The sequence below is a fragment of the Terribacillus saccharophilus genome (assembly GCF_046592895.1).
Lineage (GTDB): Bacteria > Bacillota > Bacilli > Bacillales > Amphibacillaceae > Terribacillus > Terribacillus saccharophilus_D.
In genome coordinates this window covers 228,400-286,070 of record NZ_JAWVPU010000004.1, presented here as the reverse complement: position 1 = coordinate 286,070, position 57,671 = coordinate 228,400, and the positions used below count along the sequence as shown (strand labels likewise).

The window sequence follows — 57,671 nt, the reverse complement described above, 5'->3', positions numbered from 1 at the left end:
ATCGTGCAGCGCAATCTAGTCATCAAGCTGCCGGACGGTGTGCCGCCTGCCGTTGCCCGATCCTTTACAGCTTTGATTCCAGGATTTTTTGCCATCATCGCCATCTGGGTCATACGTTTGCTTGTGGAGAACGTCGGTTCATTCGGCAGCATTCATAATGTCATTACAGTACTGCTGCAAAAACCGCTCACTTCCATTGGAACAACTCTCACAGGTACAATTATCATTTTCTTATTGATCACTTTGCTGTGGAGTACCGGTTTGCATGGCGCTACGATTGTCGGAGCTGTAACAGGTCCAATCTGGCTTACGCTCACAGCGGAGAACGCCAAATCATTTGAACTTGGGGAGCCTGTGCAGCATATCGTTACGAATGAAATCAATGATATCGTTTTTATTGGAGGATCGGGAACGACATTAGGTTTGGTGCTGGCTATGCTGTTATTCGCGAAAAGTCAGCAGATGAAGCAGCTGGGAAGGCTGAGTATCGGGCCGGGTATTTTCAATATCAATGAACCTGTGCTGTTCGGGATGCCGATTGTCATGAATCCGCTTTTGATTGTACCTTTCATACTGACGCCTCTGATCTCTGTTGTGATTACGTACCTCGCCATGGACTGGGGTATCGTCGCCAAACCGATCGGTATCGTGCCTCCTTGGACCATGCCGCCTATATTACAGGGATATTTGATAACCGGCAGTATCTCGGGAGCCATTTTACAAGTTGTCATCCTTATGTTGTCGTTTCTCATTTATTATCCTTTCTTCAGGCTTTGGGATAAACAGAAAGCAGCCGAAGAAGCAGGAGGAGAAGAGCAATGATTTTGCTCTTCTTTTTACATAGAAAGGCTTCCTTTTAAGAAGGTGTGAAAAGATAGGGATAGTGGAATGTTAATGAAGAGAATCTTTCAATATAGAAAAATTGAAATTCTTGCAGGAGTTATTGCGCATCATCGAGAAAGAAATAGAAAAAGACTGTAGGAGGGGAATCATGTCGACGTCTTATGAGGAATTAGTAGCAGAAATGGAACGAATTTCGACCGTAATACAGAAGTTTCCGGAAAATCTCCAGAGTAAAGTGTTCGATATCATGGTGAAGAGCTATCTTGGTGAACAGGTTTATGAAGTGGCAGCTGCGGAAGATCCGGAGCCTGAAGCTGTGCAGCATATTTCTGTCATAGACACCAATCGGGTTCAATCCATCAAGAAACGTCCGATTCGGCGCAATAAAGACTCCTATAGCATGGTGAAAGATCTGGACTTACTTGGTAAAAGCGGTGTTGAGCCGTTTCGTGATTTCCTGGAAAGATATGAAGTGAACTCCAACATCAAGTTCAATACTGTGGCGGTTTATTATTTAAAGAATGTCTTGCATATATCGGATGTGACAATCGATCATATTTACACATGCTATAAAAATGGGGAACGTAAAGTCCCAGGAAACCTCAGGCAAAGCATCACTGATACCTCAAGTTCTAAATACGGCTATATCAATATGAGCGATAACCATATCACGCTAAGTGTCTTGGGTGAAAATCTTGTAGAGTTTGAGCTGAAGCAGGAAGCGTAAAAAAAGTTTCAAGAAAGCGTAAACAAGGAATATATAATCAGAGCGTTACTGAATCAACACAAATGAGTGGAGGGAAGTAACAATATGAAAAAAACGAATATTGGTTTGATTGCAGGAGGAACAGTAGCACTGGCCGCAGCAGGTACCTTTTCTTATTTGAAACGTAAAAAGAACGATACAGATGTAACAGGATCGAATTTGCAGGAGAAAGAACGGGAAGATAAGCAGCTGAGCCCGGATGCTAACAAAGATGATGTTGAAAAAGGCTTGAGTGCCTTGGATCATGCTTATCGTGAGGAATGGGTGGCAAACACCATCACGCCGACTGAAGAAGAAATCAAACGTGCGGAAAAGAAAGTGAATGAATGATAGTAACCCCGGCTACTAGCCGGGGTTTTTGTTTGCATTTAAAATCATGTCAAGCTGACCATCATACGGCAAGGGTAAGAGAAGATGCTTGCCTAAAGTTGTACTTGGATTGCAGTCCGCTTTCAAACTATAATGAAATTAAACTATTAAAAGGAGTCAAAAGTCCATGACTGCGATATCATTTTATACTGTTGCGATCCTTGCATTGATTCTCCTTCTTTTAACAGGGATTATGACAAGTGTGTATTTTATCTTCAAATCATATAATCGAAAACGGCAGCAGGCTGTCATGTCAGAATGGCAAGCTGCGCGAAAATTGAGGGAATGACCATGTATGAAATTGTTGCTTTATCGCAAAGTGAGGCAGAGTCGATAGCATACACATGGAAATATGAAGGCGAATATCGTTTCTATGATATGGATCAAGATGAAGAAGATCTGGCTTTGTTCCTCGATCCAAGAGAACGTGAAGATAAGATTTTCGCTGTGAAGCAGAAGGAAGAGTTAATCGGCTTTTTATCTGTGGATATTGTGGAAGCAGATGCTCAAATAGGATTCGGTATCCGGCCCGATTTGACAGGTCGAGGGATTGGACAGGGTTTTGTTGCCTTTTTAGTGAAAGCAGTGCAGGACATGTATCAGCCGACGACGATATCACTTGCAGTGGCTGCTTTCAATCAGCGGGCAATCACCGTTTATGAACGAGTCGGTTTCCGTGAGACCGAGCGATTCAATCAGTTCACAAATGGAGCTGCTTATCCGTTTGTACGAATGATAATGAAAGTAAAGAACCCCTCCGCATGAAGCGGAGGGGGTTCTCATTATATGATCTGTTTGCCCATTTGCCCTAAAGCATAGTAAATGCCATGCTGCAGCGTCTGGAAACAATCGAATGCAGCTAGTGAGATGCCCGAGCTGGTGATTTGCAGACCAAGCTCTGGTGAAATTCCGACAAGCAATGTTTTCGTGCCGATCATGGATGCAGCAGAACCCACTTTGCTGATCAGGGTTGCCGTGTATTGGCTGATTTCTTTATCCAGTCCTGTCAAATCAAGCAGTAAGTATCTTGCTTGGTGTGCCGGCAAATTCTCCAGTGTTTTGAAAAGGAGTTCCTCAGAGCGTTCTTCATCGTATTTCCCAATTAACGGGACAACTACGACATGATCAAGCACAGGAATGATGGGTGAAGATAAATCACGCACAAGCGTCTTCAATTCCCTGGTTTTATCCTCGACAAGTGCTTCTAATTCCATGATCTGCTGCGATTCCTTTTTCCGGGCCAGCTGATGGATATTATTTGCCACGGTAATCTCGGATGGAAAGTAATGGATGATGGTGCTTTCATAGCCTTCCAATTGATAATGTTCTACTTTATACCATATATTCGTCCCGAACATACCGCTGAAGATACCTGCATAGTGGGCAGGCAGAAAGCATCCGCCTTCTGTTTTACCTTGTTCCACATTGATCTTATGCTCCCAGCTGTCAATCAATTCTGCAGTCAGTGTATGTTTCTCGGCATCGAGATTCGTGATTTTCGTTCTGCCCCAACCTGCTGAAGCATATGTATTCGTGATCAATTCAGCTGCCTGCTGAAGACCGACATTCGGTTTGTTCTGGAAGTACTGACCTACCACGACCCCTTGCCGATATCCAGTCGTTTCGAATACAAGATTGGAAACTTCTTCTCCTGATATTTCTTCTATCGTATCAAAGAATTCTTTCATGGCACTGGAAATCCAAAACAATACTGCATCTTCACTCTCATATATGAACCTGCCTTTATCCAGTTCCCAGCCGAACTGAAGGCCGCCGATCTCTATCTTGTCCAATGATTCCGTACTCCTTCTTCGTCCATTTTATCGTCCAATTTCATTATAGTTTTTCTCAAGGCACAATGCCAGTCGTATGCAAATACATTGTCCCGGTGTTGTATAACGAAAAGCAAGAAGCGTACCCAGCTATCGATGGGTACGCTTTTCTATCATTTAGTAATATCCATGAATCCTTCCCCAAATACATCCCTGACATCGTACAGTGTAATAAATGCCTTGGTATCGATGGAACGGACGATTTTTTTCAAAGGAAGAAGTTCTTGCTTACTGATGACAACATATAATATCTCTTTTTGATTTTGCGTATAATAGCCGCGGCCTTCCAGCAATGTGACGCCTCTGTCGAGCTGGGTGGAGATGGTTTTTGCAATCGTATCCTTTTGATTGGATATGATGAACACAGCTTTCTTCGGATTCAATCCTTCGATCACGAACTCCATCACTTTGGTGGCGATATATAGCATGATCACCGTGATCAGCAGCTTTTCCGTGCCGATGATGAACCATGATGCTGCAACGACGATCAAATCAAAGAACAGCAATGCGAAACTTGTTTTCCAATCCAAATACTTATTCGCCAGACGAGCAAGTATTGCCGTTCCTGCTGTTGTTCCGCCGACTTTCAACACCAGGCCGATGCCGACACCAGCAAAGACCCCGCCGAAAACAGCGTTTACCAAGACTTGATCTGAAGCGATTTCCCAGCTTTCTGTTATATGAAGGAAAATGGAATTGAGTATGACGACAATGATGGTATAAAAAACAGTTTGCTTATCGAGGAAACGATATCCTATGATGAGCAAAACCCCATTCAATATCAGGTTCATGATACTCGGAGCCCAACCGAGAGCATAAAACAAGATGATGGTGACACCGGTCACACCGCCTTCGCCGAGTTCACTCGGGATGGCGAATATATTCACTGCCAAAGCAAATAGGAAAGAACCAGCGATCAGGAATACCAGGTCTTTGAGGAAATGCTGCTTCGTCTGTTTCATCTGATAACCCCCTTTTAGTAGTCATTTTTCTCTGATAGACCACGAGATTATAACATACTGCATAATAGCTTGCCATATTACTTGACAAGATTATAAGGAATAACTTCCGGTTTGGCGAAAGATGCAGGAAGGGTAATTGTAATTGGTAAAGTTATTCTGAAGGAAATGCGCATAAATTGTGTCTGATTATGAAAAAGACTAGTATGGATATATAGTTAGTAGGAGGGTTATGCAAATGAAGGATTCATTCAAAGCATTAGTTGCAGATAAACAAGATGAGGATTTTTCCGTACAGCTGAAAGATCTGACGGTAGACGAGCTGCCAGAAGGAGAAGTGCTGATAAAGGTCCACTATTCAGGAGTCAACTATAAAGACAGTCTGGCAACGATTCCAAACGGGAATGTTGTGAAATCTTACCCGATTGTGCCGGGAATTGATTTAGCTGGGGAAGTGGTTTCATCAGAGGACGAACGTTACAAGCCTGGCGACCTTGTTATCGCCACAAGTTATGAGATCGGGGTGTCACGTCACGGAGGATACAGTGAGTATGCCAAAGTGCCTGCAGATTATATCGTACCGCTTCCGGACAGGATGACTACGAGGGAAGCGATGATCATAGGCACCGCAGGTTTCACTGCTGCCCTTTCCGTGCAGCGCCTATTGGAAAATGGTTTGAACAAAGAAAACGGGCCAGTACTGGTTACTGGTGCAACCGGAGGAGTAGGCAGTTTTGCAGTAGCCATCCTTTATAAACTGGGGTTTGAAGTAGAGGCGAGTACCGGTAAACAAGCAGAGCATGATTATTTGAAAGATCTTGGAGCAGCACGCATCATTTCCCGGGACGAAGTCTACGATGGAAACTTAAAGCAGCTTGCCGGTCAAAGATGGGCGGCTGCAGTCGATCCGGTAGGCGGGGAGCCGCTGGCAAGTGTACTTAGCCAGCTTAAGTATAATGGATCTGCCGCTGTAAGCGGCTTGACTGCTGGAGGCAAAGTGCCGACTAGCGTTTTCCCGTTCATTTTACGGGGCATCAATCTGCTTGGAATCGATTCCGTTTACTGTCCAAAACCTATTCGGGAAAAAGTGTGGATGCAGCTGGCCACTGCTTTCAATCCAGGTGATTTGGAACGATTCGTCATTGAGGAACTGACGCTGGAGCAGCTGCCGGAGGCTTTGCCTAAGCTGCTGAAGGGACATGCCCGCGGAAGGTATCTTGTTCGCATCGGTCAATAAACTGTGACGATTATGTGGCAGTTAAATTTGAAAGGTTTGTGAACTTGCTCACAAATTGATTCCGTTTGCGTGCTGTACATGACATAATCATAGGTAAATATCTATGTGAGGTGCACTATATGATTTATCTATTGATTGTGTTTGCAGCGTTTTGTGTCGTCGGCTGTTTTGCTGCTTGGTTGAAAATGGTCAAACAAGACGGACAGCAATTTACGAATATAGCGGAAACTCAAACGGAAAAATTTAAAAAAGCCAATTGAATATAAAGGCGTGCTGCTTCAGCGGCGCGCTTTTTTTATATGACCAATTTACTATTCTTTCTTTGAAACTATGTTTAACTTGAGATAATGAGGGTAAATACAAGGTATTCGAATCATGCTTAGCAAGAAAGGTACAGGGAAATGAAAACAGTTACAGATATGAAGAAAAGTGTAAGTTTTTTTAACAACTTTGATGATGCAGCTCAAGGTGTGCTCGATATCATCAGTGAGTTCGTGAAAATCAATACACTATTCATCGCCAAAAATGATAAAGTCCAAAATGAAATCATCAAAGTCATCAATCAAGACCAAGTTTTGCTTCAAGAAGGGGAGAAGCTGCCTTTTAATGAGACTTTGTGCAAACTCAGTGTCGACCATGGAAGGGATATATTGATCATCCCGGATTTAGAGAAAAGTGAGTTATCCCAATCACTTGATGTGGCTAAAGATTTAGGAGAAGGCTGTTTTATCGGAATTCCCATTTATTACGAAAACGGAGAGAATTATGGGACGATTTGCGGGCTGGATTCTAAATCCTTTTCGTTCACAGAAGAGCATGTACGCCTGTTTGAAACGATGGCTTCCCTGCTGACCTTCGTGCTGGAACTAGATAATGCCAACAAACAGATTCAAAACTTATCCGCACCATTTGTTCCAATCACATCGGGAGTTGCCGTTCTTCCGGTTATCGGTTTCATCAATGAAGACAGAGCAGAAAAAATCATCCAGCTATCACTTCAAAAAAGCCAGGAGTTAAACTTGGATTACCTCGTCATCGACTTGTCAGGGATTTCACAAATCAATCATGTTGTCAGCAGTTCGCTTTTGAAGATAGCCTCTTTATTGAAACTTATCGGTGTGACGCCCATTTTGACTGGCTTCCACCCTGATCTTGCCTTAAAAGCTTTATCATTACAAATGCAGCTGAAAGATATTGTGATCGAAGCGAACCTTGAGCGAGCGCTTCACAAAATAGGCTTTTCATTGGAAAAACGAGATACAGTATAAAACCGGACAATCACGATTGTCTGGTTTTTTTGTTTAGGATTTGGAAGGAAAGGTTAAGGAATAGCATTTGATTGAAAGGAAGGAAATCATGCTGGTGATCAGTTTTTTATTTGTTTGCTTATTTGCAGTGATTCATTTTTTATCAGCATTTTTTGATCGCATTCCTTCTGGGGTACGCTACCGGATGCGCGCCGTTTCGGGCGGCATAACGATCGCTTATGTATTTTCCATTACACTGCCTAATCTTAGTACGACACAGGAAACAGTGGAGAAATCCACTTCCAGCGATTTCGTGGATATGCTGAACAGTCATGGTTTTATTGTAGCCATGCTAGGTTTGCTGCTCAATTACGGCTTGGAGATGGTGCAAAAAACTTATAAACAGGAAAATCCTCGACTGCATGTGCGCGCGGCTATTCCTGTTGTTTATTACATCCTATTTAATGTGATCACTGGTTATCTTCTGCTGCACGGACAAATAGGAAACGTTCAGGAAACGATTTTTTATTTTGCTGCCTTGGCTATTTACTTTTTTTCATCAGATTTGCAATTATCCCAGGAGAGCCCTCACTTCTTCAGGAGAATAGGAAGATGGCTGCTCATTGGAGGTGTATTCGGAGGATGGCTGCTTGGTACAAGCTTTTCCCTCAGTGCAGCCGCTATTTCGAGTCTGTATGCATTTGTTTCTGGCGGAATCATCTACCATGCCATCAAAGGGCAAATGCAAGAGGAAGGCAAACTGCCGATGTTCCTGTATTTTGGAATTCCTTGTATCCTATATACAATCATCTGGGTGATGGTAAAATAAGGAGGAATCTAAATGAAGAAAATGCTCGTTTATAATCATAAGGATACCCTGCTGGTGCAAAACTGTTAGCGGAAGCTTAAAAACTATGCCATACAAAATGATGTAAGACTAATCAAATTGGACAGCTTCAGTTTTCAGGCTCCTGCATTTTACCAAAAACATGGGTATACTGTCTTCGGCAAGGTGGAAGATCATCCAGCAGGGCACTCCCAGTATTATTTGATGAAAAGATTGTAGGGAACTTTTTTCGGGCGTTTTCGTATTAGTTAGTAAGATTACAAAGGGGGAAACAAATATGATGACATATGCCTTTGAAAAAATTGAGATGAAATTATCAGGTAAGATGAAAAAAGACTACCGGGAAGTAGTACAGGAATATGCACAAAAAGGCTGGCGTTTACATAGCATGAACCCGATACCTGGTTATGACGGGATGGCTCTCAGTATCGAGCTGATTTTCGAAAAAGAAGCATAAGAGGTGCTCACATGATCATCAGGAAAATAGAAGAAAAAGACAATCAGCCCATCGAGCAGCTGATTCGGACTTGCTTGAAGGAATTTGGTGCCGACAAACCTGGTACTGCATGGAGTGATCCGGATTTAGGGCGTTTTTATACTTTATATCAGCAGCCGCGATCCATGTATTGGGTTGTGGAACAAGAAGGGGAAGTTGTTGCTGGCTGCGGAATTGGTCCTGTTGCAGGACATCCAGAAACTTGTGAGCTGCAAAAGATGTATGCAGCGGAAGATACGCGCGGCACAGGAATCGCCAATGAACTACTGGATACGGCCCTGGCTTTTGCCAGCCAACACTACAACCGCTGTTATTTGGAGACGTTGAGTAATATGACAGCTGCAAATCGTTTTTATGCAAAGCACGGTTTTCAACGGATGGACAAGCCACTAAGTGAAACAGAACATTACGCATGCGACGTTTGGTATATAAAAGATCTCTAAAAAGAAGGTGGCATGTTGCATTTCAAAGCTGTTTTGAATGTATTGGAAGCTAACGATATCCCGTATACCATCGGTGGGTCATTATTATTGTCGCTGAAAGGTCTGCCTGTCATTCCGAGTGATGTTGACATTTTAGTTGAATCAAAGATATTTGCCAGCGCCCATGAAGTGATTCGGAGTTATGCGACTGCCTTTGAAGACAAACCTGCACAAGGTCGTTTCCTAACGGAAGCATGTACCACTTTCACGCTGGCTGATCGATTGCAAGTGGATTTGATGACGGGATTTGCTATCGCACATGAAGCTGATCGGTTTGAGATGCGATTTACAATTGAAAAAGCAGAGACTCATGCCGGCTTGCTTCCGCTTAGCAGTATGGAAGCGTGGTATGTGATGTATTGGCTGCTCCCCGGCAAGGAAGCGAAACGAGCTTTGATGGAGGACTATTTCCTCAAGGGTGGCTTGGCGGATCGAGAATGCTTGAAGCAAGCACTCATGCTCGGATTACCAGCTGAGGCATCACATGCAATCAAGGACTTATTGACGAATACATGACGAAGCAATGCAAAAAAGCATAGTAGTAACTACTTAAAAATCCCTGTACCAAGGGATTTTTTTGTTTGTTAACAAAGCTGTGACGATTACGCCACAATTTGTTCAATATTTCACAATCCTAAATGGGAAAGCAGGAGTATACTAAATGTAACAGGAGCATGTGACATATTTCACATACTATCCGGTAAATCATTTAAAGAAAGAAGGCGGCAAAATGGATGTTGTAGAACTTTCACGTATCCAATTTGCATCAACGACATTGTTCCACTTCCTATTCGTTCCTTTGAGCATAGGATTGGCATTCATCATTGCAATCATGGAAACATTGTATGTTGTCAAAAAAGATGATAAGTACAAAAAAATGGCAAAGTTCTGGGGACATATATTCCTGATCAACTTCGCAGTCGGTGTTGTCACCGGTATCCTGCAGGAATTCCAATTTGGGATGAACTGGTCGGAATATTCCCGTTTCGTTGGGGATGTCTTCGGTGCGCCGCTTGCTATAGAAGCTTTACTAGCATTTTTCATGGAATCCACTTTCCTTGGTCTGTGGATCTTCGGCTGGGATCGTCTGCCGAAATGGGTACACGCATTATGTATTTGGTTAGTATCTCTCGGTACGATGTTTTCAGCGTTTTTCATTCTGTCTGCAAACTCATTCATGCAGCACCCGGTAGGGGAAGTATTGCAGCATGGCAGACTTGAAATGAATGATTTTCTAGCTATCCTGTCAAATGGTCAGCTTTGGGTGGAATTCCCGCATACGCTGTTCGGATCATTCGCCACTGGTGCATTGTTCATTACAGGTATCAGTGCGATTGCCTTGCTTCGTAAGAAACATGTAGCGTTTTATAAAGGATCGTTCAAAGTAGCGATCGTCGTCGGTTTGATCAGCGGTATCGGTATTGCGTTGTCCGGTCACGAACAAGCGCTTTATCTAGTGGAAACACAGCCGATGAAAATGGCTGCTAGTGAAGGGCTATGGGATGATAGTGCGGATCCGGCTCCTTGGACTGTTTTAGCGAATATTGACACAGACGCAAAAGAAAATACAGCTGAGCTTAAGATTCCATATGCATTGAGCTTCTTATCTTATGGGGAGTTCAAGGGTTCTGTGGAAGGTATGAATACCCTTCAGGAACGATATGAAGATCTATATGGTCCAGGAAATTATATTCCGCCTGTTAAAACAGCATTCTGGAGTTTCCGTATCATGGCGGGACTAGGCGGAGCAATCGCTGTATTAACAATCTGGGGTGCATATCTGTATGCACGTAAAAAACTTATCAATAGTAAATGGTATCTGCGTTTGATGGTCATTGCGATCAGCTTCCCATTCATCGGAAGCTCTACCGGCTGGATCATGACTGAAATCGGTCGCCAGCCATGGGTCGTATTCGGATATATGAAAACAGAAGATGCAGTCAGTGCTGGTGTGACAGCAGGAGAGGTATTATTCTCCCTTATCACTTTCTCTGCTTTATATGTAATTCTGTTTGTGGTCATGATTACGCTGATTGTACGCGAAATCAAAAAAGGACCGCATCACGATATCGAAGAGACAGATCCGATTGCAGATCCATTCACGAAGGAGGGTCAACATGCTTTCTCTTAATGAATTCTGGTTCATTCTCGTTGCTGTTTTGTTCGTTGGCTTCTTCTTCTTGGAAGGCTTCGACTTCGGTGTTGGGATTGCAAGTAAGTTCGTAGCGAAGGACGATTTGGAAAGACGCGCGTTCATCAATTCGATCGGTCCATACTGGGATGCCAATGAAGTGTGGCTGATCACAGCGATCGGTGCGATGTTCGCCGCTTTTCCTAACTGGTATGCATCCATGCTGAGCGGTTTTTATCTCTGCTTTGCGTTCATCTTGTTCGGATTGATCGGGCGCGGTGTTGCGTTCGAGTTCCGTGGTAAAGCGGATCACCCGACTTGGCGTAAAACATGGGACTGGGTGATTCTGTTTGGCAGTATCATTCCGCCGCTAACATTCGGTATCATGTTCACTGCTTTGATCCAAGGTGTGCCAATTGATGAGAATATGATTCTCCATGCCGGAGTGTCCGATGTCATCAATGTGTATACAGTTCTTGGCGGTGTGACACTCACCATGCTTTGTGTATGGCATGGCCTGATTTTCGGCACACTACGTTTGATGGATACTTTGCGGGAACGCTGCCGTAAAGTAGCGAAAAACTTGCTGCCGATCAATGCGATTTTATTGGTTGCATTCCTTGGCATGACGTTCTTTAAAACAGATATGTTCGCCGTTCATGGGAATATTTTAGAGTATCTGTTCATGGTCGGTATTCTCGTTTATATCGCGTCTGGCTACTTCATCACTCGTAAACGTGATGGCTGGGCATTCTTGATGTCTGGCTTGATCATGATCTTGTTGATATCGTCTGTGTTTATCGGACTGTTCCCACGGGTAATGATCAGTTCAGTCAGTGAAGCGTATAGCTTGACTGTGCAAACAGCGTCTTCAGGACATTATTCATTGAAAGTCATCACCTATCTAAGTTTGGCATTGCTGCCATTCGTGTTAGGTTATCAAATCTGGAGCTACTACGTTTTCCGTAAACGTGTAGATCACAAGGAGCATATGGAATACTAATGGGCAGAAATTTAATGGCTTACAAAGGAATAAAAACGGTGCTGCTAGTGCTCTCCGCATTGACGCTTGCGCAAGCTATAGCCATTATCTTTCAGGCGAAATGGCTGGCGGAGGCCATCACGCACCTATTCCATGGTCAAAGTTTCACATCTCAACTCCCTTTGATAGGCTGCTTTATAGCAGCCTTTCTTGCTAGGCAATTATTACAGCTGATCATCAAAAAGGTGTGCTTCCGCTTTGCTGAAGCAACTGTCGAAGATATGCGCAAGGCATTTTTGGAAAGTGTGTTCAAGCTTGGACCTCGCTATACAAAACAGGAAGGCACCGGGAATCTGGTCACTTTCTTGTTGGAGGGAGCAGGTAAGCTGCGCGATTATTTGGAGCTGTTTTTGCCGAAGCTTGTTTCCAATATGATCACACCATGGCTGGTGCTGGTTTATATTTGGCTATATGACGATATCTCGGCAATCATTTTATTGGTTACCATCCCGATTCTGATCGCGTTCATGATTCTGCTCGGTTTGGCTGCCCAGAAGAAAATGGACAGTCAGTGGAAAGCATACCGTATGCTTTCCAATCACTTTGTTGATTCATTGAGAGGCCTGGAAACGTTGAAATTCCTCGGCCGCAGCAAAGAACATGGCGATACGATCGAGAAGGTGAGCGGTCAGTATCGGAAATCAACGCTTGGTACATTGCGGATCGCGTTTCTTTCCACATTCGCGTTGGATTTATTCACACAGCTTGCGATTGCGTTTGTTGCCGTGACACTTGGTTTGCGGTTGATTGATGGAACGCTTCTGCTTGAACCTGCCTTGATGATCCTGCTATTGGCACCGGAATATTTCCTTCCTATCCGCGAAGTTGGTAATGATTATCACGCAACATTAGATGGGAAAGACGCTGGTGATCAGATGCTTGCTGTCATCAAGTTAGCAAAAGAAAAGCATGAAGGTAAAGAAGCGGTCGTGTGGCAACATGACAGCGAGCTTGTTCTGAAAGATATGGCGGTTGCTTACGAAAATGATCGAACTGCATTGTCTGAGTTGAATTTGCGCATAAAAGGAAATCAAAAAGTCGGTCTGATTGGTGCAAGTGGTGCTGGTAAATCTACTTTCATCGATTTGCTCAGCGGCTTCATCGACCCAGCTGCCGGGCAGGCAGAAGTGAACGGCGAGCCTGTGGATTTCACAGCGGATATGTGGCAGAAACAAACTGCTTATATACCGCAGCATCCGTTCATATTCCAAGGCAGTGTCAAAGATAATGTACGTTTTTATGCACCAAATGCAACAGATGAACAAGTGGAAAATGCAATCGACCATGCTGGTCTGCGGCAAGTTGTCGATAAGCTGCCTGCAGGGTCCGATACGCTGATTGGCGAAGGTGCCAGGTCTCTGAGCGGCGGCCAGGCGCAGCGTGTAGTGCTGGCAAGGGCATTTTTGAGCGATCGTCCGATTGTCCTGTTGGATGAACCGACAGCACAGCTTGATATTGAAACAGAATATGAATTGAAAGAAGTAATCGAAGAGCTCGCTTCCGATAAATTGCTGTTCTTTGCATCACACCGACTGCACTGGATGCAGGAAATGGATGTGATTGTCGTAATGAACAACGGACGGATCACTGAGTACGGCACACATGAACAACTGATGGCAAATGACGGTTTGTACGTCCGTTTGCTGAAAGCTCAAATGGGGGATAATCATGAAGCATCGTGACTGGATCATGCCATATGTAAAACGATATAAATATCGCATGTTGACCATACTGCTGCTTAGTATGCTGACAGTCGGATCAGCTGCGGCATTGATGTTCACATCAGGCTATTTGATTTCAAAATCGTCGCTTCGGCCGGAAAATATCCTGCTCGTCTATGTACCGATTGTCCTCGTCCGGGCGTTCGGGCTTGGGCGTTCAGTGTTCCGGTACTCCGAACGACTCGTCAGCCATGATTTCATCCTCCGTGTGCTGGCAAAAATGCGGACTAGGCTTTATCATCTGGTTGAACCAAAAGCAGCCACAAGCAAATCGATGAAAACAGGTGAAGTGCTCGGTATATTGGCAGAAGACATCGAGAGCTTGCAAGATTTGTATCTGCGCACAGTGCTGCCGACTGCTTCTGCAGTGCTTCTCTATGTCATCAGCATTTGCGCCCTGGGATTTTTCGATTTGGGCTTTGCTGTGCTGATGGCGATCTACTTCTTCGTTCTCGTCGTTGTGATGCCGATTTTCTCCCTATTGCATATGCGTTCGGTGAATCAGGCGTACAAAAAGGATAAAGATGCATTGTATCAATATGTAACAGATGGTTTCCTTGGCATTCATGATTGGGTGCTGAGCGGACAGAAACATAAGTTTTTCAGCCGCTTTTTCAAACGTCAGGAAACGCAGGATAGAGCTGATAAGCGGTCGAAAAACTGGTCTTATTATCGTGAATTCATCGGTCAGGTGATCGTTGCTGCCATGCTGGTCACGATGCTCGCATTCGGCGTGACCCTATTTGCGGATGAAAGGATTGCCGGTGTTTTCATTGCTGCTTTTGTTCTTGTCATCATCCCTCTTTCCGAGGCGATCCTGCCTGTTTCGAATGCTGTGGAGAAGTATCCGCGCTACGAGGAATCGCTGAACCGTGTGACGATGCTCGAAGCGGATCAGGAGAAGGCGACCGAAGAAGTTTCTTATGAAGGTTCCTTGAAGGATGTCCATCTGACAGTGGAAAATGTGAATTTCAGCTATGAGGAACAGGAAAACGTGATCGAGGATTTGTCACTGGATCTATCGCAAGGTAAGAAAATAGCTATCATCGGAAAAAGTGGTGCCGGTAAATCGACACTGCTCAAACTGCTGCAAGGAATGCTTGCGCCAGATGCGGGTGCTGTCCGAGTGAATGGGTACGAAGCGGCATCGATTCGTCCGGATATGACGAAGCTCATATCCGTGCTGAATCAAAATCCTTATCTCTTTTACACAAGTGTCGCTAATAACCTGCTTCTGGCAAATGAATCAGCAACAGAAACAGAAGTGAAAGACGTCATGAGACAAGTCAAGCTGCATGATTTGGTAGCCAGCCAGCCCGAAGGATATCAAACATCGATGCAGGAAACGGGTCAACGCTTCTCTGGCGGTGAGCGTCAGCGAATCGCGCTGGCACGTGTCCTGTTACAGGATACACCGATCGTCATGCTGGATGAACCGACTGTAGGACTTGATCCGATTACGGAACGTGACCTGCTGGAGACGATTTTCGAAAGTCTTATCGATAAAAGTTTACTTTGGGTGACGCACCATCTTGTCGGGATGGAACAAATGGATGAAATCATCTTCCTGGAAGAAGGAAGGGTGAAGATGCGCGGGACGCATGCGCAATTGCTTCAGGAATCCTCGCATTACCGAAAATTATATGAGCTGGATCGCCCTGGGGTCTTTCAGCATTCTTAATCCAAAGCTTCCTTGCTTTGGATTTTTTTTGTATAAAGTTGCAGCGTGCTCTTCATACTACGGATAAGCACAATTTAAATGGAGTGACGTGATGGATATTCTTCTTGCCGTCCTGCCGGCATTGTTTTGGGGCAGTATTGTATTATTCAATGTCAAGCTTGGCGGAACCCCTTATCATCAAATCCTCGGTACTACGATCGGTGCTCTGCTGCTTTCCGTCGTCTTATATTTATTTGTACGGCCAGAATTGAATGGTTTCATCTTCTTGATTGGATTGCTTTCCGGGGTGTTTTGGTCGCTTGGTCAAACATTCCAGCTGAAAAGTGTTCATGCAATCGGTGTCTCAAGGACAATGCCAATCTCGACCGGAGCTCAGCTTGTTTCCACCTCCTTGTTCGGTGTGATTGTATTTGGAGAATGGAGTACAGCCAGTGCCGTCATACTAGGGATACTGGCATTATTACTGATTATTGCAGGAGCAATATTAACATCCAGACGAGCTAAGGGTGAGCTGAAGGATGACGCGGATAAGGGCGCTTTTCGAAAAGGGTTACTATTCATTGCCATTTCGACAGTCGGCTATCTTGTTTATGTTGTCATTGCCAGGCTGTTTGGAGTCGATGGATGGACTGCACTCTTTCCGCAAGCAGTTGGCATGGTAGTAGGCGGTCTCATTCTCACAGTGAAATATAAACCATACGATTTTTACACAATCAAAAATATCATTCCTGGTGTGATATGGGCTGCTGGAAATATGTTTCTCTTCCTCTCACAGCCCCGAGTTGGGGTAGCAACGAGCTTCTCCTTGTCCCAGATGGGCATCGTCATATCCACACTCGGCGGTATATTCATTTTAGGTGAGAAGAAAACGAGGGGACAGCTGATCAGCATCAGTATCGGTATTATCCTGATTGTTATTGCTGGGTTTCTCTTAGGCTATACAAAATCATGAAAAAGGAGATTTACGTATGTATCCAAGTCTGCAAGGAAAAGTAGTTGTGATCACCGGTTCATCTACTGGTTTGGGACGGGCAATGGCATTGCGCTTCGGCCAGGAAGGTGCCAAAGTTGTCGTGAATTATTACAATAATGGTGACAAGGCACAAGAGGTAGTGCAGACAATCAAGGAAAACGGCAGTGATGCAGTAGCGGTACAGGGAAATGTAATGAAGGAAGAAGATGTAGGAAAGCTTGTTCGGACAGCTATCGATAGCTTCGGAAAACTGGATATCATGATCAATAATGCTGGGGTGGAAAATGCTGTTCCTTCTCATGAACTATCGCTGAAAGATTGGGACCGAGTCATCGGAACAAACCTGACCGGAGCGTTCTTAGGCTCGCGGGAAGCATTAAAGTATTTTGTCGAAAACAATGTCAGAGGAAATATCATAAATATGTCTAGCGTGCATGAAGTGATCCCTTGGCCATTGTTCGCTCATTATGCAGCTAGCAAAGGTGGTGTAAAGCTGTTGACGGAAACCTTGGCACTGGAATATGCTCCAAAGCACATTCGTGTTAACAATATTGGTCCGGGAGCAATAAACACACCGATCAATGCGGAGAAATTTGCCGATCCCAAGCAGAAAGCGGATGTGGAAAGCATGATTCCGATGGGGTACATCGGAAAGCCGGAAGAAATTGCTGCGGTAGCTGCCTGGCTCGCTTCTGATGAATCGAGCTACGTGACTGGAATCACCTTATTCGCAGATGGCGGCATGACCAAGTACCCAGCTTTCCAAGCTGGAAGAGGATAGACGGAGACAAAAATACTTTAGTTAGATGAAAACCCGGACTATACTGCATATCAAGATTTGCAGTATAGTCCGGGTTTTTAATTAATAATCTATGCAAGAGTAGGCTGAACACGTAACAAGCTATTCTTTAGTGTTCATATATCATTTTACGCGTCATACCGCCGTCCACAACAAGATTTTCCCCGTTGATGAAATTATTCTCCGCAGATGTAAGGAAGAGGCAAGCTCTTGCGATATCAGATGGTGTCCCGACTCGTTTGGATGGATGCTGATCATGATCGACAGGGCGAAGGCTGTCATATTCTGCTGTTTCGATCCAGCCAGGGCTGATGCTATTCACTGTAATGAAATCTTGCTGAAGTGACATTGCCATTGCATGAGTAAGAGATGTAATCCCGCCTTTTGTCGCAGCATATGCTTCCGTGTCCGGCTCGGACATGGTCGCACGAGTGGAAGCAATATTAACGATCGAGCCGCCTTTTCCGCTATTTTTCATATAACCTGCTGCTTCCCTGCTGGCAAGGAAAGTACCGCGTAAGTTTGTATTGATGATAGAGTCCCATTCCTCGACAGATAACTCAAACATATTTTTGAATGCACTGACACCAGCATTGTTGATCAAAATATCTATCTGACCAAAATGGTCGAAAATTTGTTCCATGAAATTGGTCACTTCTTTATGAAGGCGCATATCGGCTTGGAGGGCAAGTCCTTCACCATCCATTTCCTTCACTGTCCGCTCGACAGCAGCCTGATCCAAATCGACGGCAGCCACTTTTGCTCCTGCAGCTGCATAAGCAAGTGCCACGGCTTTTCCGATTCCATTTCCAGCACCGGTTACTACGGCAACTTTATTTGTGAAATCCATTTTACTCATCCTTTCTTATCTTCGTAATAAATATGCCTCAGGGACCATGTACCATCTTCATTCACGATCAGTTCCCCGTAGGAAAACTTCTCCTGCCGACGCTTATCAGTCGGAGAGCCGGGATTGAAGAAGACAAGGCCATCTTCTTCTTTATGAACAGGGATATGGGAATGCCCAAAGATCAGTAAATCAATCGCTTCCCCTTCGAATCCCGCTCTTGCCCGCTGTTCTGTCGTCTTTCCTTTTCCGTCTCCATGAGTCAATCCGACCTTGAGTCCATGAAAAGTCAGCAGTTGTTTTTTGGGCAGCTCCTCGATCAAATCAGAGCTGTCTATGTTGCCAGAAACAGCTGAGACTGGAGCAAAGGAGGAAAGGGAATCAAGTACACGTCTATCCTGGAAATCTCCTGCATGGATGATATGGTCAGCCTGCTGCAAATCGGGAAGCAGTGCAGACGGCCATACTTTTGCCATGCGCGGCATATGGGTATCAGCTAAGATGATGATCCGCATCAGCTTCTCCTCCTAACAATCTCATAGTACCCAAATGTCTATTGCGGCAATCATAAAAAACCGCCCACCCTGAAGGGGGAGCGGTCATCATCAATGCTGTATTTGATGTTCAGGCTGATGCAGTGTGATATCGGCACCAAGCTGTGTGAACAGCCCTACGATATCTTCATAGCCGCGCTGAATGTGTTTGATATCCGTTATCTTGGTCACACCATCAGCGGCAAGGCCGGCTAGTATCAAGGAAGTACCCGCACGCACGTCATGTGCTTTCACTGTTGCGCCTTCCAGATTGGAACTGCCGTTGATCACAATTTGATGATCGACAACGTCAATATCGGCACCAAGTTTCTTCAGTTCGCCCACATGTCCGTTACGATTCGGATATACTTTGTCCAGGATTGTGCTGGGGCCGCCTGCCAGTATGAGGAGGGTAGTCAGCGGCTGCTGCAAGTCGGTAGCGAGTTCAGGATACATGCCTGTTTGGATTCGCGCTCCTTGCAGTGCCGTACCTGAAGCTGTCATGCTGTCATCATCTTCCGTGATGGTCATGCCAAGCTCGATCAATTTATTCGTACAGCTTGCCAAATGCTCAGGGATGACATTTTTCACCGTGATGCGTCCGTTTGTCACACCGGCAGCCATCAAAAAGGCGCCAGCAATCAAACGATCCGGAATGACCGTATGTTCAATACCGCCGTGAAGGGATTCCACACCATCAATCGTGATTTTCTCGGTTCCGGCACCTTTGATTTTTGCACCCATCAAATTCAGGAGGTTGGCTAAGTCAACCACTTCCGGATCTTTGGCAGCATTATGGAATGTTGTGCGGCCTTCAGCTTTGACAGCTGCAAGCATGGCATTGATTGTAGCACCGGATGTAATCACGTCGAATGTAATCTCTGCTCCTGTCAGTTTGTCACACGATACTTCATAATACTGCTGCTTGAAATCAAAGACAGCACCAAGTGCGGAAAGTGCCTTCACATGCTGATCGATCGGCCGGGAGCCGAAGTCATCTCCGCCTGGATAACCAATTTGGACGGTTTTGACTTTATGCAGTAAAGCTCCGACGAAATAATAGGAAGCACGGAAATCTGACGTTTTCGCCAAATCAAGTTTTCCGGAAGTGATATGTTTTCCAGTCAGCTCATAGGTGTTTTTCTCTACTTCTTTCATATTCAAACCGATATCTTCGGCAATGTCTTTTATCAATAAAATATCCCTGATAGCGGGGATATCGTGTAGTGTAATCGTCTCATCTGTCAAACAGCCTGCTGCGACCAACGCCAGCGCACTGTTCTTTGCTCCCGGTATTGTTACTTCCCCGGTCAGCGGGCCGCTTTTTCTGACTTCAAACCATGCATTGTCCACTCTATAACTCTCCTTGTCTAGTTTCCAGTCTGAAAGCCAGAAATAAAAGAATCGATGCACAGGAATAATCCCTGGCATATTGGAAATCCACTATTTCTGATGAGCCTTCAGCGTTTTTATCTGCTCTCATATGCACATAAAATCCATTTTACCATTAATCAGCGAAGAAGTAGATAGGGAATAAGTATTCCTATATGCAGTTTTTGCCTTTTTCTCTGAACCTGTCAAGTGAAAGTCTCATATACTAGCGGTAACAGACTTTTATGCTACAATGAAAGTGACTGGACTATACCGTGGAAGGCAGGCTTATCATGAAAGGAAAAAAGATCATCAAGGGCACGGCTGTCGGGCTGCTTGTACTTTTTCTATTTTGGTTCGTCCGGGAACATATTGAACTGTCACCTGAGCAAATACAAGGATGGATTCTTTCATTCGGAATCATCTCCCCATTGATCTACATTGGGATTTATACAGTGAAACCTGTCATTTTTTTCCCGTCCTCTGTTCTTTCGATCGCTGGCGGGTTAGCTTTTGGCTTTATCAAAGGGACCATATTCATCTTGATCGGTTCAGCAGGTGCGGCGATTGTCGCATATTTACTTGCTTACTTTTTCTCCGAACGCTTTGCGGATAAGAAGTATGGGGAGCGGACGGATAAAATCAAGCAGAAACTGCATGATGAAGGTTTTCTTTATGTATTGGTGATGCGGGTGCTTCCGGTTTTCAATTATGATTTGGTCAGTTATGTTGCCGGTCTGACAAGAGTTAAATTCAAGCAGTATATGGCCGCAAGTATTTTAGGTGTGCTTCCGGGCACGATGACTTATGCGCTGGTCGGATCAAGTATCGTATCCTTGAATTATATGTATCTCGCTATTATTGTATTGATTATATTGATTTGTGCTTTGATCGGGTTTTGGAAAAGAGACAAGATCAAGGAAATATTGACTTGAAGGCAGCGGAGAGCTGTCTTTTTTTATGGGATTAAAGGGAAGAAGCAGTCGGGCGGAAAGAAAAAGACCAAAAGGCAGAATGCTGTCTTTTGGTCTTGTACTCAAGCAAAAGCTGTTACATGTATGCCGCATGCTTTCTCATAAGCGCGCTGCAAGATCCTGGTGATGCTGCCAGGCTTTCCATTGCCGACTTGTTTTGCGTCAATCTCAATGATCGGCATGATTTCGCTGGTTGTACTGGTGATGAATACTTCATCGGCTTGCAGCAGATTTTCCACGCGAAAGGCAGTTTCCTTCACCTGAAGACCTGCTTGCTGAGCGAGTTCCAGCACTCTGGCCCGGACACAACCATGTAAGATGTTGACTGTAGCAGGATGTGTATAAAGGATATCGTCTTTGATCATGAATACATTGGAAGAAGAGCCCTCGGTGACGGTGTCTTGTTTATGAAGGATAGCTTCATATGCTCCTTTTTCCTTGGCTGTTTGCTTTGCCAGTATATTCGGCAGCAGGTTCAAACTTTTGATATAGCATAAATCCCATCTGATATCATCTGCCAAAATAGCACGTACACCGTGCTGAAGGGAGGAGACAGGCCGATTGCTCGGTTCGATATAAGCATAGAAATTACTTGGCACATCAGGGAAACTATGCTCGCGCGTTGCGGATCCGCGAGTGATTTGCAAATAAAGCTTTGCATCTGTCCGGACATCATTTGTGGCAGTTAATTTCTGGAGTGCTGCAATCAATTCTGTTTTTATAAATGGGACTTTCAATCTGATTGCATCAGCTGAACGATATAGTCGATCGATATGTTCTTCGAGCAAGTCGAAGGAACCTTGGTAAATACGGATAACCTCATAAACACCGTCCCCGAATTGCAATCCCCTTTCCTCGAAAGGATACAAAAGTGATTCTTTCGGGATGATTCCATCCTGTGTCAGCACATGACTGTATACGCTCATATCCATACCTCCTCATTGTTACTGTCCATTATAGCAAAGTAAAAAGCAGCAGCGGAGCAAGAAATTTGTCGAATTAGGTTTAGAATGTTGCACGCATGTAAAAACCTTGTTATACTACTTAACATACTATTTATAAACCGGGGTAATCATTTCGCTTGTCATGCACTTGTCTACTACCCTTGAGCCAACGCAGTGTCTCGTTTTAAACGTAACGAGGCATTGCGTTTTTAACTATGTAAATGATGGAAAAGATAATATAGGAAGGAGGCCGTATAATGGATACAGAACAGCTGAAAGAAGAGCTGATTGCATACAGCAAGAAAATCGGGATAGATAAGATCAGGTTCACAACAGCAGATGTCTTTCAAGAGCTGAAGGAAAGGCTGAAGCAGCAGCAGGAGAACAATTATCAGTCAGGCTTTGAAAAAGGGACGATCGAGGAGCGAACAGAACCGAAAAAACTCATGCCATCAGCTCAATCCATTATCGCAATTGCGCTTGCTTATCCTTCCAGACTGCAGCATGCACCAAAGAGTACGAAGGAAGAACCGCGCGGATTGTTTTGCCGGGCCTCCTGGGGAATGGATTACCATGAAGTGCTGCGCGACCGGATGAATAAATTGACTGACTTCCTAGCTGAAAGGGTCGAAAACTTCACATACCGGTCGATGGTTGATACAGGGGAATTATCCGACCGCGCCGTGGCGGAGCGGGCAGGCATTGGCTTCAGTGCCAAGAATAGCTTCGTCATCACGCCGGAATTCGGTTCATATGTGTATCTTGGGGAAGTGATAACCAACATACCATTTTTGCCGGATGAACCGGTCGAGGATAGCTGCGGTACATGTACCAAATGCATCGACTCCTGTCCAACAGGGGCACTTGTCCAAGGAGGTCAGCTGAATGCACAGCGGTGTATCGCTTATCTGACACAGACAAAAGATTTCTTGCCCGATGAATTCCGTACCAAAATCGGAAACCGGATTTATGGCTGTGATACATGCCAGCTTGTTTGCCCGAAAAATAAAGGGATGGACTTTCATTTACATGAAGAAATGGAGCCGGATCCTGAAATCGTAAAACCACTGCTGAAACCATTGCTGAAGATGTCAAATAAGGAATTCAAAGCTAAATTCGGTTTGATATCCGGCTCATGGCGCGGTAAGAAACCGATTCAGCGAAACGCCATCCTGGCAATCGCCCATTATAAAAGTACATCAGCTGTACCGGATTTGATTGAACTGATGAATCATGACCCGAGGCCTGTCATCCGCGGAACTGCTGCTTGGGCAGTTGGCAAGATCGGCCTGCCTGAAGGTTTTGAGGCGATCCGGAATGCGATGGAAAAAGAGCAGGATGTCCAAGTGCTGGACGAGATGGAAAAAGGGCTTGATTTTGAAAGAAAATATGCAGAAACACACTAAAAAAGGAGCGGAAGGCTCCTTTTTCACTTTCAAAGAGACTGAGCACATACTTTTATATTAACTTGTCCATTCATGAAAGAAAGGCCGCAGCAGCGGCCTTTCTAATGTTTTGCCCAGCCTTTTTGTTCGATGAAATCCTTCATATACACACGCCTTGGTATACGGAGCTTATCCGTAGCTTGTTCGGTCCACGTTGTCTTACGGCTGTTCTTGGATCGATCTACATAATAAGATTGGATGGTGCGATCGTATTCTTCTAGCTGGGCATTGAGCATGCCTTTATCGACATTGTATCTATTCTCATGATAAACACTGGCGAATGGCAGGCGAGGTTTACTTTCGTTCACTTTCTCGGGATAGCCAACAGCAATGCCGAACAGCGGCAATACATGTGCCGGAATGCCAAGACTTGCCGAGACACCGGCCAGATTATTTCGGATACCGCCGATATAGCAGATGCCAAGCCCCATCGATTCCGCAGCGAGTGCTAGGTTCTGGGCCGCAAGCGAGGCATCGATCGTACCGATCAGCAAAGCTTCGGTTCCTTGGATGCTTTCGGAAATATCTGCCCGCAAATTGCTTGCCATTTCCTTATGACGATAAAAATCAGCGCAGAAAACGAAGAAATGACCATTTTTGACGACATAATCCTGGCTGCCCGCATAGGTGCTCAATTCCTTTTTCACTAAAGGATCGCTTACCCCGATGATCGAGTATGCTTGAAGGAAGCTCGACGTGGATGCTGCTTGTGCAGCGGAAACGAGTTCCTTGATTTGTTCCTCTGAGAGTTGCTCGGATGTAAAAGATCTTACTGATTGATGGCGCAATATGGTTTGCAAGACATCAGACATCGTATTCTCCCCCTTTTTTATAAGCATACACAAAATCGTCACATTTGTAACTAAAAATGTTTGCGCTTTCATTACCGAATGAAGACAAGTCCGGGAAGCATATACTGTCATGATTCTACATAGATACAAGTGAGGTGGGGGCATGGAAACATTCATGACTGTATTATCTTTATTCGTCGTGGGAGGTTTGCTCCTCCTGCGTGGGTACGCCATGTCATATCGAAGGAAGAATCGGAGGGATAACGATGGGGAAGAATGAATTGCTGGCGGATTATTGGATGCAGGAAGTTGAAGGGAAAAAAGCAGGTAACTGGCTAGTCGACAGGGTATCCTTCCATGAGAAAGACGGCGCGAAAGTCGCACAGATCAGCGGGGAAGGAACCATCCTTAGTGAAGAACATGATGGAGAGGAAGATATCATCACGTATCGGATGTGTGCCACTTTTCTCGTCCATAAACAACATGCGACCTACCACGAAGAAGAAGAGCATACGCACATAGCACGTCTGCGCGAAGGACAGATCATTCACGATGAGCGGGTGGAGGAAGCTGTCCAGCCGCATGTGCCGGGCCTTGTTGTCCGCGAAAACAACGATGAGGATTTTGACCGACAGTTCAACTATGACAGGCGAGCAGCTGTGCAGTATGCCGAAAGATGGTGGAATGATTATAATCCTGCTTATAAGAAATTTGAAGTCGACTGTACGAATTACGTCTCGCAATGTCTGCGGGCAGGCGGAGCACCGATGCGCGGGGAGCCGGATCGGAACTCAGGATGGTGGTTCAATGGAGAGAATTGGAGCTATAGTTTCACTGTGGCAAACGCCTTACGTTGGTATTTGAGCGGATCGACACAAGGTTTGCGCGGCAAGGAAGTGGCTGATGCTAGGCTGCTTCGCCCAGGAGATGTGATTTGCTATGATTTCGAAGGAGACGGGAATTTCAACCATAACACAATCGTTGTTGCCCGCAACGCCCAAGGTGAGCCGCTGGTGAATGCTCATACAGCCAATAGCCGGATGCGACACTGGGCTTATGTGGATTCCCCTGCATACACAGACAATGTCGTATATAAATTTTTCCAGATTGGGCAATGACCTCTGCTGTGCTATACTGGTAAGGTTGAAAGTTGAAAAGCAGAGGTGAAAGTATATGCCAAGACATATCGTACTATTCCAGCCAGAAATTCCAGCTAACACAGGGAACATCGCCCGTACCTGCTTAGCGACAGATACGGCTTTGCATCTGATTCGTCCGCTCGGTTTCTCGACGGATGACAAAATGCTGAGAAGATCCGGATTGGACTATTGGCATGACGTGGATATCCATTATTACGATAGCATAGAAGAGCTATACGAAAGATTTCCGGAAGGAATCTTTTATTATATTGAAAACTTTGGTACCAAGCATTATTCGGATTTTGATTTCAGCGATACGGACCAAGATTTACTTTTCGTTTTCGGTCGCGAGTCGACGGGCATACCGAAAGATTTGCTTGTAGGAAAAGAGGAGCAGTGTCTGCGCATCCATATGACAGATAAAGTTCGATCTTTGAATCTATCGAATACGGCAGCGATTATCATTTATGAAGCTCTTCGGCAGCAGCGTTTTGATGGTTTATCCTGAACTGCACATCATGTGCAGTTTTTTTAGTTATTTAGACATAGAAAAATAGGGAAAAAATAGTACTTTTACCGCTTCCATTTGGTAGTAATATACTAATGTTACTTATATCCGGTGGATTTACTGTTATGACAAGGTATAATGGATGGCATGAATAATATGAGAGATTGTACGCTATTGCTACAGGCATTTTGGAAAAAGATTCGTTCCTTGAGGAAAAAAAAGATGCTGACACAAGAAGAATTGGCTGGCATGGCGGGTTTTAATCGATCGTACTACTCCGATATTGAAAATGGAAAAAGGAATATTTCTTTTGTTGGAATCAGTAAATTGGCGAATGCGCTTAATCTGGAAATGATGGATTTACTGCCCACAAGGGAGGAATACTACAAGCTCCTTGAATCAGAAGCAAGACACAGCCAGGAAACGATTACTTACATATAGGGCAGCACTGCTGAAAGGCAGTTACGCAAAACTTCAGGGGCTAAGGGATAAAATTCTATGCCAGCCAGCTGCAAAGATGAATTTCAAGCTGTCAGGTGTGACAGCTTTTTTAAAGGAGAATGAAATTGATTTTTAAACGTAAACGCATCCAAGATATACTGCTGGGTGATGTCATTGGAAGTGATATCGTTTTAGCGGATAAAACAAAAGTGGATAAAGGAACTGTCATCACGGCTGCTGTACTTGATCGGCTGAATCAAAATAAAGTGCCATCTGCCATTGTGGAAACAAAAGAGGAGACAGCAGGTGATTTCTTCAGCAAATCAGATCGTCTTCAGCGGATGATAAAACAGCTGATGGAAATGGAAACGGATCATCAAGCTACCTATAAACGCAGCATGGAGAAACATTTTTATACTAACCTGTCTTATATAGCATTTGAGTACCGCTATGGAAAATTATTATATGAAGAAGAAAGTATCCGTTTCCTGAAAGATCTTTATGTGAAAAGCTTAAAGACGATGGGGCGAAGCAGTTTGTGGCATCTTCTGGAACAGCGGGATCCGTACGCATTCATCCACTCCTTGGACGTTTTCGTCATCGGAACGATGGTTGCATATCATATGAATGCCGTCCAGTTGGACCTGTGTGCGACCGGGTATTTATTCCATGATATCGGAAAAGTTGAAATACCGCGGGAAATACTTGATAAGTCAACCTCACTGTCCAAAGAGGAGTACGAAATCGTACAAACGCATACAATCAAAGGAGAAGCACTTCTGAACCAGGCGGGTGAGCCATTGCTTGGGCGCTATGCCAGAAGTCACCATGAACGTTTGAACCGTAAAGGCTATCCTGATGGTGCTTATTTGCCGGAATTGGGAGTGGATTTGCAAATACTGGCAGTGGTTGATACGTTCTCGGCCCTCACATTATCACGTTCCTATCGGGAAGTGCTGCCAGCTGCAGAAGCGATCCAGCTGATGCTGGAGATGTCGGACGCATATCCGAAGAAAATCGTGAAAAAACTCGCACAGCTTATGCATATTTTCCCTAGCGACATGAATGGGGTCGAACTCGATGACGTGATGATGGATACGTACACGGACGAGGCACATATGGAAATCGGATGGAAGCAAAAGCCGTAACAGCTGCGATATGGAATTGCTGGCATGATAGAGAAATCCCAGGCATACATTAAGGTAATCGCCATTTGTTTAACAATGCCTGGGAGGTTAATGGATGATGAATATACTGGATAAGGTACAGCAGTATCGCCAGGAACAAGAGAAGCTTCACTGGGAAGGAACGCTTTCTGATTATCTGCGTTTGTTGAAGGATCGGCCTTATCTTGCTCAATCTGCACATTCCCGTGTATATAATATGATCAAGCATAAAGGCATTGAAGAAGAAGATGGTGTGAAAAACTACAGCTTCTTCAAAGATTCGTTATTCGGTCTCGAGGAGCCGCTTGAGAAGCTCGTGGAAGAATACTTCCACCCGGCAGCTCGGCGACTGGATGTGCGTAAACGAATTCTATTGCTCATGGGTCCTGTCAGCGGGGGGAAATCCACACTTGTCAGTTTGCTCAAACGAGGTCTCGAGGAGTATACCCTGACAGATGAAGGAGCAGTTTACGCCATTAAAGGCTGCCCGATGCATGAGGATCCGCTGCATTTGATCCCTGGACATTTGCGCAAGGATTTTGAAGAGGAATATGGCATACGGATCGAGGGGAATCTTTCTCCACTGAACGTGATGCGTTTGGAAGAAGAGTATGATGGCAAAATAGAGGATGTTGTCGTGGAGCGGATATTCTTTTCCGAGGATAAACGCTCCGGTATCGGTACATTCAGTCCTTCAGACCCCAAATCACAGGATATCGCCGATTTGACGGGCAGCATCGACTTTTCCACCATTGCGGAGTATGGTTCGGAATCAGATCCGAGAGCTTACCGATTTGATGGGGAACTCAATAAAGCCAACCGCGGGCTGATGGAATTCCAGGAGATGCTCAAATGTGACGAGAAGTTCCTTTGGCATCTGCTTTCCCTGACACAAGAAGGCAACTTCAAGGCTGGCCGATTTGCCTTGATCAGCGCGGATGAATTGATCGTTGCGCACACGAACGAATCGGAGTATCGCTCATTCATTGCCAATAAAAAGAACGAAGCATTGCATTCCCGGATGATTGTCATGCCAGTTCCGTATAATCTTAAAGTAGATGAAGAAGAGAAAATCTACCAGAAAATGATCTCTGAAAGTGATATAAAAGATGTCCATATCGCACCGCATACGTTGAAAATTGCTGCAATGTTCACGATTCTTACCCGATTGAAAGAATCGAATCAAGGCGGTATCAGCTTACTGAAGAAAATGCATCTATATAATGGGAAACTTTTGGAGGGTTTTAGCGAAGCGGATATTCAGGAACTCAAAAAAGAGCATAATGATGAAGGCATGAGCGGCATCGATCCACGTTATGTGATCAATCGCATTTCTAGTACGATCATCAAAAAAGAAATGCGTTCCATCAATGCATTGGATGTGCTTCGTTCCTTGAAAGATGGTCTCAGCAGTCATGCATCGATCTCCAAGGATGATCGGGAACGTTATTTGAACTACATTGCCGTAGCACGGAAAGAATACGATGAAATCGCCAAGAAGGAAGTGCAAAAAGCATTCGTCTATTCTTATGAAGAATCAGCTAAGACATTGATGGATAATTATCTCGATAATGTCGAGGCGTATTGCAACAAAACAAAGTTGCATGATCCTTTGACTGGGGACGAAATTTCATCCGATGAAAAGCTGATGCGGTCGATCGAAGAGCAAATCGGCATCTCGGAAAATGCGAAGAAGGCTTTCCGGGAAGAAATCCTCATCCGGATATCTGCTTACGCAAGAAAAGGGAAGAAGTTTGATTATCAATCCCATGAACGGCTGCGGGAAGCAATTCAGAAAAAACTGTTCACAGATTTGAAAGATGTCGTGAAGATCACAACGTCCACCAAAACGCCTGATGAGCAGCAGCTGAAGAAAATGAATGAAGTAGTCGCTACACTGATAGATGAATATGGTTATAATTCCACATCAGCAAACGACTTGCTCCGCTATGTAGGAAGTTTGCTGAACAGATAAAATAAACCGCCGGGATCCCGGCGGTTTATTTGTATTCTCAGGCGGATAAAAGCATGAATCCTGCAAAGATGGGGAGCAGGACCATTGCTGTTTTCAAGTAGACCGGGCGTACACGTTTGGTGAATTTAGCACCGATATACGAGCCTATCATTGTTCCGGCAACTACCTCCAACAAAAGCTTGATATCCAAGAAACCAAGCTGTGCATAACCGACGCCTCCTGCCAGCGCAATCGGAATGATGATCATCATTGTTGTACCGGCAGATTTTTGTGCGGAGAATCCAAGCAGCATCAATAAGCCGATTTGAATGAATGGAGCAGAGCCAATCCCGAATAGTCCGGATAATGCGCCAGTTAAAACACCGAGCAGTGCAGATGAAACGAAGAATACAATATTATTTTGGTAAATGAATGCAGTCAATGTATTTTCTTTTGCTGTCTGTTTACCCATCAGCATCAGGCGGATGCAAAGTACCACACCTGAAAGGACGAGCATCCCGGCTGTCAGATAGTTCAGGATATCCTCCGGTATGATACCGGAAAAATGGGAACTGATGAATGCGCCGATTGCGCCGAAGATCCCGATGATGAGTCCTGCCCGCAATGTCACGTTTCCTTCACGGTAATGACTGACGGCACCTGAAAAAGATGAAAACAGCATGGATGCAAGCGCTGTACCCAATGCGACGTGTATTGGAAAACCGAACAGCACAGTCAAGATGCTGATGATGAATCCTGATCCGCCAGCACCTACAAAACCAATGATAAGACCAGCAGCAATCATGATAAGGATAATTTCGATAGCCATAATATTACTTCCCTCATTTCTTGTTGTATCCTTATTTAATCATAGTAAAATGATATTGTATAATGCATAAAAAACATATAATTAATGCAGAAAGGTTATAGGTGATATGATGGAATGGCAACAGCTGGTTTATTTTAAGGAAGTAGCCGAACGCGAGCATTATCTGCAGGCTGCTAAGGCCTTGGCAATCTCGCAGCCGGCATTGAGCCGTTCGATTCAGAAGCTGGAGGAACAGCTTGGTGTCCAGCTGTTCGAAAAGCGGGGCAGGGGCATTGTACGGAGCAGATATGGCGATGCTTTTTATACACATGCTGTGAGGATTTTGGAGGAGATGGAAAAGGCTGAAAAGCAAATACGCAAAATGAAGGATCCGCATTATGGGGAAATTACACTCGGATTCATGCGTTCGCAAGGACTTCAGCATATCCCGCGTTTGCTGAAGCATTTCAAAGAAATTTACCCGTCGGTGGAATTTTCCCTGAATCAGGGTTCCACAGAAGAACTGATCAATCTGCTGAATGAAGGTAAACTGGATTTATGTATCTGCAATGTCGATTCCCGGGCGGAAGGGCTGACGTGGCGGAAACTGTGGACAGATCAGTTATATGTATATGTATCCACTACGCATCCGCTGGCAAATGAAAAGGTACTGGCACTGAAACAGATCGAAAAGGAACCATTCCTACTGATACGGCCAGGATACAGTGCCCGGGTGATGTTCGAACAGATTGTCGAAAAATATGGTCTGGAGCCCAAAATAGCATTCGAAAGTGAGGATATGATGACCATATTGGGTTTCGTTGCTGCTGGACAAGGTATAGCGCTGCTGCCATCCTTGGAGACTCTCCATATGCATCATGTCAGAAGCATCCCTCTCATTGAACCGACGGAGAGGCAAATCGGGGTAGCATGGCGGGAAAACAGTGTGCGTTCACCAGCCAGCGAACATTTTATCGAACAGCTGGTCACGTATGCAACAGCATTTTCCAAATAAAGCGATTCATATCGCTTTATTTTTTTTGTTAAACATTTCGCATAATTTGTCGAAGCTTCATAACAATAATTTACGACCTCTTCATGAATCCTTAATACATAACTTTTAGAATGAATGCGGGAGGACAATCCCGATAAAAGATTGGAGGAATTTGATGAAACGTCCATATCGAGTGGCAGCCGGATTCAGCGTGTGCCTACTGCTGATGCAAGCAGTGGTGCCGGCATCCATTCCAGTTGCAAAGGCCGAAGACAAACTGCGGGAAGAGAAGGTTTCCATAACAGAAGTGTATGGCAGTGAAAAGCAAAGTGCCGAAGGGTTATCTTTTATTGAAGTACATAATGGAACGAAGGAAGCAAAATCATGGAAAGATCTTGAGCTTACATACACAACCGATAAAGAACAGAAGATCCTCACCCAAGAGCAAGATGAGCAAATACCGGCAGGTGGTTATGCGGTCCTTGCCTTGGACAACGAAGCGACAGTTGAAACATTCAACGGTCATTTCGGAACCGAGCTGACGGATTCAGCATTCACCAATGCTGCAGAACCCTACATATTCCAAGACGGCGAGCAGCAGATATCCATCTCAGACACTGCAACCGATCAAACCTCAGTATCTGTATTCCACTTTCAAGATGTGGAGCAGACAGAAAGCATCCACTTTGCAAATGACCAGAAAACACCTACCATCCTGGCCGCACCATCACCAGGTTCAGAAATGATTGAACAAAACGAACAAGTAAAAGAGCAAGAATCACAGCCTGATGCTCCGGGACAGGAAGCTGACGAAGAGCCTGCTGATCAAGGGAAACAAAAGCCGAGTGGAGAAGCACCTGAGAAAGAAGAAGCTGATTCCGAAGCTGTAGATCAAGAGGATGAAAAGCAAGCTGAAGGGGAAGAGGAGCCAGCTGAAGAAAAACAAGAAAAACCTGAAACGGAGAAAGAAGAAGCTGAAGCAGATACAGAACAGGCTGAGGCAGAGGATGAATCCGAACAAGCAGAAGAGCAGCGGCCTGCTATCGTCCATGAAGCGATTGGAACACACGATAGCGGCAGTGATCTGACAATCCGTGCTTCTATGGAGGGTGGGAAGGCAGAGAAAGCTGTTCTCACCTATGTCACTGCCCCGGGCATGGTTGAACAGAAAGTGGACATGGCCGATAAAGGTGATGGAAGCTGGGAAGCGGTTGTCCCAAAAGAAGCCTTTTGGAGTACAACTTTCCAATACAGTATCGAAATGATGAGCGAGGAGCAGCAGCTTCGTTTTCCCGACAATGGTTTTCAGAGCATGGAAGTAGCTGTGTCTGCAACCGATTCACAATCGCAGCCACCGGCACTTATTACTGAAATTGTTCCTGATAGTGACAATATCAGTGGTTCCGATGCGTATGAGTTCATCGAAGTTTACAACAATTCCGACCAGCCGATGAACTTGCAGGATCATAAATTATCTTATCAATATCCAGACGGTAGGCAGACAGATTGGGATATCGATCGTGATATCACACTGGATCCAAAAGAGACCGCGGTCATCTGGATCAAGAATGATGCCAACCAATCGCTTGGACTTGCGGATTTCAATCAACATTATCAAACCCAGCTGTCAGATGATCAAGTGATCGAGATCCATAATGGCGGTATGGCAAACGGGTCTGCACGTACGATTGCCATCCAAGCTGACAGCGGCGCACAGCTTGCGGCAGCAAGCTATAATGACACAGAAGGGATGGATGATACCCATCCGAATCAAGGCATCACATACAAAGCTTCCGGCTCGGCACAGATGACAAAGGTGGGGCTCCAGCAGCAAGCATCACCCGGCAGTTTGATTAGCGGACAAGTCCCTGCTGAACCAGTCAATGTGGAAAAAGATGACACTGCTCCTGAAATCACACATGAACCTGTGAATGCTGTGTCCATTCCAAATCCACTTCAAATCGAAGCATCGATTAAGGAAGAGAATTTCATTCAGCATGTCACTTTGTATCTCAAAAAAGCCGGTATGGAAGATTATGAGCAATACAGTATGCAGCAAACAGAAGATTCATATGCAGTGGAAATCCCCACTGCTGATTTGCAAGCTGGCACAATGGAATACTACATCGAAACATCCGATGGTTTCAACACTGCCAAAACAGAAACGTTCAAAGTGGGAGTGAAAGAGCCGGATACCGATTTTACAGCGCTTCCTTCTTTATTGGTAACAGAGTTGGTTCCGGATTCTTCCAATGTGAATGGCGCTGATGGATATGAATTCATCGAGGTTTACAATAATTCCACAGCACCAGTCGATATGCAGGACTATGATTTGCCATATGTGTATCCGGATAATCGAGTGACCAATTGGAGACCTGACGAAAGTCCGGTCATACAGCCTGGTGAAACGGCTGTCTTTTGGATCATCAATGGGTCCAATACAGAATTGACTGCCGATGATTTTAACGCGAATTATGGCACGAACCTCACGCTTGGTGAGAATCTGTTCAAAGTAAGTTCAGGGGGGATGGCCAACGGCAGTCAGCGTGGAGTCGGGGTTGCGACCAAGACAGGCAATACTGTGGCGATGGCAACATATAACGATACAGAAGGCGTCAAGGATACTGCTGCCAATATGGGCATCAACTATAAATATCCGCTCGATGGCACAACGAATATGCTCAAGCTGAATGCTGGTACCAATCTCGGTACTCCGGGAAGTGTCTCTTCCGAACAAGTCCCAGGTGAACCAATACAAGTCGAAGAGGATGCGGCATCACCGGAAGTGCGGGATCTGACGGAACAGCAAACAGTCAGCCAAACAGAAGACTTACAGATTACAGCAGAAGCTACTGACGATAAAGAAGTGAAACGAGTATCGGTATTTTATCGAACAGATGATGGTGATTACAAACAGGTTGATCTAACTAAAAACGAGCAGACAGGCTACTATCATCACACTATTTATACGCCAGAATTGATAGCGAAAGACTATGTGGAATATTATGTGACGGCAACGGATGGCGTCAATGAATCAAAGACGGATACAAAGCGGGTGAGCATTGAACGCGACCAAAAAGAAACAAGCCCAAGGCTCAATGTTGAGGAAGGGCAGCTGCTCTCCGGTACGTATAAGCTTAAAGCAACATCCGATACAGCGGATCCGAAGTTATTCATCGACGGGGAAGAAGTCGAGCAGACGGACAGTGCATTGGAAACAGAAGCTTACTTCGCATATGATGTGAATGGCATCAACACATATTTCCAGAATGCTGTGGTGCAGGATGGCGAAGTACTGCACATATTCGATGATTGGATCGAAACATATACGACCATCACCGTTCCGATCGATCCAAATACGCTCAAGGCTGGAGCGAACACCATCAGTATTCATTCAGGTAACAAAGCTTCACCGTTCCAGCTGGAATCCCCGGAAAACCGCGATGACTTTGATGCGAAGAATGTCCGGCTTGTATTAGGTGATGGAACTGTTCTGTATGACCCTGCATTTGCCGATCCAGATCAAGTGATCGATATCGGCGACAATGGGAATTATCGACCAGTTCAAGATTTCACCTTTACGATTGATCCTGAAAAGTTTCAGGCTCACGCGTACAATTGGGATACGACAACTGTTGATGATGGCACACATACCGTTGAAGCAAGAGACGGCGAATCATCCGATAAAGTGTCTGTCACGGTCGATAATACTGTACCTGTAATCGAAACATCCATGAATGATGGGGAATCGTATAAAGGACCATTCACGATCGAAGCAAGTGCAGAGGATGCTCTGAGCGGTCTGGACAGCTTGACAGCTGAATTGGACGGAAAAGAAATCGAGCTTCCATATGAAACGTCATCTGCAAGCTTACCTGCAGGTGAACATCAGCTTATTTTGCGGGCATCTGATAAAGCCGGAAATGAAGAAGTACAAACCATCACTTTCTCTACACCGGAAGAACATCCAGTTGCTCCGGAATTGATCAAACCGGAAGATGAAGCTGGGGATGTCGGGAAAAACCCTGAACTTGAAGTAAAAGTGACTGACCCTACCAGCGATGATATGGATGTTACTTTCTATCAGGGGCATAAGTACAAAGTCAGCCAAGATAGTGACATCAAAGCATTCAAGAATGCAGCAGATTATGAGCCACCATCTGACTATGCTCCCGAAGGGGAAGAAGCATTCAGCAGTGGGGATATCGAAAAGGTAGCCGATGTGGATGATCAATACTTAATCAATGACAGCGAAACGCAATTCCCTTACCATCGTTTCGAGGTTCCGGTTTCCAAGGATGTCGACGATAAAAATGTCGTCGAGGTCAATTGGAGCGGTAATTCATTGCCAGGTCGCAAGGTCAGCATGTATGCTTGGGACCACCAAGAAGAAGATTGGCAGCTGATCGATTATAAAGTAGCCGGGGATGAAGATTTTGATTTGCAAGGATCGGTGGATGTAGATACTTTTGTGAAAGATTATAAAATCAACGTCTTGATTCAGGATGAGATTGCGATCGAGGAAGAAGATTATGATTATTCGTTCGTATGGATGTCCGATACACAGTATTATTCCGAAAGCTATCCGCATATCTACAACGATCAAGTGAATTGGATTGCAGAGAATAAAGATAAGTACAATATCGATTATGTTTTCCATACTGGTGATATCGTGAACTTCTCAGATCAGGAATACCAATGGGAAACTGCGGATAAAGCGATGAAAGTGCTGGAAGATGCCAATATTCCTTACGGTGTCTTGGCAGGGAATCATGATGTGGAACAAAAGAGCAATGACTATGCGGATTATTATCGCTATTTCGGAGAGGACCGTTTTAAGGATAAGCCTTGGTATGGTGGTTCTTATAAGAATAACAGAGGACATTATGATCTGATTTCCTCCAATGGAAATGACTATATCATGGTCTATCTCGGCTGGGGTATCGATGATGAGGGGATTGCATGGGCAGACTCGGTGCTGAAAGCACATCCAGACCGCAAAGCAGTGTTGAACTTCCATGAATACTTGCTTTCTTCCGGTAATCGTCATCCAATCGGAGAGAAGCTTTATCAGGAGCTTGTGCTGGATAATGAAAATGTGTTTGCAGTGTTATGCGGTCACTACCATGCAGCCGATATGCTCGTTGATGAAATAGATGACGATGGGGATGGAGCAACAGATCGAAAAGTTTATCAAATGCTCGCCGATTATCAAGCAGGTCCAGAAGGCGGCCAAGGCTACATGCGCATCTTGCTTTTCGATGCTGAAACCGACCAAATCAAGGTAAAAACGTATTCTCCATACATGGGAGATTACAATTACTATGATGAAGAAGAGTTTCCTGGCGTAGATGAATTCTCCATCGGACTCGAATTGGATGCACAGAAGAAACGTGTGGCAACCAACTATGTGGAAGTGAATGTTTTCGGGACAAAGGAAATCGGGAAAGCCGAAAATGTAAAAAGTGGAGAGAATGCTTCCGTTACATGGGAAGGATTGACATCTGACCATGAGTACGCCTGGTATGCGGTTGCGGAAGATTCCCATGGTGGAAAAACGAAATCGGATCTGTGGACATTCACCACAAATGGCGGAGCTCCTTTACCAGAGGATAATGGAAATGAGCCACCTGCGGAAACTCCTCCTCATGATGAGAATGAGCAGTCAGATCCAATCGTCGATGGTGGAGAAAATCCGCCTGCTGATAAAGAAGAAAATCCTCCTTCCGGGAATGCAGAGGATCCGCTGCCTTTAGATGAAGGAGACGATGCAGGGAAGGATGGGCAAGAAGGAAAGACAACTGTACCTGTGAACCAGCAGACAGGGAATGGGGATAAAACAATTACACCTATTGATTCAAATAAATCTAAATCGACACCATTCGGCAGTATACTGCCTGAAACAGCAAGCCCTATATTCAACTATATATTGTTAGGGGCAGCAATCATCGCCTTTGGCGGTGCGTTGTATTGGTTCAATAGGAAGAGGACAACCAACAAATGAGAATGGAAGATAACTGGAAGAAATCCTTCCAGTTATCTTCTTTTTTAATTAAAAAAAGCAATGTTTTTTTCTTCTTGAAACCAAAATGTAAAAACGCTTTCAAAATGATGATATTTATGAAGGCGACTTGCATAAACCCCTTTATATCAACAAAGAAAGCGTTTTAAATATTTTCTCATTTTAGTTGTAAGTTTTATCTGGTTACGGTATATTGGGAGTGTGAAAACGAAACGAACCACTTAATTTTATTTCCAATTTCTAAGCCTTTATCATTTAAAAAAAGTTACTTCTATTGGGGGGAGCAGTCGTGGGACAAAAGGAATCTAGCGAAAGATTCTGGGAGAACTTCCATGGACCGAATATGGGTTACGTGGAGGAGCAATACGACAAATACAGGCAGGATCCGGAATCAGTGGATGCATCGTTGAAAGAATTATTCGATACACATGGAGAACCGCATTTGGCACAGCGTCAAAGGGGAGACGCACCAGATGCAGGACCTTCTGAATTCTCCATCAGGAAAATGAAGGCTGCGATTCAGCTTGTCGAAGCTATTCGCCGTTACGGGCACTTGGAAGCGGATATTTATCCAGTGGGCGGTGAGCACGAGGAAACAGCCGTGCTAACTGAAATGGAGGATTTCGGGCTGACTGAAACCGATTTGAGGAATATACCGGCTAATTATGTGTGGGAAGATGCTCCTGGAAATATACATACGGCATTGGATGCCGTGCAATTGCTGAAGGAAAGATATGCAGGGACCATCTCCTTTGAATACGATCATGTAGCAAATAATACAGAACGAAAATGGCTCCAGGAACAAATCGAGGCCGCCTCTTATATCCCGGAGTGGGAAACCGCTGACAAGAAGGAAATTCTGAAGCGCCTTACAGATGTCGAAGGCTTCGAATCTTTCTTAGCACGTACCTTCGTCGGTCAGAAGCGTTTTTCAATCGAAGGACTGGAATCAATGGTGCCGATGCTGGATGCAATCATCAAAGAAGCATGTCTTGCCGATACGGATCATGTCATGCTTGGAATGGCGCACAGGGGGAGATTATCCGTGCTCGCGCATGTGTTGGGCAAGCCTTTTGATCTCATCTTTTCCGAATTCAATCATACGGGTGAAAAAGAATTGCTTCCTTCCGAAGGATCCAAAGGGTTGCATGGAGGCTGGACGGGTGATGTGAAGTATCATTTCGGTGCTGTAGCGGAACATCATGAAGGGCAAGAGAAACATACGACCATCACATTGGCGAATAATCCGTCACATTTGGAATTCGTGAACCCGGTTGTGGAAGGTTTCACCAGGGCGGCCCAGGATGATACGTCTAATCCGGGCTATCCGGAACAAGATCCATCGAAAGCACTCAGCATCCTCATTCACGGAGATGCTGCTTTCATCGGGGAAGGTATCGTTGCCGAAACACTCAATCTTGGAGATTTACCGGGTTATACTACAGCGGGTTCCGTGCATATCATCGCAAATAATCAAGTTGGTTTCACAACGAACCGCCGTGATGGCCGTAGTACGCGATACGCAAGTGACTTGGCAAAAGGTTTTGAAATTCCAGTCGTACATGTGAATGCGGATGATCCGCTTGCTTGTGTCGCTGCTGCATCACTTGCTTTCCGCTACCGTCAGCGCTTCCACAAGGACTTCTTGATCGACCTTGTCGGGTACCGACGCTATGGTCACAACGAGATGGATGAACCTCGTTCGACACAGCCTATCCTTTATCAAGATATCGATGCGCATGACACAGCAGCGAAAATCTTCTCTGCGAAACTAGAAGGAGAAGAAGTCATCACCGGGGAAGAAGGCTATGAAACACTGCGTACACAAGTCGATGAACGTCTGAAGGACATTTTCCAGAGTATGAAGGAAGAAGATGCTAAGGAAAAAATGCCTAAACCGGAACCGGAAGCTTTGAAATGTGAGTTGCCGGATATCGAAACCAATGTTCCGGCAGATACATTATTCTCTCTAAACCGACAGCTTCAAAAACGGCCGGAAGGATTCCAAGTGTTTAAAAAACTGATCAAAATCCTTTCCAAACGGCATCAGACTTTTGAAAAAGAAGGAAAGGCCGACTGGGCCGTTGGTGAGATTCTTGCCTATGCGAGCATCTTGCAGGATGGCACACCGATCAGGCTGACCGGTCAGGATTCAGAGCGAGGTACATTTGCCCACAGGCATATGGTGCTGCATGATGTCGAGACGGATGCAACGTATTCGCCGCTTCATGGATTGGAAGATGCGAAATCATTCGCACTTCATAATAGTCCGTTATCAGAAGCGGGTGTCATCGGCTTCGAGTATGGTTACAGTGTTCAAAAACCAGACACGTTTGTCCTATGGGAAGCCCAATTCGGTGATTTTGCCAATACAGGGCAAGTGCTGTTCGATCAGTTCATCGCTGCCGGCCGCGCCAAATGGGGAGAGAAATCCAATATGGCGATGCTTTTGCCACACGGATATGAAGGCCAAGGTCCTGAGCACTCCAGCGGCCGCGTGGAAAGATTCCTCCAGCTTGCTGCTGAAAATAACTTGATCATTGCCAATGTGACAAGTTCCGCTCAGCTATTCCACCTTCTGCGCAGACAAGCGAAGCTGGGAGGAAAGGAAGAAGCCAGACCGCTCGTCATCATGACGCCTAAAAGTCTGATGAGAAGTGCCCGTCTGGCAAGCAAGCTCGAAGAATTCACAGAAGGCAGCTTTTCGTCCTTGCGAGTTCAGCCCAATAACGAGGCAACTCCCGATACAGCAAGAACCCTTGTCCTTGGAAGCGGGAAAGTGATGGTGGACTTGGAAGAAGCGATGGAAAAAGAAACAGGGGCTTTCGAAGAGCTCCATATCGTGCGATTGGAGCAGCTTTATCCGTTCCCGGCACAGAAAATCAAACAGATCCTCACAGACCATCCTTCTATCAGTGAAGTGAGGTGGGTGCAGGAAGAACCACGCAATATGGGAGCATGGACATTCGTCCGTGACAGAATTGAAGCCATTTTGTCAGAAGATCAGACACTTGCCTATATCGGCCGTCCGGATCGTGCATCACCTGCAGTGGGTAAGCCTGCTGTCCATAAAACAGAGCAAAAGCAGATCATCAACCAAGCCTTAAAGCTGTCCAAGGGAGGAGTTAGCGTATGAAGGAACTGAAAGTACCAGAGCTGGCAGAATCAATCACAGAAGGAACAATCTCTGAATGGCTGGTCAACCCGGGTGACCAAGTGGAAAAAGGAGACCCTGTCCTGGAACTGGAAACAGACAAGGTAAATGTCGAAGTCAATGCTGAATACAGCGGTGTGGTCAAGGAATTGCTGAAGGAAGCTGGGGATGATGTCGAGGTTGGCGATATCATTGCGACAGTCGATGAAAATGGCGAAGCTGGCGATGAGGAAGATGCTTCTGCTGCCAAAGAAACAAAAGCGGAAGCTGCTGCTGTCGCAGAAGCTCCGGCCAAAGAGAAGCAGGAAGAGACAAAAGTCGAAGCGGCTGAACCGGCTGCAGCTAAAAATACACTGGCAACTCCGGCAGCCCGCAAGCGTGCCCGTGAACTTGGAATCAGTCTTGATGACATTACAGCACGTGATCCTTTAGGCAGAGTACGTCCAGAAGACGTCGAGGAAGCAGCCAAACCGAAAGAGAAGCCTGCCAAGCAGGCAAAAGCCGAAAAACAAAAGCAGTCGGAGAAAACGGAATTCGATAAGCCTGTCGAGCGTGTCAAAATGACACGCCGCCGTCAGACGATTGCAAATAGACTGGTGGAAGCACAGCACACTTCTGCCATGCTCACCACTTTCAATGAAGTCGATATGACAGCTGTCATGCAGCTTCGCAGTGAACGGAAAGATAAATTCCTGGAAAAGCATGATGTAAAGCTCGGGTTCATGTCATTCTTTACGAAAGCAGTCGTCGGCGCACTGAAGGAATTCCCTTACATTAACGCGGAAATTCAAGGCAATGAAATAGTTTTGAAAAAATTCTATGATGTTGGTATTGCTGTATCCACAGACGACGGACTGGTCGTTCCGGTGGTACGTGATGCTGACAGACTCGATTTTGCCGGCATTGAAAGTGAGATTAGTCGATTAGGCAAGAAAGCCCGCAACAAAGAGCTTAGCTTGGATGAGCTGAACGGTGGCTCCTTCACAATTACGAATGGCGGTATTTTTGGATCACTCGTTTCCACACCGATTCTTAACACACCGCAAGTTGGTATCCTGGGAATGCACACAATCCAGAAACGTCCGATTGCAATGCCAGATGATACGATTCAAATTCGCCCGATGATGTACTTGGCTTTATCTTATGATCATCGTATCGTCGATGGAAAAGATGCAGTTCAGTTCCTGGTACGCATCAAACAGCTGCTTGAAGATCCGTACGATCTCCTCTTGGAAGGTTAAACGATACAAAAACCGCCCTCTTATAAAGAAGGCGGTTTTTTTGCGTTCTTTTTTCTACATATCTTACCTGGACCTGCACAAACTAACGGAAATGGAACTGGAAAGGTGCGTCTGCATGGGGTTTTTCAAACAAAAGAAAAGTCAGTCCGTACAAGAAAAAGTCATTCGGGAAGACAAGATGCCGCCGCATCGATCTACCATATCGCTTGAGAAGAACATCCGTTATATCCAGGATGAATTGAAAAACGCAACTGATGTAAAAGTACGGCTGCTTCCAGGGAATAAGCAAGCATTGGTCTACTTGGACGATATTACAGATTCAGATAAAATGCATCGATATATTTTTGCACCGCTGCGGGAAATGGATGGAGATATTCATAAGCTCAGAGACCGGGAAGAAAGTGATGATCTCAATAAAGCTGTATCAGCACTTTTGGAAGGCAAGGCAGTCTACTTAATAGAAGGAAAGTCCACTTGTTACTTTTTTAACGTTCAGCAAAATGTGACCCGTGCCATCATGGAGCCGATGAATGAAAAAGTCATCAAAGGATCGCATGATGGCTTTAATGAGGACATCAAGCAGAATATCAATCTCATTCGCCGGCGTATCCAGCATCGGGACTTGACGATAAAAAAGCAAACAGTGGGCGACTATACAGAGTCTGAAATCGCTCTGATATATGTGGATGGCATCGTCAATCCCGATGTCGTGACAGAACTGGAAAACAGGGTGAAAAATATCAGCAGTGACGCACTATTGAGTGCAGGAGCCTTCAGCGAATATATCGAGGATCGTACGTACAGCATATTTCCGCAGTTCTTGAGCACGGAGAGACCGGATAAGACTGTTGCACAGCTCATGGAGGGAAGGATTGCGATCCTTTTTGCCAACAATCCAACATGCCTTATTGCGCCGGTTACGTTTTATGCTTTCTACCAATCACCGGATGATTATAATACACGCTGGCTGGTTGCAACGTATATCCGTTTGATCCGTTTGTTCAGTTTTATCCTGGCAATAACGCTGCCTTCTTTTTATATTGCGGTAGTTGGGTTTCATTATGAAGTGATTCCGGAAGCTTTGATTTCGCCTGTACTTGGTGCCATTCGGGATATTGCTTATCCGCCGATTGTCGAAGCGGTACTGATGGTGATCGTCATAGAATTGATTCGGGAATCTGGTATACGGCTGCCATCGCCGATCGGTTCGACGATCGGTATCGTCGGAGGTCTTGTCATTGGTGATGCAATCGTTACAGCTGGTTTGGTCTCCAATCTGATGGTGATCGTCATTGCCCTTACTTCACTGGCTTCCTTTGTTGTACCGTCGAATGAAATGAGTGATTCCTTGCGGTTATTAACTTTCCCGCTGATCATCCTTAGTTCTATGCTGGGTTTCATCGGGATTGCATTTGGTTTATTGATGGTACTCATTCATCTTTGCCGGATGGAATCATTGGGACTTAGCTATTTCACACCGATTCAATTTCGCGATTTGAAGGATACAGTCATTCGCATGCCGCAATTTTTGATGAAACGCCGGCCCGAGCAGTTGGAATCGCCACGTCCATATAAGTCCAATAAACTAGGTGATGAATATGGTAAAAAGTGATCAGAACCAAAAAATCACCTTGTCGCAGCTAGCTTATATCTTCATCCAGAGTCAAATTGGAGTGGATGTATTGAATCTATCGACAGTGCTGCATAGAGCTGCTGGCGCTGATGGATGGATACCATTGATTCTAGGCGGTGTCATTTCAACTGTTTTCATACTGATGATCTTGCATGTTGGCAAATGTTATCCCGGAGAAGGTCTATTTGATGTATTAAGAAGCAGTTTTGGAAAGCCGCTGGGCAATGTGGCGGGATGTGGCTATTATGTGTATTTTCTAGTTGTTGCCATCTATCTGCTGACTTCTTATGGGGAACTCATCAACCAATGGCTGCTTCCCGAAACGCCAATCACTGTACTTTATTTGCTTTTGCTCTTCAGTGCGCTTTATACCATATCAGGAGGACTGACGGTAATTGCCAAGGTATTCACTTTCTTTGCGGTTATTTTATTCCTGATATCACTGTTGTTTCTATTCGGACTCGTCGACGCAAAATTCATTTACCTGCTTCCGATCGGACAGGCTTCGTTTTCGGGATATATGGAAGGAATTCGTGTCACCATCTATTCCCTGAGCAGTTATGTGCTGTTATTGCTGTTTGTTCCTTATACAAAGGGTGATTTTAAACAGATATCCCGGACGCTGATTGGCGCAAATATAATCGTCATTTTGTTCTACTTATATACAGTCATCGTTTCTTTTGCGCATTTCGGATCGGATCAGATCGATCATGTATCACAGCCGATTCTATATATGCTTCGAACAGCTGATTCAGTCGTCATGACAAGAATCGATATTTTCGTCCTTGCCATGTGGACCGTTTTTGCGATGACAGCTTTTGCGGCTTATCTTTATGGTGCCGAGAGAGCTTTTGCCAAAATACCCAAGCCAAAGAAGAAAATGCTGAATGTATACACATCTTCCCTAATTGTGCTTGCAGTATCTTATTGGGGAGGTTTAACGGAGGACAATTTCAGACGAATCATTGATTTTCAAGATTTGATTACGGAAGCCTTCACGATTTACATCCCGATTTTATTATTCCTTCTGACTTTCATACGCCGAAAAGATAAGCAAAAGGAGGCGGAGCAATGAAGAAGCTGACTATCATATTGCTGAGCTGCACATTTCTATTGTCAGGATGCTGGGATACAAGGGAATTCAAAGAAGTGAAGCTCGGTATCACGGCAGCTTATGATCTGACAGAGGATGGTGTCTATACGAATACCATCCTCATTCCCAACGTGCAAAACAGTGCACAAGGTCCTGGTCAGGAGTCCACTCAATTCCTTACGGCAACTGGAAATACATCTTCTGAAGCGCGAACGAATATCGACAGGCGGCTGTCCTCCACGTACAGCCCATCCCAGCTTGATGTCGTCCTTTTTGGGGATAAACTTGCCCGTCAGGATATCTATCCGTATATAGATGCCTATTACCGTGATCCGAGAATGCATCTTGATGTAGTACCTGTCGTCGTGAAAGGTAATGCACAGGAAGCCTTGAAAGTGGTTCCGAAATCCGAGATGCGCCCAAGTGAGTATATAGAAGGTATAATCGAATCGGAAGTGGATACGACGAACACGCTCGAAACAAGTTTGCAAGCGATCGGTTCGGAGCTTTATGAAGAGGGAGAAGATTTTGCATTACCGCTTTTGCAAGTAGGTGACGCAGGACAGACTGTATCTTATGAAGGTTTGGCCTTATTCCACGGATCAAGTTATACGGGTAAAGATATCCCATTCGACCATACCACGCTCTTCTTGCTGATGAAAAAGATAAAGGGGAAAATGGCACGTATGACTGTCAAAATCCATGAAGGCGAGAGTCCGGAACCTGATAACTATACAACAATCAATATCGAAGACTTCTCCAGTAAAATCACATCCAAGCCGGATCAACAGCATAAGGTAAGGACGGATATCACTGTGGATCTGACCGTAATGATACAAGAATATCCGCAGGATCATCTCTCACTGAGTAAACTGACCGAGGTCAAGAAAAATCTGGAGCAGGCATTGACGGACCAGGCGAAGGAAACAATCGCCATCATCCAGAAAGCGAATAGTGATGTATTCGGAATCGGCCGCAGTATCTATGGTCACCATTCAGGGTACTGGAAAAAACTCGATTGGGAAAAAGACTTCAAAGAGATTAAGATCGTACCGCATATCAATGTTGATATTCGTTCGCGTGGAATTTTCAGATAATTTGATGGTTTTCCATAGTTTGTTTAATCAATGTCCGCATCCTCGCATAAGATAGACTAATTATCTTAAGGGAGGCTGGCGAATGAGTGATTCCAACCATTTTGCAGTGTCAGAAGAAGACTGGTCCCTCCACCGAAAAGGATATGATGATCAAAAGCGGCATCAGGAGAAAGTCCAGGAAGTATTGAAGAATAAGCTGCCCGATTTGATCACGGAAGAAAATATCATTATGTCTAATGGGAAAGATTTGATCAAAATACCGATCAGATCGTTGGATGAATACAAAATACGTTATAGTCAGGATAAGAATAAGCATGCTGGTCAGGGAAAAGGCGATAGCAAGGTAGGGGATGTTCTCGGCCGTGCCGGCGGTCAGCAAAAAGCACCAGGCAAAGGACAAGGCGAAGCAGGCGATCAGCCGGGACAGGATTATTATGAAGCAGAAGTGTCCTTCGAAGAATTGGAAGAGAATTTCTACAGTCAGTTGGAACTGCCGAATTTGGAGCAAAAAGACGAACAGCAGATGATTGTGACGGATATTGCGTTTCATGATATTCGCAAGACAGGGCTTGTCGGCAATATAGACAAAAAACGTACGATGCTCGAAGCATTCAAACGCAATGCGCTTAGCGGGACGGCATCATTCGCACCGATATATCCAGAGGATGTACGCTATAAAACATGGGACACGATAGAAAAACCCGATTCGAAGGCTGTCGTCCTCGCCATGCTCGATACAAGCGGCAGTATGGGGAATTGGGAAAAGTATGTAGCCAGAAGCTTTTTCTTCTGGATGACCAGATTCCTGCGGACAAAGTATGAAACTGTCGACATAGAATTCATCGCCCATCATACAGAGGCAAATGTGGTGGATGAAGAGTCTTTCTTTTCGAAAGGGGAAAGCGGGGGTACCATCTGTTCTTCTGCGTACAGAAAAGCATTGCAGCTGATAGATGAAAAATATCCGCCGTCAGCTTACAATATTTATCCTTTCCATTTCTCGGATGGTGATAACCTGACATCTGATAACAGCCGCTGTATCGGCCTGATCAATCAGCTGCTTGAAAAGTCCAGTATGTTTGGATACGGGGAAGTGAATCAATACAATCGGCATTCGACGTTGATGCAGATTTTCCGAAAGATGGATCATCCGAAATTCCGCTATTATGTACTTCGTAAAAAGACGGATGTCTTTTATGCCATGCATCGCTTTTTCTCGAATGAAGAAGCAGAGGTTTCTGTTTAAACAGCAGTGTTTTCACTGCTGTTCTTTTTAGTTTTCTGGAAATAATGTGCCCAAAAAAGCATATATTGGTCATATGCCAAAAAGCCCTTTCTTTTTTTTTGAATATCCTTTAGGATAGAATAGGCGACGAAATGTTTCGTTTATATTACAAATAAATTACAGATATATTAAATAGAGAAGTGCTTTTAATGGGAAAGGGAAGGATTTACAACATGAAGGAAAAACGGATTCTATTTACGGGGGGCGGCACAGCCGGCCATGTAATCGTGAACGTGGCCTTGATTCCTGTATTCAGGCAGGAAGGGTGGAAGATCGATTACATCGGATCTAAGAATGGAATAGAGCGTGACCTGATTGAGCCGATGGAAGGCGTGACATACCACAGCATTTCCACTGGTAAATTAAGACGTTATATGTCCAAGGAGAATTTTAAGGATCCTTTCAAAGTAATGAAAGGGACGATGCAGGCATACCGGATCATGGGGAAAGTGAAGCCGGATGTCATCTTCTCCAAGGGCGGATTTGTTTCGGTGCCGGTGCTGTTTGCATCTTGGCTTCGCCATATCCCTGCGGTCATCCATGAATCGGATATCACGCCTGGACTTGCAAATAAACTGGCAATGCCATTTGCTAAAAAAGTCGTGACGACATTCGCTGAAACGGTATCACATGTTTCTGCCAAGAAAGCAGAGTGGGTCGGTGCAGTCGTGCGAGACGAATTGATTCAAGGGAACCGACGAGTAGGCTTGGAGAATCTGGGCTTCTCACCGGATAAAGCCGTGTTGCTGATCATGGGAGGAAGCGGCGGATCCAAGATAATAAATGATGCGGTCCGCTCAAGCGTGGACACATTGCTTCAGGAATTCCAGATCATCCATATTTGCGGTAAAAATCAATTGGATGAGACAATCAAGAAAGACGGCTATGTGCAATTCGAATATGTGAATGAAGGCTTGAACGACCTATTCGCGGCATCTGATTTCGTTTTGTCACGTGCTGGTTCGAATGCTATCTTCGAATTCCTGGCGCTGCGCAAGCCAATGCTGCTCGTGCCATTATCCCGCAAAGCAAGCCGAGGCGATCAGCTTCTGAATGCAAGCTCCTTCAAGAAACAAGGCTATGCCGATGTCTTGGAAGAAGAAGATTTGACAAGTGCTACTTTGATTCAGCATTTACAGGATCTCAAAGAACACAAAAATGAAATATTACGGGCTATGAGCCATTATGAAAGCCAAGAAGCAAAACAACGGGTAATTGAAATCATAAAAGAACATGCAAAAAAGAAATAAGATATATATATAGAATAGTCGTCCCAATAAGGGTGGCTATTCTTTTTTTATGTAAATTGACAGAGGTAAGAGGTATGCTTCACTTTTATAGGCGGCAAAGGAGAGGTGACATAGGGAAGAAACTGGCGAGTTAAAGATACAAAGCAAGTCATTGAATTTAGGAAAAGGGTCATACAATGTAAATGCATGACCCTTCTCTTATCAGTTGCTTAACATGATGCAATTTCTTAGGAAGTTTTTTCGTATCCGTTTTTGATAACGGTCAGTTCACCAGTCACAGGATCAATCACGAGAGCATGCACTGGTACTTGTTTTGGAAGCAAAGGATGGTTTGCAATCAAAGAAGCACTGCTTGCCACGGACTCCTCCACACTATTGAAACCGTCGAACCATGTGTTGGCAATATCTTCACTGGAAGATTGACGCAAATATGTCTCCACATCTCCGCCTTGTCTACCGATTTGTTCGAGCATATCCGTACCATGAAGATGGTGCATACCGCAATCTTTATGGCCGATTACGAAGACTTCCTCGCCTTTCAAAGCGTGGATGGCTACTAAAATACTTTTCATGGCACTGTCAGAAGTGTCAACGAGCATCGCGCCAGCATTTTGGATGATTTTTGCATCCCCATTTTTCAAATTGACTGCTTTAGGCAGCAATTCAAGCAAGCGGGCATCCATACAAGTCAGTATGACAGCTTTCTTGGAGGGGAACTTGTCCGTTTCATACTGTGCATATGCTTTGTCTTCTACGAATTTTTGGTTATGAACCAAGATGTCATCTAATAACATAGATCGTGACACTCCTTTTTTTTATTGTCTTCACTAGTTTACCACATCATGGCTGATGTTTACCTAATTGCTTATTGCTCAAATTTTTAGAAAATATCGTTGACCTAGATTGATAGGTATGTATATACTTATTATGCATAAAATAACAATTGGAAGGAGGAACCCAAAATGAATAACCGGAAACCAGTATTTTTCAGTCAATTTCATAATGGGCAGCTCCTCCTTTGTTCGGATCTTTTGTAAAGCTGATTCTATCTGGACGGAGTCTGCCGCATATTGCTTGCTGCATACTCCTGATACGTGTACGCCTGCTGGCGTGCGCGTTTTTTTATGCACAAATTCATGGAATGGTTGATATAAGCTGATTTCTGTCGGCTTTTTATCACATAATCAAAATCAAGGAGGAAAGCTTATGCTGAACGTACAAAGAAGACAATGGGATGAAGATTGGAATGATGATGGCTAGCAGGATTAGATTAGACAAATCTGCGAGGAGAAAGTTGGGGACAGTATGTTTGATGTTTTAAAGAAATTGAATTGGTTTTTCATTAAGTATTGGAAGCGGTATACAATAGCAATCATCGCCCTTATCATTGCTAGTTTGATTGGGTTGATCCCGCCGATTCTGATTGGCCAGACCATCGATGAAATCAATTATAACTCGCTTACCACTGAGAGGCTTTGGCAAGTCATCGGGCTATTCATTGTACTGATCGTGCTGCACTACATTATTTCTTACGTGTGGGATTACACATTATTCAGTGGTTCAGCCATATTGGAAAGATTGATGCGTTCCAAGCTGATGGGGCATTTCTTCCGTATGACGCCTACTTTCTTTGATAAGAAAAAAGTGGGTGATCTGATGGCACAAGGGACGAATGATCTAAGGGCCATTTATATGACGAGCGGTTTCGGGGTGCTGACCTTGATCGACTCGAGCATCTTCATGCTTATGATCATCGGAATCATGGGATTTTCAATCAGCTGGGAGCTGACCTTGGTCGCTCTTATTCCAATGCCTATCATGGCTATCGTCATGCACAAATATGGCGAAGCAATCAATGAACGTTTTACGGAAGCGCAGGAAGCCTTCGGGAACTTGAATAATGAAGTGTTGGAATCGATCCGCGGCATCAGAGTCACCCGCGCGTTCGTCCAGGAAAAGCTAGATGAACAGCGTTTTCAGGATATGACGGAGGATGTTTATCAAAAGAATATCAAGGTTGCCAAGATCGATGCATTGTTCGAGCCGACAATGAAGATCCTTGTCGGGCTTTCTTATACAATCGGCATCGGCTATGGAGCTTTGCTTGTCTTCCGTAATGAAATCACACTAGGGAATCTTGTGTCATTCAATATGTATCTTGGCATGCTGATTTGGCCAATGTTTGCGGTAGGGGAACTGATCAATATCCTTCAGCGTGGAAATGCTTCGCTGGACCGTGTCAATACGACACTCGATTATCCAGCTGATGTTACCGATCCCCCGCATCCGATTGAGCGGAAAAAACCAGGAGATATCGTGTTCGATGCTGTCAGTTTCCGTTATCCAGGGAATGATACCGATCGGCTGCAAAATATTACTCTTGAGATAAAGCAGGGAACAACACTTGGAGTGGTAGGGAAAACGGGAGCCGGAAAATCGACGTTATTCAAGCAGCTGCTGCGGCAATATCCGCCAGGAGAAGGATGTTTGCTGCTCGGCGGTACTCCTATAGATCAATTCGCCTTGGATAAAACGCGTGGCTGGATCGGATATGTGCCGCAAGAACAGATACTCTTCTCCAAGACGATCCGGGAAAACATTCGATACGGCAAGCACGATGCATCCGATGAAGAAATCTTCCGCGTCATGGAACTGGCGCATTTCCTGACCGACATCCAGAGCCTGCCGGAAGGTTTGGATACAAAAGTGGGGGAAAGCGGTGTAACGCTCTCTGGCGGTCAAAAGCAACGCGTTGCCCTGGCTCGTGCATTTATCAAGAATCCGGAGATATTGATCCTGGATGATTCCATGAGTGCGGTTGACGGAAAAACGGAAGCGAATATCATTGAACATTTGAAAACAGAGCGACAAGATAAAACGACAATCATTGCGGCGCACCGTCTTTCGGCTGTTAAGCACGCAGAACAGATCATTGTCCTGGATGCTGGCCGGATCATCGAAAAAGGTTCGCATGAAGAACTGCTGGCGGCAAACGGCTGGTATGCAAGCCAGTATCATTTGCAGCAGCTGGAGGATAAGGAGGTTATCTCCTCATGAAGAAAAACACGACGGAACGAAGATTGTTCCGATACGCTTTGAGCAATAAAAGAACCATCAATATCGGGCTTGTCTGTCTGCTGATTGCAGTAGTCTTGGAGCTGGCAGGTCCATTGATTGCAGCTAGGATCATCGATCATCATATCCTGGGAATCGAAGCTACTTGGTATGAGGTCGAGGAGGAGTCCGACAAAACGGTGAACTATGAAGGAAACACTTATGTACGGTCTGATGAAATACAAACAAAAGAAGATGCAGTCGGAGAAGCGACCGTCCTGCAGATCGGAAGGCATTTTTACTTCACGGATGCTGTGCTGCCTTTGGAGGGCAGCCGATCATTTGAAAATGGGACGATAACGGTCGATAGTCCTGGAGGGATAGAGGAAGCGGAAGGTGCAAGACTTTCAGCAGCTGAGTTGTATGAATTTTTCAGCCCGCAGTTTCAGCCGATCATCATGCTCCTGATCATCTACGTAGCGCTTCTCTTCATTGCGGCGATATTCCAATTTTGGAAGACCTTCCTGCTTCAGCAGGCTTCCAACAAGATTGTCCGCACGATGCGGAATGATATTTTTGCCCATACGCAGCGTGTTCCGATCAATTATTATGTAGATCGGCCGGCAGGGACGATTGTAGCTCGAATCACCAATGATACGGAAGCAATCCGTGATCTGTACGAAAGGGTACTCGCAACTTTTGTTACGAGTTTCGTGTACATGACCGGTATATTTGTGGCAATGTTCTTCCTGAATGCCCGACTTGCTGCGATTTGCTTGCTTATCATCCCGATCTTCTGGGCTTGGATGAAGGTATACAAGTACTTTGGTACAAAGTACAATACTGTCGTCAGAAAAACCGTGAGTGAAATAAACGGTAGTATCAATGAATCGATTCAGGGCATGCCGATCATTCAGGCGTTCAACCGGGAACAAAAGACAAAGGAAGAATTTGAAGTGCTGAATACGCGGAACTTCATCTACCAGCGTAAACTGATGAAATTAAGTGCACTGACTTCGCATAACTTGGTGACAGTGCTGCGTAATCTGGCTTTTGTAGCTTTCATCTGGTACTTCGGGGGTGCTGCTGTAAGTGGTGGTTCCCTCGTTACGGTGGGGGTGCTTTATGCCTTCGTTGATTACTTGAACCGTTTATTCAACCCAGTTACGGATGCTGTGAACCAGCTGCCGCTTCTTGAGCAGGCGCGTGTCGCTGCTTCGAGGGTATTCCAGCTGCTCGACCAGCCGGGTGAGGATGTGGACTTGGGGGCAAGACGTGAGAAAAACCGCGGGGAAATCGCTTTTGAGCATGTAAGCTTTGCTTATAATGATAAAGATTATGTTTTGAAGGATCTTAGCTTCCAAGTGAAAAGCGGACAGACGGCAGCTTTTGTCGGTCATACAGGTTCCGGGAAAAGTTCGATCATGAATTTGTTATTCCGGTTTTATGACCACCAAAAAGGTAAGATTACGATCGATGGTATGGATACAATGGAGATGTCCCGCCAGCAAGTCCGCAGCAGCATGGGGATCGTACTGCAGGACCCATTTTTATTCACAGGCACGATTCTGACGAATGTGACGATGAATAACCCTGATATTTCTCGGGAAATGGCAATTCAGGCACTGGAAGCAGTAGGAGCGGAGCAGTTCATATCCAAGCTTCCAAAAAAGTATGATGAACCAGTCAAGGAAGGCGGAGCTACGCTTTCAATGGGAGAAAGACAGCTTGTTTCCTTTGCAAGAGCATTGGCATTCGATCCTTCCATCTTGATACTGGACGAAGCGACAGCTAATATCGACACAGAAACAGAGGCTGTCATTCAGCGGGCGCTTGATGTATTGAAACAAGGCCGGACGACATTGGTCATTGCGCATCGTCTGTCGACGATCATGCATGCTGACCAGATCTTTGTCCTGGAACAAGGGAAGATATTGGAACAAGGCGATCATATGTCCCTACTGGAGCAGCAGGGACAATATTATCAGATGTATTTGATGCAGCAGAGCGGTATCAAACGCACTGCTGGCTGACGAAAAAGCTGTCCTGCAATACGCAGGATGGCTTTTTTGTTGCAGAGATTTAATTTTTTTGTAATTATTTTGAGAAGCAGCCTTCTATTGGGGTGTTGTATGATAGGCATATTGGAAGTATTGGAGTAAGCCATATGTCATATATAAAAATTACAATTTATCTTAAACGAAATTTACAAATGATTTTAAAGTGTTACACCCGAAAATTACAATCATGTTACGAAAAATATAGAAGGCTGGAGGTGATAGGTCTTGTATCTACGCCAGTCTAATGATCCTAAACGCGGGAGATTAGAAGAACAGATTAAACAAGTACAGGCTGGGAATACCGAAATGCAGAATAAGCTGATTGAGAGCTATCAGCCTTTTATCGCGAAATCTGTATCGGAAGTATGCCGCCGGTTCATCGATCCTTCCAAGGACGAAGAATTCAGTATCGGTCTATCCGCATTCAATGAAGCGATGCTTGCTTATGCTGATGATAAGGGCAGTTCCTTCCTTTCATTTGCAAAGCTTGTCATCAAACGAAAGACGATCGACTACATCAGGCGTGAACGAATCCGTCTCCCGGCAGCTTCCTTGGATGAGCTGTATGAAGATGACAGTGAGAATCCCCGGGAAGCAGAAGCAGCTCAGACAGCCTATATACAGGAAACGGAAGCTTGGTATCGCCGTGCTGAGATCGAAGAGTACGATAGGAAGCTGAAGGAGTATAAGCTGTCTTTCCAGGAACTCATCCATGTCGCTCCGAAGCACCGGGATGCTAGGGAATCAGCAATCGAAGCGGCCAAAATTCTTCATGCAGACTCTGATCTGCGGGAATATGTCATCCGCAAGAAGAAAATTCCGATCAAGCAGTTAGTCGAAAAAGTAGCAGTCAGCAAGAAGACGCTGGAAAGGAACAGGAAGTATATTCTCGCTATTTTCATCATCCTTAGCGAGGATTATATCTATCTGAAGGATTATATGAAGGGGGTGAGTTAGTGAAAAGAGGAGTCGTCGTCAAGCAAAGCCGCCGCAGCACGATCGTGCTGACAAGCGAAGGAGTATTTTTGGAAATCAACGCACAAGAGCAGGCAGCAGTCGGACAAGAAGTGGAATTCAGTGCGCAGGAACTAGTCAGAAGGACAAGAGTCAGACATTGGACACCGTCCATGAAGAACTTCATGCGTGTAGCTGTCTTGGTACTTGTATTTGTGCTGGCGATATTTCCCGTGTATTCCTGGTATATTGGCGGAAAAGCGTATGCTTATGTGAGCCTGGATTTCAATCCGAGCATTGAATTGAAGGTGAACAACCGTATGGATGTCGTCTCTGTAGCAGCCTTGAATGAAGATGCAAGAGCGGTTATTGCAGCTTTGGACGAATGGCAAGGTGAGCCTGTCGAAAAAGTGGCAGCCAGTATTTTGCGAAAATCGAGTGATTTAGGTCTTTTAACTGACTCAGAGAGTATCATCATAGGTGTGAATTATATTGGCGCCAAACAAGAGGATAAGCAGTTGACCAATATATTGGAGGGGTCGGTCAATCGTTTTAACGACACATTACATATAGCCTCGTTCCAGGTGCCGGATGCGGTGCGCGAGACAGCGCAGGAAGAGCAAAAATCGATGAATGAAATCATGGCTCAGTCGATAATGGAAGAGGATGACGCTCCCAAGTTAGATTCTGCTCTCACACAATCAGATTCAGCTATTATTAAAGATTTTTATAAAGATGATGTGCAAGATGAAGAATCGCCTGAAGAAGAAGTCTCCCGCCAGACTAAAGAGAGTCTTGATACCAAACCTGCCTACACTGTCACAGAACCATCCGTGAAAGAAAAAGAGAACACGGGTATCAAGACTGCTGAAGGGCTTGAGAAGCCGCAGGAATCCGATCAATCCAAGGGATTCAAGAAACAAATGAAAGAAGTAGAGAAACAAGCAAAAGAAGCAAGGAAGCAAGCCGGTAAAGAAGCAAGAAAGCATGAAAAAACAAACACAAGACCTGAGGCCAATGAAGCGAATCCAGCTTCTGAACAGGAACGGAAAAACAAAGATAAAGATAAGGAAAAAGAGAAACACAAAGAGAAAGACTCCAAGCACCATGGAGATAATCGCAAGGAACAGCGTGGACCTGGTTCCAGCCGTAACAATGATAAGGAAAAAGATAAAAATTATCATCATGAACAACAGGGGAACAACGGCAAATCAGTACCTCCTGGACTTCAGGACAGAAGGAATGAACAACCAGGAAGCAAAGAGAAGCAAAAGAATTCCGAAATGGATTGATATTACCTAAGAAACTTTGACTCATACTAAGACTACATGCACGATCTAAGGGGTAAGAACTATAGAGAACTTTTCCGAAAGAAAGGATAACTGCTATGTCTGAACTCGATTTGTCGCAATTTGAGAAAAAAGTCGTATTACGTAATATTACAGAAGCTGATATCGATCAAATCCTGGACATGCAAAAAGTCTGTTTTCCAGGCATGGAACCATGGATGAAGAGTCACTTGAAAAGCCACATCGGGATATTTCCTGAAGGGCAGTTCTGTGTGGAATTGGATGGCAAAATCATCGGCAGCTGTTCCAGCCTGATCGTCAATTTCGATGAATACGATGATCACCATACATGGGATGATATCACCGACGAAGGCTATATCACCAACCATAATCCCGATGGTTTCAATTTGTACGGCATCGAGGTGATGGTGCATCCGGATTATCGCGGAATGAAAATCGGGAAGCGTCTTTATGAAGCACGCAAGGAACTGGCTGCTGAGATGAATCTCAAGAGCATCATCATTGGCGGCAGGATTCCAAATTATCATAAATACAGCAATGAAATGACACCACGTCAGTACGTCGAGGAAGTGGAAGCGCAAAATATATTTGATCCTGTTTTGACTTTCCAAATGATGAATGGATTCCGTGTGATGCGAATCAACCGCGATTATTTGCCGGATGATAAGCAATCGGCTACTTTTGCCACGCTGATGGAGTGGAACAATATCGAATATCGGGCAAAGTCGAAACGCCATTTCAAGACATCTTACCCGGTGAGGATAACAGTCATTCAATATATGATGAAGCAAATAGAATCATTTGAGGAATTTGCCAGGCAGGTCGAGTATTATGTGGATGTCGCGTATGATTTCGGTTCGGACTTTGCAGTTTTTCCGGAAATCTTCACAACGCAGCTCATGAGTTTCCTGGAGGAAAAAGTCCCTTCCAAAGCCGTGCGGAAATTATCGGAATTCACGGAGCAGTATATTGAATTATTCACTGATTTGGCTGTTCGTTACAATGTGAACATAGTCGGGGGCTCACATTTTGTGGAAGAAGATGATCATATTTATAATATCGCCTATCTTTTCCGCCGTGATGGTACGATTGAAAAGCAATATAAAATCCATGTCACGCCGAATGAGAAGAAGTGGTGGGGAATCCAGCCAGGTGATACAGTGAAGGTATTCGATACGGATTGCGGCAGGATTGCCATCCAGATTTGTTATGACATCGAATTCCCGGAGCTTGCACGTTATGCAGTGGATCAAGGTGCCAATATCATTTTCGTCCCGTTTTGTACCGATGATCGCCAAGGATATTTACGAGTACGATATTGCGCTCAAGCCAGAGCGGTTGAGAATCAAGTGTATACGGTCATAGCCGGAACTGTCGGAAACTTGACGCAAGTCGAAAATATGGATATTCAGTATGCACAATCCGGTATATTCACCCCATCCGACTTTGAATTTGCACGCGATGGTATTGTCGGTGAGTGTCCGCCGAACATTGAAACAGTCGTTGTCGGGGATGTGGACTTGGAGATTTTGCAGCGCCAGCGAAAAACGGGGACTGTGCGCCATTTGCATGACCGACGCAAAGACCTTTTCGAATTGAAGTTCAGGAATTTAGAGAGCGAAACGCCTGAAGATCAATGAAGAAGACTCGAGCACTGTTTGCTCGAGTCTTTTTTTAGACATCCAAGGCATACAAAGTGGTATGGCCCATTGCATGGTCGATATATTGAATCAGCTCTTCATGTGATTTCACGACAGCGTGCTGTTCGGAGGGATAATGGAATGCGTGCAAAAAGATTTCGATGCGCTTGGAAAGCAAATCATCCTTTGTGCGTACCATGAGGACGAGCAGATCATCCCACTGTCCCCAAATGGTGAATACCAGTGCTTTTTCGTAATCCTGGATTTTCATTAGGCTATCCCCTTCCTCTCAGGGTATAGATAGTATCTCTCTTATGCGGCAGAACATTGCTGGCAGATATAAGCACTTCATTTCCTCCTTTGCATAGGGCATGAAAATCCGTACATACTAAGTGCAGAATGGCAAATCAAAGGAGGAAATACCAATGAAGAAATGGAAATTGATCAGTATGGCTGCCCTTGCTGCCATCACACTCACAGCTTGTCAGAACGACAATGATAATGACACCGGTATGGGCAGGAACGGGAATGTGGAACC

At 44.8% G+C, this 57,671-nt stretch carries 50 protein-coding genes, 1 pseudogene and 1 riboswitch (2 of these 52 only partly in view); of the genes and pseudogenes, 41 read left to right on the top strand and 10 right to left on the bottom strand.

Annotation, left to right across the window (positions count from 1 at the left end; genetic code table 11):
* From celB to SFC66_RS14205, 5 genes are all read left to right on the top strand, one after another.
* On the top strand, positions 1–822 hold the 3' portion of the coding sequence (gene celB, locus SFC66_RS14225) for a PTS cellobiose transporter subunit IIC (protein ID WP_411219400.1). Its footprint begins 489 nt before the window's first position; the window shows 822 of its 1,311 coding nt (coding positions 490–1,311); its start codon lies beyond the left edge, outside the window; its stop codon occupies positions 820–822.
* A gap of 169 nt (positions 823–991) precedes the next feature.
* On the top strand, positions 992–1,570 hold the full coding sequence (locus tag SFC66_RS14220) for a hypothetical protein (protein ID WP_411219399.1): 579 nt from the start codon (positions 992–994) through the stop codon (positions 1,568–1,570).
* Positions 1,571–1,654: 84 nt separating this feature from the next.
* Positions 1,655–1,939 (top strand): LPXTG cell wall anchor domain-containing protein, encoded by a 285-nt coding sequence (locus SFC66_RS14215; protein WP_411219398.1) that lies wholly within the window; start codon positions 1,655–1,657, stop codon positions 1,937–1,939.
* 166 nt (positions 1,940–2,105) lie between these two features.
* Positions 2,106–2,267, top strand: coding sequence for a hypothetical protein (locus SFC66_RS14210; RefSeq protein WP_411219397.1), 162 nt, complete (start codon positions 2,106–2,108; stop codon positions 2,265–2,267).
* A gap of 2 nt (positions 2,268–2,269) precedes the next feature.
* The gene (locus SFC66_RS14205; RefSeq protein ID WP_411219396.1) at positions 2,270–2,743 is read left to right on the top strand and encodes a GNAT family N-acetyltransferase; all 474 of its coding nucleotides are present in this window, start codon (positions 2,270–2,272) and stop codon (positions 2,741–2,743) included.
* A gap of 17 nt (positions 2,744–2,760) precedes the next feature.
* Here SFC66_RS14205 and SFC66_RS14200 read toward each other — a convergent pair whose 3' ends face one another.
* Positions 2,761–3,771: an STAS domain-containing protein gene (locus tag SFC66_RS14200; protein ID WP_411219395.1), complete on the bottom strand. Its 1,011-nt coding sequence runs from the start codon at positions 3,769–3,771 to the stop codon at positions 2,761–2,763.
* Positions 3,772–3,923: 152 nt separating this feature from the next.
* A complete protein-coding gene (locus SFC66_RS14195; RefSeq protein ID WP_411219394.1) occupies positions 3,924–4,772 on the bottom strand; it encodes a YitT family protein in 849 nt (282 codons plus the stop codon).
* Between the two features lie 235 nt (positions 4,773–5,007).
* On the opposite strand from SFC66_RS14195, the gene SFC66_RS14190 reads away from it, so the two are divergent.
* The 14 genes and pseudogenes from SFC66_RS14190 to SFC66_RS14125 all read left to right on the top strand — a co-directional run bounded on the left by SFC66_RS14190 (position 5,008) and on the right by SFC66_RS14125 (position 17,407).
* Positions 5,008–6,006, top strand: coding sequence for an acrylyl-CoA reductase family protein (locus SFC66_RS14190; RefSeq protein ID WP_411219393.1), 999 nt, complete (start codon positions 5,008–5,010; stop codon positions 6,004–6,006).
* Between the two features lie 119 nt (positions 6,007–6,125).
* Positions 6,126–6,266, top strand: a complete 141-nt coding sequence (locus SFC66_RS14185) for a hypothetical protein (protein WP_411219392.1) — start codon at positions 6,126–6,128, stop codon at positions 6,264–6,266.
* Between the two features lie 141 nt (positions 6,267–6,407).
* A complete protein-coding gene (locus SFC66_RS14180) occupies positions 6,408–7,274 on the top strand; it encodes a GAF domain-containing protein (RefSeq protein WP_411219391.1) in 867 nt (288 codons plus the stop codon).
* A gap of 88 nt (positions 7,275–7,362) precedes the next feature.
* Positions 7,363–8,082: a hypothetical protein gene (locus SFC66_RS14175; RefSeq protein ID WP_411219390.1), complete on the top strand. Its 720-nt coding sequence runs from the start codon at positions 7,363–7,365 to the stop codon at positions 8,080–8,082.
* A gap of 96 nt (positions 8,083–8,178) precedes the next feature.
* Positions 8,179–8,319: pseudogene (locus SFC66_RS14170) on the top strand (GNAT family N-acetyltransferase); the annotation flags it as partial.
* A gap of 58 nt (positions 8,320–8,377) precedes the next feature.
* A complete protein-coding gene (locus SFC66_RS14165) occupies positions 8,378–8,557 on the top strand; it encodes a DUF4177 domain-containing protein (RefSeq protein WP_411219389.1) in 180 nt (59 codons plus the stop codon).
* A gap of 11 nt (positions 8,558–8,568) precedes the next feature.
* Entirely contained in the window at positions 8,569–9,039 is a 471-nt protein-coding gene (locus SFC66_RS14160) for a GNAT family N-acetyltransferase (protein WP_411219388.1), read from the top strand.
* A gap of 12 nt (positions 9,040–9,051) precedes the next feature.
* Positions 9,052–9,594 (top strand): hypothetical protein, encoded by a 543-nt coding sequence (locus SFC66_RS14155; RefSeq protein WP_411219387.1) that lies wholly within the window; start codon positions 9,052–9,054, stop codon positions 9,592–9,594.
* Positions 9,595–9,808: 214 nt separating this feature from the next.
* Positions 9,809–11,209: a cytochrome ubiquinol oxidase subunit I gene (locus SFC66_RS14150; protein ID WP_411219386.1), complete on the top strand. Its 1,401-nt coding sequence runs from the start codon at positions 9,809–9,811 to the stop codon at positions 11,207–11,209.
* Entirely contained in the window at positions 11,196–12,212 is a 1,017-nt protein-coding gene (cydB, locus tag SFC66_RS14145; RefSeq protein ID WP_411219385.1) for a cytochrome d ubiquinol oxidase subunit II, read from the top strand. The genes SFC66_RS14150 and cydB overlap by 14 nt, the downstream gene beginning before the upstream one ends.
* On the top strand, positions 12,212–13,933 hold the full coding sequence (cydD, locus tag SFC66_RS14140) for a thiol reductant ABC exporter subunit CydD (RefSeq protein ID WP_411219384.1): 1,722 nt from the start codon (positions 12,212–12,214) through the stop codon (positions 13,931–13,933). Before cydB ends, cydD begins: the two co-directional genes overlap by 1 nt.
* Entirely contained in the window at positions 13,920–15,653 is a 1,734-nt protein-coding gene (cydC, locus tag SFC66_RS14135) for a thiol reductant ABC exporter subunit CydC (RefSeq protein WP_411219383.1), read from the top strand. Before cydD ends, cydC begins: the two co-directional genes overlap by 14 nt.
* Before the next feature lie 91 nt (positions 15,654–15,744).
* A complete protein-coding gene (locus tag SFC66_RS14130; RefSeq protein WP_411219382.1) occupies positions 15,745–16,605 on the top strand; it encodes a GRP family sugar transporter in 861 nt (286 codons plus the stop codon).
* Between the two features lie 16 nt (positions 16,606–16,621).
* The gene (locus SFC66_RS14125; RefSeq protein ID WP_411219381.1) at positions 16,622–17,407 is read left to right on the top strand and encodes a glucose 1-dehydrogenase; all 786 of its coding nucleotides are present in this window, start codon (positions 16,622–16,624) and stop codon (positions 17,405–17,407) included.
* A gap of 127 nt (positions 17,408–17,534) precedes the next feature.
* On the opposite strand, the gene SFC66_RS14120 is transcribed toward SFC66_RS14125, so the two are convergent.
* The 3 genes from SFC66_RS14120 to murA all read right to left on the bottom strand — a co-directional run bounded on the left by SFC66_RS14120 (position 17,535) and on the right by murA (position 20,158).
* Positions 17,535–18,275 carry a glucose 1-dehydrogenase gene (locus tag SFC66_RS14120; RefSeq protein ID WP_411219380.1) on the bottom strand — a complete coding sequence of 247 codons (741 nt, stop codon included), beginning with the start codon at positions 18,273–18,275 and terminating at the stop codon, positions 17,535–17,537.
* Positions 18,276–18,280: 5 nt separating this feature from the next.
* Entirely contained in the window at positions 18,281–18,787 is a 507-nt protein-coding gene (locus tag SFC66_RS14115) for a metallophosphoesterase family protein (protein WP_411219379.1), read from the bottom strand.
* 90 nt (positions 18,788–18,877) lie between these two features.
* Positions 18,878–20,158 carry a UDP-N-acetylglucosamine 1-carboxyvinyltransferase gene (murA, locus tag SFC66_RS14110; RefSeq protein WP_411219378.1) on the bottom strand — a complete coding sequence of 427 codons (1,281 nt, stop codon included), beginning with the start codon at positions 20,156–20,158 and terminating at the stop codon, positions 18,878–18,880.
* A 311-nt stretch (positions 20,159–20,469) separates the two neighbouring features.
* Here murA and SFC66_RS14105 point away from each other — a divergent pair, with 311 nt between their 5' ends.
* Positions 20,470–21,111 carry a TVP38/TMEM64 family protein gene (locus SFC66_RS14105; protein ID WP_411219377.1) on the top strand — a complete coding sequence of 214 codons (642 nt, stop codon included), beginning with the start codon at positions 20,470–20,472 and terminating at the stop codon, positions 21,109–21,111.
* Between the two features lie 101 nt (positions 21,112–21,212).
* Here the strand turns inward: SFC66_RS14105 and dat are convergent, their stop codons facing one another.
* Positions 21,213–22,076 (bottom strand): D-amino-acid transaminase, encoded by an 864-nt coding sequence (gene dat, locus SFC66_RS14100; RefSeq protein WP_411219376.1) that lies wholly within the window; start codon positions 22,074–22,076, stop codon positions 21,213–21,215.
* A gap of 275 nt (positions 22,077–22,351) precedes the next feature.
* Here dat and queG point away from each other — a divergent pair, with 275 nt between their 5' ends.
* Positions 22,352–23,500: a tRNA epoxyqueuosine(34) reductase QueG gene (gene queG, locus SFC66_RS14095; RefSeq protein ID WP_411219375.1), complete on the top strand. Its 1,149-nt coding sequence runs from the start codon at positions 22,352–22,354 to the stop codon at positions 23,498–23,500.
* A gap of 101 nt (positions 23,501–23,601) precedes the next feature.
* On the opposite strand, the gene nfsA is transcribed toward queG, so the two are convergent.
* Complete coding sequence (gene nfsA, locus SFC66_RS14090; RefSeq protein ID WP_411219374.1) at positions 23,602–24,351, bottom strand: oxygen-insensitive NADPH nitroreductase; 750 nt, start codon at positions 24,349–24,351, stop codon at positions 23,602–23,604.
* A 245-nt stretch (positions 24,352–24,596) separates the two neighbouring features.
* On the opposite strand from nfsA, the gene SFC66_RS14085 reads away from it, so the two are divergent.
* The 5 genes from SFC66_RS14085 (at position 24,597) to SFC66_RS14065 (ending at position 29,559) form a co-directional block, all read left to right on the top strand.
* Positions 24,597–25,448: an amidase domain-containing protein gene (locus tag SFC66_RS14085; RefSeq protein ID WP_411219373.1), complete on the top strand. Its 852-nt coding sequence runs from the start codon at positions 24,597–24,599 to the stop codon at positions 25,446–25,448.
* Positions 25,449–25,503: 55 nt separating this feature from the next.
* Complete coding sequence (trmL, locus tag SFC66_RS14080; RefSeq protein WP_411219372.1) at positions 25,504–25,977, top strand: tRNA (uridine(34)/cytosine(34)/5-carboxymethylaminomethyluridine(34)-2'-O)-methyltransferase TrmL; 474 nt, start codon at positions 25,504–25,506, stop codon at positions 25,975–25,977.
* A 138-nt stretch (positions 25,978–26,115) separates the two neighbouring features.
* Positions 26,116–26,418 carry a helix-turn-helix domain-containing protein gene (locus SFC66_RS14075; protein ID WP_411219371.1) on the top strand — a complete coding sequence of 101 codons (303 nt, stop codon included), beginning with the start codon at positions 26,116–26,118 and terminating at the stop codon, positions 26,416–26,418.
* Positions 26,409–26,494, top strand: a riboswitch (cyclic di-GMP riboswitch). It overlaps the preceding gene by 10 nt.
* 49 nt (positions 26,495–26,543) lie before the next feature.
* The gene (locus SFC66_RS14070; RefSeq protein ID WP_411219370.1) at positions 26,544–27,566 is read left to right on the top strand and encodes an HD-GYP domain-containing protein; all 1,023 of its coding nucleotides are present in this window, start codon (positions 26,544–26,546) and stop codon (positions 27,564–27,566) included.
* A gap of 97 nt (positions 27,567–27,663) precedes the next feature.
* Positions 27,664–29,559 (top strand): PrkA family serine protein kinase, encoded by a 1,896-nt coding sequence (locus tag SFC66_RS14065; protein ID WP_411219449.1) that lies wholly within the window; start codon positions 27,664–27,666, stop codon positions 29,557–29,559.
* A 37-nt stretch (positions 29,560–29,596) separates the two neighbouring features.
* Here SFC66_RS14065 and SFC66_RS14060 read toward each other — a convergent pair whose 3' ends face one another.
* On the bottom strand, positions 29,597–30,367 hold the full coding sequence (locus tag SFC66_RS14060) for a sulfite exporter TauE/SafE family protein (RefSeq protein ID WP_411219369.1): 771 nt from the start codon (positions 30,365–30,367) through the stop codon (positions 29,597–29,599).
* Between the two features lie 106 nt (positions 30,368–30,473).
* Here SFC66_RS14060 and SFC66_RS14055 point away from each other — a divergent pair, with 106 nt between their 5' ends.
* The 9 genes from SFC66_RS14055 to SFC66_RS14015 all read left to right on the top strand — a co-directional run bounded on the left by SFC66_RS14055 (position 30,474) and on the right by SFC66_RS14015 (position 48,115).
* Complete coding sequence (locus tag SFC66_RS14055) at positions 30,474–31,361, top strand: LysR family transcriptional regulator (protein ID WP_411219368.1); 888 nt, start codon at positions 30,474–30,476, stop codon at positions 31,359–31,361.
* 154 nt (positions 31,362–31,515) lie between these two features.
* Entirely contained in the window at positions 31,516–37,344 is a 5,829-nt protein-coding gene (locus SFC66_RS14050) for a lamin tail domain-containing protein (RefSeq protein WP_411219367.1), read from the top strand.
* Between the two features lie 307 nt (positions 37,345–37,651).
* Positions 37,652–40,498, top strand: a complete 2,847-nt coding sequence (locus SFC66_RS14045) for a 2-oxoglutarate dehydrogenase E1 component (RefSeq protein WP_411219366.1) — start codon at positions 37,652–37,654, stop codon at positions 40,496–40,498.
* Positions 40,495–41,757: a 2-oxoglutarate dehydrogenase complex dihydrolipoyllysine-residue succinyltransferase gene (odhB, locus tag SFC66_RS14040; protein WP_411219365.1), complete on the top strand. Its 1,263-nt coding sequence runs from the start codon at positions 40,495–40,497 to the stop codon at positions 41,755–41,757. The genes SFC66_RS14045 and odhB overlap by 4 nt, the downstream gene beginning before the upstream one ends.
* Before the next feature lie 115 nt (positions 41,758–41,872).
* Positions 41,873–43,369, top strand: a complete 1,497-nt coding sequence (locus SFC66_RS14035) for a spore germination protein (protein ID WP_411219364.1) — start codon at positions 41,873–41,875, stop codon at positions 43,367–43,369.
* Positions 43,356–44,465, top strand: coding sequence for a GerAB/ArcD/ProY family transporter (locus SFC66_RS14030; protein ID WP_411219363.1), 1,110 nt, complete (start codon positions 43,356–43,358; stop codon positions 44,463–44,465). Before SFC66_RS14035 ends, SFC66_RS14030 begins: the two co-directional genes overlap by 14 nt.
* Entirely contained in the window at positions 44,462–45,580 is a 1,119-nt protein-coding gene (locus SFC66_RS14025; protein ID WP_411219362.1) for a Ger(x)C family spore germination protein, read from the top strand. Before SFC66_RS14030 ends, SFC66_RS14025 begins: the two co-directional genes overlap by 4 nt.
* 82 nt (positions 45,581–45,662) lie before the next feature.
* Positions 45,663–46,826 (top strand): sporulation protein YhbH, encoded by a 1,164-nt coding sequence (gene yhbH / locus SFC66_RS14020; protein WP_411219361.1) that lies wholly within the window; start codon positions 45,663–45,665, stop codon positions 46,824–46,826.
* 212 nt (positions 46,827–47,038) lie between these two features.
* Complete coding sequence (locus SFC66_RS14015; RefSeq protein WP_411219360.1) at positions 47,039–48,115, top strand: undecaprenyldiphospho-muramoylpentapeptide beta-N-acetylglucosaminyltransferase; 1,077 nt, start codon at positions 47,039–47,041, stop codon at positions 48,113–48,115.
* Positions 48,116–48,342: 227 nt separating this feature from the next.
* Here SFC66_RS14015 and SFC66_RS14010 read toward each other — a convergent pair whose 3' ends face one another.
* Positions 48,343–48,909, bottom strand: coding sequence for a beta-class carbonic anhydrase (locus tag SFC66_RS14010; RefSeq protein WP_411219359.1), 567 nt, complete (start codon positions 48,907–48,909; stop codon positions 48,343–48,345).
* A gap of 511 nt (positions 48,910–49,420) precedes the next feature.
* Between SFC66_RS14010 and SFC66_RS14005 the strand changes: the two genes are divergently transcribed.
* The 5 genes from SFC66_RS14005 to SFC66_RS13985 all read left to right on the top strand — a co-directional run bounded on the left by SFC66_RS14005 (position 49,421) and on the right by SFC66_RS13985 (position 57,133).
* Positions 49,421–51,172, top strand: a complete 1,752-nt coding sequence (locus SFC66_RS14005; protein ID WP_411219358.1) for an ABC transporter ATP-binding protein — start codon at positions 49,421–49,423, stop codon at positions 51,170–51,172.
* Positions 51,169–53,202, top strand: coding sequence for an ABC transporter ATP-binding protein (locus tag SFC66_RS14000; RefSeq protein WP_411219357.1), 2,034 nt, complete (start codon positions 51,169–51,171; stop codon positions 53,200–53,202). Before SFC66_RS14005 ends, SFC66_RS14000 begins: the two co-directional genes overlap by 4 nt.
* 252 nt (positions 53,203–53,454) lie before the next feature.
* Positions 53,455–54,186, top strand: a complete 732-nt coding sequence (sigI, locus tag SFC66_RS13995) for an RNA polymerase sigma-I factor (RefSeq protein WP_411219356.1) — start codon at positions 53,455–53,457, stop codon at positions 54,184–54,186.
* The gene (locus tag SFC66_RS13990) at positions 54,186–55,475 is read left to right on the top strand and encodes an anti-sigma factor domain-containing protein (RefSeq protein ID WP_411219355.1); all 1,290 of its coding nucleotides are present in this window, start codon (positions 54,186–54,188) and stop codon (positions 55,473–55,475) included. The genes sigI and SFC66_RS13990 overlap by 1 nt, the downstream gene beginning before the upstream one ends.
* Positions 55,476–55,570: 95 nt before the next feature.
* Entirely contained in the window at positions 55,571–57,133 is a 1,563-nt protein-coding gene (locus SFC66_RS13985) for a GNAT family N-acetyltransferase (protein WP_411219354.1), read from the top strand.
* Between the two features lie 34 nt (positions 57,134–57,167).
* Here SFC66_RS13985 and SFC66_RS13980 read toward each other — a convergent pair whose 3' ends face one another.
* Positions 57,168–57,404, bottom strand: a complete 237-nt coding sequence (locus tag SFC66_RS13980; RefSeq protein WP_411219353.1) for a YhdB family protein — start codon at positions 57,402–57,404, stop codon at positions 57,168–57,170.
* 154 nt (positions 57,405–57,558) lie between these two features.
* Here SFC66_RS13980 and SFC66_RS13975 point away from each other — a divergent pair, with 154 nt between their 5' ends.
* A protein-coding gene (locus tag SFC66_RS13975; protein ID WP_411219352.1) for a YhcN/YlaJ family sporulation lipoprotein crosses the window boundary here: on the top strand, positions 57,559–57,671 show its beginning. The gene runs 499 nt beyond the window's last position; the window shows 113 of its 612 coding nt (coding positions 1–113); it begins with the start codon at positions 57,559–57,561; its stop codon lies off the right edge, out of view.

What these genes read in the sequence shown, in the direction of transcription:
- SFC66_RS14220 (WP_411219399.1), top strand. Translation starts at nt 992, where the DNA reads ATGTCGACGTCTTATGAGGAATTAGTAGCAGAAATGGAACGAATTTCG.
- SFC66_RS14215 (WP_411219398.1), top strand. Translation starts at nt 1,655, where the DNA reads ATGAAAAAAACGAATATTGGTTTGATTGCAGGAGGAACAGTAGCACTG.
- SFC66_RS14210 (WP_411219397.1), top strand. Translation starts at nt 2,106, where the DNA reads ATGACTGCGATATCATTTTATACTGTTGCGATCCTTGCATTGATTCTC.
- SFC66_RS14205 (WP_411219396.1), top strand. Translation starts at nt 2,270, where the DNA reads ATGTATGAAATTGTTGCTTTATCGCAAAGTGAGGCAGAGTCGATAGCA.
- SFC66_RS14195 (WP_411219394.1), bottom strand. Translation starts at nt 4,772, where the DNA reads ATGAAACAGACGAAGCAGCATTTCCTCAAAGACCTGGTATTCCTGATC.
- SFC66_RS14190 (WP_411219393.1), top strand. Translation starts at nt 5,008, where the DNA reads ATGAAGGATTCATTCAAAGCATTAGTTGCAGATAAACAAGATGAGGAT.
- SFC66_RS14185 (WP_411219392.1), top strand. Translation starts at nt 6,126, where the DNA reads ATGATTTATCTATTGATTGTGTTTGCAGCGTTTTGTGTCGTCGGCTGT.
- SFC66_RS14180 (WP_411219391.1), top strand. Translation starts at nt 6,408, where the DNA reads ATGAAAACAGTTACAGATATGAAGAAAAGTGTAAGTTTTTTTAACAAC.
- SFC66_RS14175 (WP_411219390.1), top strand. Translation starts at nt 7,363, where the DNA reads ATGCTGGTGATCAGTTTTTTATTTGTTTGCTTATTTGCAGTGATTCAT.
- SFC66_RS14165 (WP_411219389.1), top strand. Translation starts at nt 8,378, where the DNA reads ATGATGACATATGCCTTTGAAAAAATTGAGATGAAATTATCAGGTAAG.
- SFC66_RS14160 (WP_411219388.1), top strand. Translation starts at nt 8,569, where the DNA reads ATGATCATCAGGAAAATAGAAGAAAAAGACAATCAGCCCATCGAGCAG.
- SFC66_RS14155 (WP_411219387.1), top strand. Translation starts at nt 9,052, where the DNA reads ATGTTGCATTTCAAAGCTGTTTTGAATGTATTGGAAGCTAACGATATC.
- SFC66_RS14150 (WP_411219386.1), top strand. Translation starts at nt 9,809, where the DNA reads ATGGATGTTGTAGAACTTTCACGTATCCAATTTGCATCAACGACATTG.
- cydB (WP_411219385.1), top strand. Translation starts at nt 11,196, where the DNA reads ATGCTTTCTCTTAATGAATTCTGGTTCATTCTCGTTGCTGTTTTGTTC.
- cydD (WP_411219384.1), top strand. Translation starts at nt 12,212, where the DNA reads ATGGGCAGAAATTTAATGGCTTACAAAGGAATAAAAACGGTGCTGCTA.
- cydC (WP_411219383.1), top strand. Translation starts at nt 13,920, where the DNA reads ATGAAGCATCGTGACTGGATCATGCCATATGTAAAACGATATAAATAT.
- SFC66_RS14130 (WP_411219382.1), top strand. Translation starts at nt 15,745, where the DNA reads ATGGATATTCTTCTTGCCGTCCTGCCGGCATTGTTTTGGGGCAGTATT.
- SFC66_RS14125 (WP_411219381.1), top strand. Translation starts at nt 16,622, where the DNA reads ATGTATCCAAGTCTGCAAGGAAAAGTAGTTGTGATCACCGGTTCATCT.
- SFC66_RS14120 (WP_411219380.1), bottom strand. Translation starts at nt 18,275, where the DNA reads ATGGATTTCACAAATAAAGTTGCCGTAGTAACCGGTGCTGGAAATGGA.
- SFC66_RS14115 (WP_411219379.1), bottom strand. Translation starts at nt 18,787, where the DNA reads ATGCGGATCATCATCTTAGCTGATACCCATATGCCGCGCATGGCAAAA.
- SFC66_RS14105 (WP_411219377.1), top strand. Translation starts at nt 20,470, where the DNA reads ATGAAAGGAAAAAAGATCATCAAGGGCACGGCTGTCGGGCTGCTTGTA.
- dat (WP_411219376.1), bottom strand. Translation starts at nt 22,076, where the DNA reads ATGAGCGTATACAGTCATGTGCTGACACAGGATGGAATCATCCCGAAA.
- queG (WP_411219375.1), top strand. Translation starts at nt 22,352, where the DNA reads ATGGATACAGAACAGCTGAAAGAAGAGCTGATTGCATACAGCAAGAAA.
- nfsA (WP_411219374.1), bottom strand. Translation starts at nt 24,351, where the DNA reads ATGTCTGATGTCTTGCAAACCATATTGCGCCATCAATCAGTAAGATCT.
- SFC66_RS14085 (WP_411219373.1), top strand. Translation starts at nt 24,597, where the DNA reads ATGGGGAAGAATGAATTGCTGGCGGATTATTGGATGCAGGAAGTTGAA.
- trmL (WP_411219372.1), top strand. Translation starts at nt 25,504, where the DNA reads ATGCCAAGACATATCGTACTATTCCAGCCAGAAATTCCAGCTAACACA.
- SFC66_RS14075 (WP_411219371.1), top strand. Translation starts at nt 26,116, where the DNA reads ATGGATGGCATGAATAATATGAGAGATTGTACGCTATTGCTACAGGCA.
- SFC66_RS14065 (WP_411219449.1), top strand. Translation starts at nt 27,664, where the DNA reads ATGAATATACTGGATAAGGTACAGCAGTATCGCCAGGAACAAGAGAAG.
- SFC66_RS14060 (WP_411219369.1), bottom strand. Translation starts at nt 30,367, where the DNA reads ATGGCTATCGAAATTATCCTTATCATGATTGCTGCTGGTCTTATCATT.
- SFC66_RS14055 (WP_411219368.1), top strand. Translation starts at nt 30,474, where the DNA reads ATGATGGAATGGCAACAGCTGGTTTATTTTAAGGAAGTAGCCGAACGC.
- SFC66_RS14050 (WP_411219367.1), top strand. Translation starts at nt 31,516, where the DNA reads ATGAAACGTCCATATCGAGTGGCAGCCGGATTCAGCGTGTGCCTACTG.
- odhB (WP_411219365.1), top strand. Translation starts at nt 40,495, where the DNA reads ATGAAGGAACTGAAAGTACCAGAGCTGGCAGAATCAATCACAGAAGGA.
- SFC66_RS14035 (WP_411219364.1), top strand. Translation starts at nt 41,873, where the DNA reads ATGGGGTTTTTCAAACAAAAGAAAAGTCAGTCCGTACAAGAAAAAGTC.
- SFC66_RS14030 (WP_411219363.1), top strand. Translation starts at nt 43,356, where the DNA reads ATGGTAAAAAGTGATCAGAACCAAAAAATCACCTTGTCGCAGCTAGCT.
- SFC66_RS14025 (WP_411219362.1), top strand. Translation starts at nt 44,462, where the DNA reads ATGAAGAAGCTGACTATCATATTGCTGAGCTGCACATTTCTATTGTCA.
- yhbH (WP_411219361.1), top strand. Translation starts at nt 45,663, where the DNA reads ATGAGTGATTCCAACCATTTTGCAGTGTCAGAAGAAGACTGGTCCCTC.
- SFC66_RS14015 (WP_411219360.1), top strand. Translation starts at nt 47,039, where the DNA reads ATGAAGGAAAAACGGATTCTATTTACGGGGGGCGGCACAGCCGGCCAT.
- SFC66_RS14010 (WP_411219359.1), bottom strand. Translation starts at nt 48,909, where the DNA reads ATGTTATTAGATGACATCTTGGTTCATAACCAAAAATTCGTAGAAGAC.
- SFC66_RS14005 (WP_411219358.1), top strand. Translation starts at nt 49,421, where the DNA reads ATGTTTGATGTTTTAAAGAAATTGAATTGGTTTTTCATTAAGTATTGG.
- SFC66_RS14000 (WP_411219357.1), top strand. Translation starts at nt 51,169, where the DNA reads ATGAAGAAAAACACGACGGAACGAAGATTGTTCCGATACGCTTTGAGC.
- SFC66_RS13985 (WP_411219354.1), top strand. Translation starts at nt 55,571, where the DNA reads ATGTCTGAACTCGATTTGTCGCAATTTGAGAAAAAAGTCGTATTACGT.
- SFC66_RS13980 (WP_411219353.1), bottom strand. Translation starts at nt 57,404, where the DNA reads ATGAAAATCCAGGATTACGAAAAAGCACTGGTATTCACCATTTGGGGA.